The organism is Wenyingzhuangia sp. 2_MG-2023 (genome assembly GCF_030548295.1).
In the GTDB taxonomy this organism is placed as follows: domain Bacteria; phylum Bacteroidota; class Bacteroidia; order Flavobacteriales; family Flavobacteriaceae; genus Wenyingzhuangia.
On sequence record NZ_JAUOSB010000001.1, the window covers coordinates 57,672 to 115,342 of the forward strand.

Consider the following 57,671-nt stretch of genomic DNA (forward strand, 5'->3'; position numbering starts at 1 on the left):
CTTCAACTAGTGTTAAAACATCTGTATCAACAAATTTTCTAAACATAGGTTGTGTTAAGTATGTTGGTCCGTTAGGAACATCATACCTTGTCATGATATTAAAATCTCTTCTTTCGTCACCATCTTCATATGCATCATATAAATGAGGGGTTGGTAAATATATACCAGCATTATTAGTTCTAGGAAATTTTAATTGCTCAACTGTAAATTCATTTTCTAGGTCATTACCATCTTTATCATATAAAACAGGTACATCACTTGATTTACCCCAGTAATTTACACCATTATTAGAGGCTCTTCCTTCTCTAGTCATCCAGTTTCCTATTCCTGAAACAGGAAGGTAAGATATTTCTAACATAGATTCTTTTGAAAAAGTGTTGTTTGCATCCCAAGCAGTTCCATAAGCTGGAGCTGTTGCTGATGCTTCTAGGTTTAATGAGTGAGGTGAGTTATCTATAACGTCTTTAGCCATATCTCTTGCTAAAGCATAATTAGTAGCTTCTCCAAAAACAAATTCTCCAGTAGAAGTACGTCTTTTTCCTGCTCTTGTTAAATACACTTCTGATAAAATAAGCTTAGCAGTCCATTTTGTAATATGTCCGTCATGCAAACCATCAGAACAATGTTCTCCAGCAAAAAGTAAATCAGGAATAATAATTTCATCATAAATAACATTTACATCTGTTCTAGGTACTTCCCAATTGGCTGCATTTGTAATTAATGGCATATCTCCATAAGCTCTTACCAAATTGTAATAATAAAAACCTCTAAGCGCTCTTGCTTCTCCAACAATTAAGTTAACAACAGCTTCATCAATATCCATTTCAGAAGCATTTCTGATAACATCGTTTGCTCTTCCTATCCCAATCCACCAATCAAAATAAACATCATGGTTGTCATCAAATAATTCAAAAGAAGGTGTAACCGTATGTGTTGCCATAGGTGTTGTAAAAGTATTTCCTCTTTTACTAACAATGTCATCTGTATACAAGTCTATACACATCCATCGTCTACCATAAACATTAGCCATTCTTTCATAGACTCCATCTACTGCGTTTCTTGCATCTTCAGCTGTTTTGTAAAAATTTTCAGCAGCAATAAATGTTGGCGGTTCTTCCACTAAAAAATCACTACATGAAACAAATCCAAGTGAGATGAATAGAATATATACTGTTTTTTTTATTTTATTTTTCATAATATTTCTATAATTTTAATTTGATCCCCATTCTTATTGTTGTAGGTATAGGATATGCTCCATTATCATGTCCGATTGCTCTTGTAGCAGAACCTCTGATGGAAACATCTGGAGTGTATCCTGTATAGTTTGTCCATGTGTATATATTCGTTGCCGATGCATACAATCTTAAAGAAGATATGTTCAGTTTTTCTACTATGTTTTTAGTAAATGAATATCCTATAGTTATATTTTGTAAACGAAGAAATGAGCCATCTTCTATATATCTAGAGCTAAATATTGTCTCTCTGTTTTCTGTACTAACTCTTGGATAAATAGCACTAGGACTTTCTGGTGTCCATCTTTGAGTTGCAAGTGCCAACATTTGTCTATCAGCAAATTCTAATAACCTCATATTTTGAATAGCCGCAATTTCTTTTCCTATTTGTGAGTCAAAAAAGAATGAAAAATCAACATTTCCAATTTTAAAGGTATTTTGAAAACCTAAGGTAATATCTGGCTGAGCACGACCTATTACTTGTCTATCTGCTTCATTAAAATCACCACTATCATCTAAATCCTCGTATAGTTGCTCTCCTGGTCTTCTTTGAATGTCTGTAAAAGGAACTCCTTTATCAAAACCTTCTACAAAAGTATAGTCACCACGAGAAGGATCAGCATTATATAAAGCTATTTGATCTTGTTTTGTCAACCCTTGAAACTCTACAAAATCATCAAATTGTGCAATTGCTGTAGTTTGGTATCCATAAAAAGCACCTACTTCTTCACCAATAATCAAACGTTGTGTTCCTCCAGGAATATATCCAGGATCCCAACCGCTCTGAATATAATCAGAAGCCATATCTGTAATAATTGTTTTTCCTGTACCTAAATTCCCTTTTAATGTCCAAGAAAAGTTATTTTTATTAATAACATGAGCTGTAATATCCATTTCAAACCCTTCAGTCTGTAGTTGTCCAAAATTTTCGGTATAGGTAGCAAACCCAGATTGAATAGCAGCTGCATTGTCTGCAAATAAAATATCATTAGTTTCTTTTAAGTAATACTCAAAACTACCTGTTATTCTATTTTTTAGCAATCCATAATCTACGGCAAAGTTTAACTGACTTGTTGTTTCCCAAGTTAAGTTATCGTTTGGTATTTGGTTTGGACTATAGAATGTAGTTTGTGCTTCGTTAAAACCTGTTATACCAGCAGCATATTGATTTAGTGATTGGTAAGGTTGTATAGCTTGATTTCCAGAATATCCGAAACTAGCACGAAATTTTAATTCATTTATAAAATCTATTTTTTTCATAAAACGTTCTTTAGACATTTTATAAGCAATTGCTGCCGCTGGAAAAAATGCCCATTGATTATTTGCGGAAAACTTAGAAGCTCCTTCATATCTTCCAGTTAATGTTGCTAAGATTTTACTTTTGTAGTTGTAACTGATTCTACCAAACCAAGATGATAATGCAGTTTTAAAATAACCTACTTGATCAGGGTCATTAAAAGTAGCTGTTTCTGGAGCATAGTAAGTCAACAAATCATTAGGGAAACCAAAATTAGAAACAGTAATAGACTCTGACTCCGTAGTTTCTAGTGACTGACCTATAAATGCCGTAATGGTGCTCTTACCAATTTTCCCTTTATAATTTAATGTATTTGTAATAGTAGAACGTGTATTTCTTGAATCAGAAGTTTTAGCTCTACCACCCTCTGAAAATCTACCTAATAAATCATATTGATAGTATCGTTTAGCAGTAGTTCTATTTTGGTGGCTAAGTGCTGTTTTAAAAGTAAATTTTTTGTTGAACTTATATTCTAAGTTCATACTTCCAACAATCTGAGTCAATAAGTTTTCGTAATGATTTGCTTCTAATGAAGTTAATGGAGAAAAACCATCAAGTGTCTCAGCATCATCAGGATCCTCTTCTAAAAGTTCATATTTATAGTAAGGTGCTGCGTTAAAAGCTCTTCTTAAAGCACTTGTAGCTCCTTTACCATCATTACTTCCTGTGTTAATTGCCTTTTGATTAGAGGTTACATGAGAGTAATTAAAAGACGTTCCTAAGGTAATTTTTTCTGACACATTAGCCTTTAAATTAGCTCTAGTGGTTATTCTGTTAAGATCGGTTAATTTTACAATCCCCTCAGAACTTAAAACATTTGTAGATACTAAGTAATTAAGATCTTTATTTCCTCCGCTAAAACTAATGTTTGTGCTAGAAGATGTTCCTGTTTGTATTAATGTTTTTTGCCAATCTCTAGATTGTAATAAGCCAAGACGTGCTGAATCTAAACGTTGTGATGTGCTTTCTGCCACACCCACACTTACTTTAGCCTCGTTATTTAAAATAGTATATTCATTAGCATCTAATAATTCAATTAAGTTAGGAACTTGTATAATTGAATAATCCTGATCAATACGTATCACTCCTTTACCTTCTTTTCCTGTTTTTGTGGTTATTAATATAACTCCATTCGCCCCTCTAGACCCATAAATAGCTGTGGATGACGCATCTTTTAGAACCTCTATAGATTGAATATCTTCAGGATTGATAAGAGATAAAGGACTAATAGTAGCACTTTCTAAATCTTGATCTCCCAAACCTGGAGTACTGTTGTTATCCATTGGAACTCCATCTATAACATATAATGGTTCACTACTACTTAATGAGCTAAGCCCTCTAATAACTATAGAAGCTGAAGAGCCAGGAGCACCAGACGCTTGACTTACAACAACCCCAGCAGCCATTCCAGACAATGCTTGTTCTATACCTACGGCTCCTATTTTAGAAATTTCTTCTGCTTTAATAGAAGACACAGACCCTGTTAAATCACTTTTTTTAACCGTACCATACCCAACAACTACAACTTCATCTAATTCAGAAGTATCTACTTTTAATGATATCTTTAACGTAGTTTTCTTTTTCACTGAAACAGTTTGCGTAACAAACCCTAAAAAAGAAATTTTCAGCTTAGCTTCTTCATTTGAAACCTTGATTGTAAAATTCCCATCAAAATCACTAATCGTTCCATTTCTAGTTCCTTTTTCTAAAATATAAGCTCCTGGTAATGGAACACCGTCTGCATCTAGCACAACTCCTGTAATTATTTTAGAATTTTGCTGCGATAATGAAAAAGGAATTAATTCACTTGCTTTTACAACTGTAAATTGAATAAAAACAAAAAACATCGTAAAAAACAATGTCTTGCTTGGTTTTAAAAAAAATGGAAGCTTACTTCTCATTTTTTGTTTTTGTTCTCTCATAAGTAATTATAATTTGGTTAGTGTTAGCTGAATAATCATATAATGAAATTTCATGAGGTATTCTCTCAATAATCAAAATACACTATTCTCAATAAAAATTCTAAACATCACAAGCATTTTAAAACAAATACTCATTTATAAAAAAAATTCATTAATTTAATGCGAATATATTATCAACAACACAAAACACCGTTTCTTATTTCACTCGTTCTTTTACTCATTTCATGCATTAGCCTAAAGAATGCATAAATACTAGGTTTGTCAATACAAAATATTCAAAATCATCTTTAATTTTATACCCTATACACATTCTCTCACTCACTACGTATCCCATCCTTCTATCAATCCATTCTCAATTATCTAAAGTCATTTCTGTAAAAGTTACTCCTGTTAAGTTAGTACAATTTCTTTTGTAGTCTGTTTTTATCCTTTTTACAAACTATTTTCCCCTACCTCATCGTAAAACCTAGATAGAATTACTTTTTATAGATGCAAGCTAATTCTTTAAACAAGTAATATTACAGAATCAAACGGAATTCTATAGTACAAAAACACTTAACAATGAAGTTTTAATTCTTAATAAAACCAACACTTCTACAGCATTTTATTTTCAAATTTTTATTGTTAAAACAACCATCTGCTTAATTATAGCAAGTTTTTGCTTAATTAGAGTAACAGCAAAACTTCTATTGACATCTATTTTTGTAAATACAATCAAACAAATAACATTTTGATAAACAAAAATTACACAAACCCACTTATCATTCTGTTTTTATCAACTTTATTGGCTTTTGGTCAAAAAAAACAAAATGAGATTAAGAAAGATAAAATAGCTGCTAACTGGGAATCTATGACTGATAACTATCATGTACCTGAGTGGTTTCAAGATGGAAAGTTTGGAGTTTGGTTTCATTACGGAATTCCTTCTTCAATAGATGAAAACAGACCCAATGACGGTTCTCATTACGGACGAAGAATGTATGGTGCTATAGACGGAGAAAAAGAAGGTCAACTTAAAATGACTGAAACATTGACTGAATGGCATGTTAAAGAATATGGAGAATTATCCGAATTTGGATATGAAGATTTTATCCCTAAGTTTAAAGCTGAAAATTTTGATGCCAATAAATTAACAGCATACATTAAAAGTATAGGAGCTAAATTTATTATGCCCGTTGGTACACATCATGATAATTTTGACATGTATGATTCTTTTTTTGAATGGAACTCTGTAAAAATGGGACCCAAAAGAGATTTTCTTAAAGAATGGAAATTAGCCGCAGAAAAACATGATTTAAAATTTGGAGTTTCCACCCATTTGTATTGGTCACCTCGCTTTTTTGCCACTGCTCGTAAATATCAAAAAAAAGGGACTCCAGAATGGGATTTTTTCAACATGGATTATCACCCAAAAGAGTTTGCAAAACAGGATTCATGGAATCAGTTTTGGTATCAGCGTTGTTGGGATATTATACAAAAATACGACCCTGATATGTTTAATATTGATTCTTCTTACCCTAAAGAAAAAGGTAAAGATGAATCTGGATTAGGTCTTGAGTTATTTGCTAATTTTATTAATAAAAATTTAGAAAAAAATTCTGGAAAACAAGATGTAGTACTCTCTCTAAAGGTTGGGCCTACCAATAAAGCAGCTTTTACCTATAACTTAGAAAGAGGTGGTGCCGCCACTATAAAACCAAACCCATGGATGTGGGCTACGGATTTGTCTGGAAATTGGTTTTACAGAAAAAATGCTATTAACAGAATGACGGTCCCTGTAATGATTGCTAATGGAGTAGATGCGATTAGTAAAAATGGAGTTGTTATGCTTAATGTTGCCCTTACTTCCGATGGAGTAATTCCAGAAAAACAAAAAAAATATCTTTCTGCTTTTAAAGATTTGTTTGACGTGAATGGTGAAGGATTATATGGCACTAGACCTTGGAAAATATATGGAGAAGGTCCTCTAAAAATAAAAGAGGGTCGTCAAGGAGAAAATCATAAAGAATTTTCACAAAAAGACATTCGTTTTACCACAAAAGACGGGAATCTTTATGCTTTTGTATTGGCAACTCCTACTGAAGATATTATCATTAAAACCCTAAAGAAAGGCGGAAAACTAGATAAGCAAATCAAAAAAATATCCCTGTTAGGAAGCAATGAAACCATTTACTGGGAACAAAACACAAATGAATTAAAAATCACATGCCCTAAACAAATGCCTAATCAACCCATTATTGCATTTAAATTATTGTTAAAATAAATTTATTTCTAAAATGATGGATTTCAAATACTCATTTTCATTTATCGTCATATCACTTCTTATATCTTGCAATGTGTCTAATAAAGCACTAGACACCAAAGAAGAGGATTCAGAAACCATGTCAATTGTTGAAGAAAATAAAAACTTTCCAGAATTTTCTTGGGACAAAATACCTTTGTATATGCATGTCCGTAAAAAAACAGCATACACAAATGATGAAATAGAATATCTTTCAAAATTCCCTTTAATTACAATAGAAAAATCTACAGGATATGAAACTTTTGGATCTAATGAAGCAGGAACGCTAGAAACTGCTAAAGCAATCAAATCTATCAATCCAAACACAAAAATATTGTATTATAAAAATGTAGTTATCAATTGGGGAAACTACGAAGAAGATGAACTTTTTTTGGAAGAACATCCTGAAGCTTATTTAAGGAATGATGATGAAGAAAAGTCTTTGATGCCAAATGGCGTTACACCTTTTTTTGATATTTCTCAAGAAATAGTACAGAATTACTGGCTTAGTCATGTAAAAAGAATCACGGAAAGTACGTTTATTGATGGAGCTTTTTTAGATGCCAATATTAAGGTATTGGTTCCTAGCTTCTTTGGAAATAAGGTAGGAGAAGACAAACAGCAAGAAATAGAAGCAGGTTACTTTACAATGCTGCAAAATTTAAACACCCAAATAGGAGAGGAGAATCTACTAATTGCCAACATTATTCGTGTTCGTCCTGAATTTGAAGACACAGGTAGGGAATTCTTGAAATACTTTAACGGATCTTATATAGAAGGTTTTGATAATGAAAGTTTTGGAATGACCTATGCCGATTATTTGGTAGCGGGAATAGAAGCTGTTCAGAAATCAGCCAGAGAAGGAAATGTAATTGCTATGTCTCTAGGAATTGGTGAAGCCATTGATGGATCTACAATAGGTATTGATGATGTTAGAGAATCCGTTGAATTGGAAGGAAATCTTAATGACAGGATAGATTACTTACTCGCTATTTTTCTAGTATGTGCTGAAAAATACAGCTATATCTATCCACATGATGGTTTTAATAGTTTGACATCTGCGGTTTGGTTAAAAACATTTTCTCAGTACGAAAAGAACTTAGGAGAACCCACAGGCTATGCAATACAAGATGGATATATCTATACTAGGTCTTTTGAATATTTAGATGTTTGGTTAGATATAGAAAACCAACAAGCCAAATTAAATTGGAAATAACGTTTATAAAAAAGAATTATTCACAAGGAAAAGATCAGCAGTAAACAGTCAAGATGAAGCTGATTACAATTAATCATCGTTTTATGAAACCTTTATTTTTTTCGATATTATCATTTTGTTTATGTAGCTATGCAAAAGTATCTCCTCCCTTAAGCAATAGCCAACCTAACATCATTTTTGTAATGACAGATGACCAAGGTATGGGAGACTTTTCTTGCATGGGCAACCAAGTAGTAAAAACACCTAACATTGATGCTTTTTACAAAAAATCTACACGCTTTACGGAATACCATGTAAGCCCTACTTGTGCACCAACCCGTGCTGCTTTAATGAGTGGTGGACACGAGTTTAGAGCTGGAGTAACACATACCATTTTAGAGCGTGAAAGAATGGCTTTAGACATTTTTACCATGCCACAAGCTTTAAAATCTGTTGGGTATAAAACAGGGATTTTTGGAAAATGGCACTTAGGTGATAGTGATGAATACTTACCAACACATCGTGGTTTTGATGAAGTTTTAATACATGGAGCTGGTGGAATTGGGCAAATTGGTTTAGGTGATTTTCCTCCCAATAAGGAAAATATATATTTTGATAATGTGCTTTTACACAACAATACCATTGTAAAAACAAAAGGTTTTTGTACGGATGTGTTTTTTGACGCAGCATTAGCGTGGACAAAACAAAAAATAGAATCCAAAGAAAGATATTTTACTTATATTTCTTTAAACGCTCCTCATGCACCATTGGTAGCTCCAGAAGCATATAAAAAAAGATTCTTAGACTTAGGCTATGATGAAGGAACCGCAGGTAGATATGGAATGATAGAAAATATAGACGACAACTTTGGTCGCTTAATAAAAAAATTACAAGAGTGGAATGCGTTAGACAATACCTTGGTCATTTTTACCACAGACAATGGTGCTACTCATCTAGGCGGAACTTTAAACGGAAAAAAAGTAAAACATTTTAACGCCAATTTAAAAGGAGGAAAAAACTCTTCATATGAAGGCGGAAATCATGTTCCTTTTTTTTGGTATTGGAAAAATGTATTAGCAGAAGGTCGTGATATCAATGAATTAACAGCACATATAGATATCTACAAAACATTTGTTGATTTGGTTGGAGCTAAACTTCCAAAAAAAATGCAGAAATTAGAGGGACGTTCTTTACTCCCCTTGTTAGAAAACAAATCCAATTTAGCATGGGATGATCGTATGTTGTTTGTTCACTGTGGGCGATGGCCATCTGGAAAAATTAATGAAGCTAAATTTGATAATTTTGCCGTTAGAACGCAACAATGGAGATGGGTAAACACCGATCAATTATATGATGTTTCTATTGATCCAGGAGAAAAAAACAATGTAATTGCAGAACATCAAGATGTTGTAGACCAGCTAAAAAAACCTTATGATAATTGGTGGAGCAACTCTATTCCATTAATGGTAAATGAGAACCGTAAAAAAATCAAAAAACAACCATTACACACCAAATATTATGAACAATTAAAAGCAAAAGGTATTCCTTCTTGGAGTCCAAAACCTATAAAATAATCTAAGAACACCTCGTTATACAAATTCATAAAAACTTAATAAAATGCTTAAAAGAACATACCAAAGAAATACGTTTATTTTAACAATCATATTGCAATGCATCTGTTTTCAAAACAATATGTATTCTCAAGATAAAAAACCAAACATTATCTACATTTTAGCAGATGATTTGGGTATTGGTGATGTAAGCATCTATAATGAAAACAGTAAAATTCAGACTCCGCATTTAGATCAAATGGGTAAAGAAGGTATGATGTTCACAGACGCACATACTTCTTCTGCGGTTTGTACACCTACACGATACGGTATTTTAACCGGAAGATACAATTGGCGAACCCCTTTAAAGGAATTTGTGACTTGGGGAAACTCACCTAGTTTAATCCAAAAAGATAGATTAACCGTTGCGCAAATGCTAAAAGAAAAAGGCTATACAACAGCTAGTATTGGAAAATGGCATTTGGGTTTAAATTGGACGATGAAAAACAACAGTACGGAGTTTGATCATTTTTCAGACACATCAAATCGTTTGAATTTCAAAGATATCGATTATAGCCAACCTTTAAAATTTGGACCTAATGATATGGGGTTTGATTATTCGTATATGATAGCAGCATCCTTAAACATGCCTCCTTTTGTCTATATCGAAAATAATAAAGCGACCATGGTACCAACAGGTATTTCCGCACAAACTAAAAAACAAGCACCTTATGCAACTTGGATAAGAGGTGACATTGCAGATGATTTTAAACACGAGGAAGTACTACCAAATGTTGTAAATAAATCTATTTCATTTATTAAAGAGAATGCCAATAAAGAAAAACCTTTTTTTATGTACATTCCATTGCCTTCTCCGCATAATCCTGTTTTACCAATTGCACCATGGAAAGGACAAAGTGAAATTGGCAGTCCTTATGCCGATTTTGTAATTATGATTGATGATTTAATGGGTACTATCTTTAAAACATTAAAAGAAAAAGGGATTGATAAGAATACACTAGTTGTGTTTACAAGTGATAATGGATTTGCTACTACAAACGATTTAAATACATTAAAAAAAGAAAAACACAGTCCAAGTTATATTTACAGTGGTTATAAAGGAAGTTATTTAGAAGGTGGACACAGAGTACCTTTTCTAGTAAAATGGCCAGGAACAATTAAACCAAATTCCATTTCAAACGCAACCATTTGTACAACAGATTTTATGGCAACTTGTGCAGAAATCATTAATTATGACTTTAAAGATAATGAAGCAGAAGATAGCTTTAGTATGTTACCATTATTAACCAATGAAGGAGATTATTTAAGAGAAGTAACTATTCATCATGATAAATATGGTGTTTTCGCCATTAGAAAAGGAGATTGGAAATTAATTGTATCACCAAACTCTGGAATTATGGCATCCGGAGCTACAAAAAAACATAAAGATGTTACAGCAGAAGAGATTCTGTATAATTTAAAAAAGGATGTTAAAGAGAGAAATAATGTTGCCGATCAATTCCCTGAAAAGGTAGAAGAATTAAAAGAACTATTAGGCCAACAAATTAGAAACGGAAGAAGTACTCCTGGAAAAAAACAAGATAACGATGCTATTACAGGCGAATGGCCACAAGCTAGTTTTGCATTTAAAAAATAAGTTCAGTTCTAAATACTAAAATTAAAGACACAAATGAAAGCATTCAAATTTGTTTTAATACTATTTTTAGCAACCTCTTGTAAGTCTAATGCGACTATCCAAAAACAAGATACTATTGTTAAAAAAACCACTCCTAATATTGTTTATATTTTTAGCAGATGATATGGGGTATGGAGACCTTTCCTCTTTAAATTCAGAATCTGGAATTCAAACACCTAACATGGATAAAATCATAAAAGAAGGGGTTCATTTTACAGATGCACACACAAACTCTTCTGTCTGTACTCCTACTCGATATGGTATCATTACAGGACGTTATGCTTGGAGAAGCTCTTTAAAAAAAGGGGTTTAAAATGGTTATAAACCAGCATTAATAGAAGAAAGTAGACCAACAGTTGCCTCTTATCTAAAAAGCAATGGCTATACAACAGCATGTATTGGAAAATGGCACATCGGTTTAGGTCTACAGCCAAAAGATGGAGACAAAACGATAAAGGCGAAAGATGGATTGAGTAATGTGGATTTTTCTAAAAGAATAAAAGATCCAAGTGATTTAGGATTTGACTATTCGTACATTATTCCCGCTTCTTTAGACATTCCCCCTTATTTATATATTCAAAATAGAAAAGCTGTAGAATTACCAACCGAATATACAACAGTTAAAAGAAAAGGTCGAGGTCTTAGTTGGAGGCCAGGAGAAAAAGCACCCAATTTTGTATTTGATCAAGTATTAGACAATTTTACAAAAAAATCTGTTTCTTTTATTGATGATCAAAAAGAAACAGATGCTCCTTTCTTTCTTTATTTTGCATTAACAGCACCTCATACACCTTGGTTACCTGTAGGTAAAGCCGTTGGTAAATCTAAAGCTGGCGATTATGGTGATTATGTTACAATGGTAGATGATGCTGTAGGTGCAGTGGTTGCTTCTTTAGAAAAATCAGGTCAGCTAGAAAACACATTGATTATTGTTACTTCTGATAACGGGTCTAATTGGACAGATAGAGATAAAGAAAAATTTGCCCATCGTGCAAACTATATTTACAAAGGTCAAAAAGCAGATATTTACGAAGGAGGTCATAGAGTACCTTACATTGCGCAGTGGCCAGGTGTAATTCCTGCAGGACTAGTATCCAATCAATTAATGTGTACCACCGATTTGTTTGCTACGTTATCTGGTATATTAAATCAACCAAGAATAGAAAATGCTGCGGAAGACAGTTATAACATGTGGCCTGCTTACACGGCAAATATCAAAACCCCAATTAGAGAAGCTGTAGTACACCATTCAATGTTTGGTATGTTTTCCATCAGAAAAGATAAGTGGAAATACACGCCAAACTTAGGTTCAGGTGGTTTTACAAAACCAAAAGATATAGAACCTAAGCCTAACGAAGCATCAGGAACGTTATATGATATGATAAATGATCCTGAAGAAAAAAACAATTTGTATAAAGAACATCCAGAAGTGGTTGCAGAATTAAGTAGTCTTTTAGAAAAGTACAAGAAACAAGAGTATAGTAATAAATAGGAATAGAATTATGTCAATATTTAGAGAAATTAAATTAAATCCTTTATTCGTAATCCTATTCATCACATTTCCATTATTAAAAGGAGTTGCACAAAAAGACGATCAATCAAATGGAGCGTATCTCGATATTTACATCCAAAAATCTTGGGAAAAATTAGACAAGAATAAGGATGGTCAATTTTCTGAAAGTGAAAACGAGCGTAGCTGGAAAAAATTAAAACGATTTGATGTTAATATAGACAATCAAGTAAGTTTCAAGGAGTATGCTAGTAAAATTCAAGTTCCTTATCTAAACACCGTAGAAAAAAGGAAACTAAATGTATTGTATAAAACAACCAAAGAACAAGATTTATACTTAGATATTTATTACCCTAAAAATGCAAAAGAAACAGATAAGTTACCTGTGGTTATTTATACTCACGGTGGTGGTTGGACAGCAGGTAGCAGACATGGAGCAGCTAATGCTTCTTTTAAAACGGTACATACAGCACTTTTAGAAAAAGGATTTTGTGTGGTATCTGTAAGTTATAGACTTTGGAAAAATGGTGGAAATATTACCATGAGAGATTGTGTGATAGATTGTAAAGATGCCTTACGTTATTTGTCTAAACATAACGAAACATTAGGAGTTGATGTGAATCGTTTCTATTCTTTTGGAGATTCTGCTGGTGGTCAAATTTCCCAAATGTTATTATTAAGTGCTCCAGAAACTTTAAAAGGAGATCCTGATTTAGCTTCTTACACTTATAACATGGTTGCTGGAGTTTCTTGGTATGGCCCTTGTGATTTTGAAAAGTCTGATTTATTTAATCATGATGATCGCGCAAATTTTCACGACAGATTTGGACCTAGAATTTTAATGTCTGATACGAAAGAAAGAGATAAATTGGGATTGTATAGAGAAATGAGTCCTATTAATTACTTAACTAAAAACAGTGCTCCTTTATTAATGATTCAAGGAGATAGCGACACAACTATTCCTGTAAAACATGCTTATTATATGCATGAAAAAGCAACTAAAGTAAAAGCTTCTTTGTCTGTTATTATTGTTAAAAATGCAGGTCATAACTGGAGAAAAGTAGGAGCTGATATTGATCCCACAAAAGAGCAAATAGAACAGACTACTATTGATTACTTTGTTTCACACCTATAATTATTTTCTATGAATTTTAAACCTTTTTTACTTTTTCTCATATCTATTTCATTAATAAGTTGTAAGAAAAAATTATTAACAAAAAGAGAAACTCTCCCAAATGTAATTTATATACTAACGGATGATTTAGGCTATGGCGATGTTAAATATTTAAACCCTGATGGTAAAATAGATACTCCTCAAATGGATCACTTGGCTTCTCAAGGTATGATTTTTACAGATGCTCATACAAGTTCATCTGTATGTACTCCTAGTAGGTATAGTATTATTACCGGTAGGTATAATTGGCGAACCAAATTGCAAAAAGGTGTTCTATGGGGCTTTAGCCCTCCTTTAATAGAAAACAATCGTTTAACTGTTGCTAATTTTCTACAAAACCAAGGATATCATACAGCTTGTTTTGGAAAATGGCATCTTGGGATGGATTTACCTTTTAATGGAACCCCTGCCGTAGGTAGATACCCTAAAAAACCTAATGTAAATTGGAAAGGAACTATAAAAAACGGACCTACAGACAGAGGTTTTGATACTTTTTATGGTATCTCGGCTTCATTAGACATGCCTCCTTATATTTATATTCAAGATGATAAATTTATAGGAGAATGTGAAATGACTCTTAGCGGAAAAAAATTATCTCCTAAAAATCCAGAATTTAAAGCTGTAGATGTACTTTCAAAAATTGGAGAAAAAACTATTGATTATATTAAAAACTACAAAGGTGATAAGCCATTTTTCACATATGTAGCTTTTACATCTCCACACACCCCTATCCTCCCCTCTAAAGAATGGGTTGGTAAAAGTGAATTAGGAAAATATGGAGATTTTGTCATGCAAACAGATGATGTTATTGGTAAGATTGTAAACGCTGTTGATGAAATGGGCTTGACCGAAAACACTATTATAATTGTTACTAGTGACAATGGCTGTTCAAAACATGCTGGAATTTCCGATATGATTCAAAAAGGTCATTATCCAAGTGGAAAATTCAGAGGATCTAAAGCAGATTTGTGGGAAGGTGGACACAGAGTGCCTTTTATTGTTCGTTGGCCTAAAGAAGTTACTGCAGGTACTAAAAGCAACGAAACAATCTGTTTAACTGATTTTTTCTCTACCATGTCTGAAATTACGAAACAAAATATTCCTAATGGATTTGCGGAGGATAGTTATAGCTTTTTACCAGCATTAAAAGGGAAAAAAATAATTTCTAATCGTAAAGGAATTATACACCACTCAGTTAGTGGTCATTTTGCTTATCGTCAAGGGAAATGGAAACTTTTATTAGCAAAGGGATCTGGAGGATGGTCATCACCTAGAGAAAACGAGGCAAAAACAGCTCCTAAAGTACAGTTATACAACTTAGAAAATGATCCTGGAGAAACTACAAATTTGTATAAAAAACATCCTGAAATTGTTGAAAAATTATTGGAGCAATTAAAATCTGATGTTTACAACGGTCATACTACAAAAGAATCTCAATTTAAAAACGATATAGAAGATATTGTTTTATGGAAAAGTGGCAACCAATAACCTTTCCTAAACCCAAAATTTTCCGAAACTAAAAACACAACTGATTAAGGTTAATACATGACAATTAAAACACCCCCGTGTCTATAAAAAGTAAAGAAATAAGTGCTCATATAACTAATATGATTGATTAAAGTAAGAAAAAAAAAGAATACAGAAAACGTAGTTTTAAATATCGATTTAATTTTGTCTAAGTGAACTTCACTCTTATGATGATTCAATCAAAAATATTTTATTATATGAATCTGTTTACACCTAAAAAAACCTAAAAATTAAATACTCATGAATACATTTATTTTTTTTAATAAGAGAATAGTTTTTATCCTATTGATGTCTGCCATTTGGTTTTCAAATGCCCAAACAAATTCAGAAAAACCTAATATCGTTTTTATATTATGTGATGATTTAGGCTATGGAGATGTACAAAGTTTGGCTCCAGAAACAAGTAAAATTAAAACACCACATATAGATAAACTAACAGAGCAAGGGATGGTTTTTACAGATGCACATTCAGGGTCTTCTGTCTGTACACCAACTCGTTATGGAATTATGACAGGGCGTTATAGCTGGCGATCTAAGCTACAAAGCGGAGTAGTATCTGGTTTTGCTCCAGATTTAATTAAAGAAGACCGTCCAACGGTTGGAAATTTCCTTGGTAATCAAGGATATAATACAGCAATCATCGGAAAATGGCATTTGAATTTTCAATATATAGATTCTATTTCGAAAACAACGATTCGAAAAAAGGGTAGAAATTTGCCTCCTGTAGGTTCAACCATACCAGATGGACCAATTCATAGAGGATTTGATTATTACCATGGTTTTCACCATGCTGGTAGTATGAAAGCAGTTATAGAAAACGACAAAGTAATTCTTCATGAAGACGAAATAAATATGTTACCTCGTTTGACCAGTAAATCTGTAGCTTATATTAATGACCAAGCAAAAAATAAAGATGGTAAACCATTTTTTCTATATGTTCCTTTAGGTTCTCCACATACACCAATACTCCCTTCTAAAGAATGGCAAGGTAAAAGTGGACTTGGAGCCTATGCCGATTTTGTAATGCAAACAGATGCTACAGTAGGAGCAATTACAAAAGCACTAAAAGATAATGGATTTTCTGAAAACACATTGGTGATTTTTAGTAGCGATAATGGAACTTCTAAAGCAGCAAATATAAAAGGACTTGAGAAAAAAGGACATATTGTAAGTGCAGGTTTTAGAGGATCTAAATCTGATTTATGGGATGGAGGTCACCGTGTTCCTTTTATTGTAAGATGGCCTGGTAAAGTAGAATCGGGTTCTGTAAATCATAACTTAATCTGTTTAACAGATGTATTTGCTACTTTTTCAGACATTATAAATGTAGCTGTACCTAGTAATAGTGGTGAAGACAGTGTTAGTTTCTTACCAGCCTTAAAGGGTCATAAAATAAAGAGTACTAGAACTGGTGTGATACATCATTCAATTAGTGGACATTTTGGATATAGACAAGGAAAATGGAAGTTGTTATTAGCTAGAGGATCAGGAGGTTGGAGCTCGCCACAAGAAGATGATACTACATTAGACAATATGCCTATTGCTCAGTTATATGACATGGAAAACGATGCAGCCGAAACAAATAATTTATACTTAGAGCGTCCAGAAATTGCAGAAAAGCTATTACAACTTTTAGAAAATGATATTAAAAATGGAAGAGGTACAACAGGAGAATTTTCTCAAAATGATATTGATGATATTATTTTATGGAAAAAAAGAACTGTTAATAGAAGTCAAAAGGCTAAAAATAAAATGAAAAAGAAGAAATCTAAAAAATAACTTATTTAGAATTTTTGAAATATAATTTCTCACAAATACAAACTGAGCAACACATAAAAATTATGATGTATTGCTCAGTTTTTTTTATGCTTTTTTATATAAAAAAGAAGAATTCTTATACAAGTAAGATTTATCATCCACTTCTCACAAACACATAAACAACTAAAAACAAACACCTTAATCAATGTATATTGATTATTCTTGTTGCTTTATAATTGAAAAGAGATAGTAAAAGACCTAAATAAGCATGAGTTATAAGAAAAAAAAGGCAAAATTGTGAACTATATATTAAGAAGGAATATTTTTTTTTCAATCTGAAAAGTAAAAATGTTAAAAACAAATATCAGTTCTTATAGTAAAAAAACACAAAATGTCAAAGCTAAAGATATTATTAATGTCACCTCTTTTCCTTTTGTTAGGAAACAAAATTCATGCACAACATCTTTGGTATGAAAACGAAACTGAAACGGAAAACATTACATTTACAAGAACAGTAGATGGTACTTTTACTACAGATGAAACCAATCCAGATGTTAGCGGTATAAATATAAACACAACAAGTTCTAAGTTTGTTAGAAATGCAGATGTAAATAGAGGATTCACCTATTTTGATTTATTTACCCCACTAACAACTGCTTCAAAATATACAATTACCTTAAAAGCCTATACAGATGTTGCCACTTCAGACTTATCGTCTGAACCAAATCGACTACGTATCTATTTACGAAATACAACTACTGGAGATTTTAAACAGATAACAAAAAAATTCACAATAGGTCAGGCATGGGAAGAGTTTTCTTTTGTTTTTGATAAAGCTGATTTCACAACAGAAGGCTTAGGAAGTGGAGGTTATAATCAATTAGATATAGGTTATGGAAATGGACAAGAATCAACATCTACAATAACTTATTATATAGATCAGATTCACGGATCCATACCACAAATACCTCTTGAAGAAGTTCTTAAAGGATCTTGGGGTGGTCGTTTTTACATAAGAGCTGGGGAGGATTTAGATGACTATGTGGATAATAGAGGCTATGATTATATTGCAGGAGCGCAAGAAATTGCTGACAGTTATCCTACAATGGGGCATGTAATAACCAATGCTACCAATAATGCAAATTCACAATTATGGACTTTAAGAACAAATCCTAATGTAGATACTGTAATGGGAGCTACAGGTTCAGTTGTAGATGAAGAATTTGTACCTAGTTTAGCTAATGAACAAATCATTATTGATGTTATTGATATCTTTAAAAATTCAGGTAAAAAAGTTATTTTATATGTAAATACGCAAAGTCCAGCAAATAGAGCTACAGCAGCAGGAGCAGTAGCTTGGAATAATTATGTAGATACTTATTTTGCTGGTGATGGTCATGCAGCATGGATGAACTATTGTGAAGGTTACATCAAACGTTTTACAGAAATAGGAGTTGATGGATATTGGTTTGATTCATTTGGAAGTTATAATATAAATAATAGTCTTGGAGCTAATGATGTTGCTAGCACTACTGAACAAAAAGCTGAATTTGTAGCAATGATTCGTAATGCAGCTCCTAATGCTATCATAACAACCAATATTGATAAAGATTCTTTTGTTGATGAAAATGGAGATTTAATATTGGTAGATACTGATGGAGTTGATGAATTGGTAGGTGTTGATGGAACTGGTGATGATCCTAATAGAGATTATGCTATTATAAAGATGACAGCAACTAACCCTTGGTCAGACCTTACAGCAGGGCATATTACACCTTTAGGGCAAGGAGCTCCTCCTAATTCTTGGGCGTATGAAGAATTCACAGTAACAGATATTGAAGAATCATCAATATCTATATATGAAGAAAACTCTAAACAAACATTAAAGCATTTGTTTTTACCTATAAGATCTACTTGGTCTAGCGAAAGGTCTGACTTAATGTTTGATGATGAACAAGCGTATCGTTTTGCGAAAAGAATTACAGATGCAGGAGGATCCGTTACATTTTCAAACACAACAGCTACAGATGGTACCACATCAGAAGATGAAGTAGAAATATTAACATTTATAGATCAACAATTTGCTATCAATGCGGATGCTACAGTTTATGTACGTCCAGAGGGAGCATTTCTTGTTGGAGAAGATCAAAACCTCTCTATAGAAACTAGCCTGAAGGATGATTTACCTCTTAGAGCATTTCCTAATCCTGTAAAAGATGTTTTTAGTCTTACAAAGGAGGTAGCATCTGGTGTTTTGTATAATGCACTAGGAGCTAAATCATATCAATTTAATAATCAATATAAAAACATAGATATATCAAATCTAAGTGTTGGTTTGTATTTATTACAGGTAAATTATAAGGATGGACGTAAAGAACATTTGAAACTATTAAAAGAGTAGTTTTCTACAAACGATATTGATAAAACCCTTTTTATGAGAAAGGGAAGCACTATCCAAATTACGCAAATAAAATAATCGAACAAAATTATGAAAAAAGTATTTCTATTAGTAATGGCTTGTTTAATTACATCAAGCAGTTTTGCACAAGAAAGACCAAAAAAGCCAAATGTAGTATTAATTTTAACCGATGATTTAGGTTGGCAAGATGTAAAGTGTTACGATATTGACGAACCTTCTCCATTCGAAACACCAAATATTGATAAATTAGCTACAGAAGGCGTTCTTTTTTGGCAAGCTTATTCTGCTGCAACTGTTTGTTCTCCTTCTAGAGGAGCTATTTTATCAGGTAAACATCCTGTTCGTCTAGAAAGAACTAGTGTTAGAGGAGGTCATCCACCATTGCCTTTTAATTATGGATCCTCATTAATAAGTCCCTGGATGAGAGGTGCTTTAGACACATCAGAAGTTACAATTGCCGAATCTCTTAAAACCAATGGTTACAAAACTGGACATTCTGGTAAATGGCATGTAGGTATTGCAGTAACAGACTATCCAGAACCGAAAGATCAAGGTTTTGATTTCTCAAAGCATGGTTTTGGATCTCATAAAAGAATGGAGGATCGCACAAAAGGGTTCTCAACTGCCGACAAATCTGATCCCTTTTATTTAGATGAAGAAGGTTTTCCGTTTGATGACATTACTCAAGATGGTATTGATTTTATGGATGGAAACAAAAAAGATCCATTTTTTCTTTTTTATGCTTCTCGTTTAGTGCATACACCAATTCATACAAGAAGTGAAGCATTGTTAAAAAAATACTACCAGAAGTTAGGAATAGATTATCCTAAAGAAAAGGATCTTTGGGAAGAAAAAGGACAAAGAAATGCCTATTATGCTGCCATGGTAGAAACGATTGACCATTATACAGGTTTATTGATTAAGTACCTTGAGCAAACAGAAGATCCTAGATGGCCTGGACATATGTTAATTGAAAACACCTATGTGATTTTTACTTCTGATAATGGTGGTATGGAGCAACATACTGGTGAAATTATTACAGACAACTATCCATTAGATAAAGGGAAAATCAATGCTAAAGAAGGAGGTACCAGAGTTCCTTTTATTGTAAAAGGTCCAACAATTTCTTCAAATATAGAATCTAACGTAATGGTAAATGGTCTTGACCTTTATCCTACAATATTGAGTTGGACAGGAACCCAAAAAGAAGACAATCAAATATTAGATGGTGCCGATTTATCTACATTGTTAGATAAAGACCCAACAGATGCTAAACTAGTTATAGATACGGAAACAGGAGCACCTAGAAATACGATGATGTGGCACTTTCCAAACAGTTCTATGCAATCTACTTTGCGTGTTGATGATTATAAATTAGTCCGTCAATATACCGATACCGAAAAAAAAGCTACTTTAGAATTGTATCAGCTTTATGAAAACGGTTTAAAACGTGTCGATATTGAGGAATCTAAAAATCTAGCAACTCAAATGCCAGAAAAAGCAAAAGAAATGGATCTTCTTTTGAAACAGCGATTAGAAAAATTAAATGCGAGGTATCCTTTTTTAAACCCTACAAGTAAAGCACAATTACCTAACAAAGCTAAAATACCTACTGTTGTTAAAAATGGTGTGGATGGAAAAGAAGTTTGGTTAGAATACAAAAACAATGGTGCTAAAGTTGTAAAAGCAGAGTTAATATATACTAAAAATGGAGGGGTAAAAGGTGAAATTTGGTTTCCTATTACCATGAGGCTTATTGGTAATAAAGTTTGCGTAAAATTACCTAAAGGAACCACACATTATGTCTTTAATTTGGTTGACGAAAACAATTTTTTAATTAGTTATCCAGATGCCGGTTACCAAAAAACCACAAAAATATTTGCAACGAAAGCAATACAAGTTAAATAATATATTTAACTCATCATTATATTACCTGAAAAGATTCCGTATTGGATAGTCCTGTTAAATATATTCGTTCATTTAGTAAAGAAAACGACAGAGATAAATATGTTCCTAATCAATCTTCAAACAATAACGAACAACCTATTTACGAGGAATTATTCGATATTATTAAAGACTCAAAAGGACAAAATAATTTAGCATGAGATAAAAACTATATCAAAGTTTTAAACGAATACAGACAAAAGTGTAAAACCTTAGTATCAGAATTGAATTAAATTTTCACCTACAATTATATACCTCATGAAAAAACTGTTATTTATAATACTAGTCAAAATCTCAAAACCTAAATACATTCGTTATGCTTTTATAGCTAAACCAGAAGTAAATTTGGCTAATATATTAAAGCTACCTTGATGAAAAAAACCCAACAAAATAAATATCCTTTGTCTATAAATTTAGAAATGTATGAGGATGTTTCTGTTTCTCTAGAGTCATTTGAATTATTGAAAAAGTTAAAAACAATAATTCACAAATAATTTTATAATACAAAAACAAAAGGGAAAACAGTGGAGTTATATTAATATACCCATTTATAGGCCTAAATATAGTTTTTGATACTTCACCTCGTTAAATAGATCATAGTGAACATAATCTACAATTGATCTGTTTATAGAAAGCTGTTAAAATATAATTCTATTTTGATAAAAAACAAAAACCTCAACTGGATATTTCCAATTGAGGTTTTTATATTTAATAGATACAGGTCTATTATTTAATGTTTTTCAAATCTAAATAGACCTGTTTTAGGTTTTATTAGAAATAAAAAGACCGTTAAGGAATGGTTACCTCAAAAACTTTAGTACCATAATCTCTTGCAGCAGTAATTTTTACGGTTTGTCCAGAGTATTTTTTAAGGAACTTTTGTAAATGTGCTATATGTACAATTTTATGTTTATTTAATTTTTGAATCACCCAATCTTTGTTCAACCCAGCATCTAACCACATTTGTCCTTTTTTATTATCTAATGATTCAATATAACAACCAAAATTATATCCACCTGTAGCATCTATTAAATCTGGATCATCAGCAATATTTATTAACAAAGCTCCTTTTACTTCTTTCTGAAGTGCTTTTTTAGTTTTAGCAGTCTTTCCTACAGCAACAGTTTCTCCTGCATACTTACCAGCTAATAGTGTTGCTAACCAACTAGGGTAGGTGACTTCTTTAACTTTTGTGAATTCAACTTCGTTTGTAAAACCAACTGGAATTCCATTAGCATCAAACGTTCTAGCATTCAAAAATGTTGATTGATTAATTTTAAATGGCTTTGTATATTTTATAGAACTCATTGTTGGTTCTGAACCATCTGTAGTATAATAAATATTAGATTTTTTTCCTGCTCTAACATCTGCTTTTAAGCTTACTGTAGTTTCGTTTTCAAAATCACCTCCAAAGGGTAATATACGAGTCATTGTATGACCGAACTGATCCATTGGGAAGTTTTTAAATCCTGTTTTTAATGCAGGAGAATTTTCTTCAACTTGATAATTACCGTTGATTGGATCTACAAAATTTGGATTTGCTGAAACAGCGTTTAAATCATATCCTTCTTTATTCCAAGCTTCCATGTTCTGATTTGGGGACATCTCAAAATTATCAGGAAAATTAACGTTCCAATACGTATTATTGTCATAATTTTCACTCCATTTAACTTTTTTAGACAATCCCACTCCGCGGATAAAGTTTTTTGTAGGTTCATTTTTACCTGGCAATGTACCAGCAATCACAAAAATGTTTTTATAAATTTCATCTTCTGAATGTTCAGGCCATACGTGCCATCCTGAAGGAACTGCACTTACCGTGATGTTGTTGTACACTTTACGTCCCATACCATCTCTTAACTTAATGGTAGAACCTAAGTTTAAGTTGTTGTAGATTTCGTAATAACTAGAACCATCATCTAAATCAATCGTCCAATTTCCTGCACTAATAGATTTTCTGTAATTGGCTATTTTGTTATTTCGTAAAATAGTGTTGTCAATAGCATCCAATCTTGTCAATTCCTTTATAAAATGCTCATTCGTTCCTCTACCACCTTTCCATTGTCTTTCACGTCCCCAAGAATTAAAAGGTCCATGTTCTCCTGTTTCTCTAACGGTTTCCCAAATATCATTAAATTCAATAAGGTGTCCTCCCCAAGTACCATCGTTGATACATATTCCTGCACGCGGACAGTTATAAATGGTATTATGTGAAGCTGTTATTTTATGACTCATAGAAATGTAAACACCCGCCACTTGTTTACCAACATCACCAAAATCGTGCATGATACTATTTTCAACCACACATTCTTTTGGATAATCAGGTGTTTTAGGTCCTGCTTCTAAATCCATGTTCTCACGCATGTGATTCCAATTCTTTCCATCCATTAATCTATCATCCCATGTTTGATAAAAACGAACTGCTTCGGGAGAACCAACAAAACATACGGCACTTTCTCCTGTATGAACAAATCTACAACCGCTTACTTTATTGTTACGATTGTAAGCACTCATAAATACACCATTTCCTCCTACATACTCAAAATTACAGTCTTCAATTAACAGGTTTTCTGTCCCTTCCATAAAAATGGTACCACCTCTGTGAATAGCCCAGTCTCCACGAGCAACAGGCTCATAAGCCTCCATAAAGGTATAATTGGTTTGTGTAAAATGGAATCCTTTAAACTGAATGTTTTTTACAGGTGCTTCTTTCGTTCCTTTTAATTGAATGATATCTGCTATAACGGGTACCTCAATTTTAACGTCACTTAATTTTACGTCTCGCATCGGATAATAGTAAAGAGTGCTAGTTTTGGTATCTAAAAACCATTCACCAGGAACATCCAATTCCTCAAAAATATTTTCTACAAAATAATAAGAAGCATGACTTTTTTTACCTCCAATACCATGTGTTCTCTGTAGTTGCCAACCACCTTCGTTAAGGTATATTCTACTTTCTTCTTTATTGATTGATTTAAGTCTGTACTGCATATTTCCCCAGTTATGACTTTGGAAACCATGCACAATTCCTGTTTCTGGATTGCTCCATGTTTTATCCGAAAAAGTTTTAGGATCGTAGGAAAACCATTTATCATATCGTTTGTCTGTACCACCTGTTACTTGAAGGTATCCTTTTCCGTCACGAAGTGGGTTTTCGTAATCATAATTAGGAAAACGTGCTCTTACCTGACGAACATCATCAACAAATAATTGATCCATAGACAATCCTTCTGGAACTTGAGTTTTATAAATCCCTCCTTTGTGTTTTTCCCATTTTAAAGATGCTAATTGACGAGAGCCTTTTATAACAACCTTTTCTCCTGGAATTGCAGAAAATACAACTGGTTTTTTTGTTGTTCCTGAGTACTCGTTACCTAATGTAAGCGTTTCATCAATATAATATTCACCTGCAGAAAACCATACGGTTACAGTTTCTTTACTCGCATATTTTTTTACTTCTTGTAAAGCTCTTTTAAAGCTTACATAAGGACTGTTTTTTGCCCCTGAATTTACATCATCCCCCTTGGGAGAAACATAGATATCTTTTGCAAAAGAGTTTCCAAGTATTAACAGAACAGCAAGAGCTGTTAATAAATTTCTGGTTATTATCATCTGATAAAATTTAATTTTCGTTTTAAATACGAGTGTTGATTTTTAAATCTTATTCCTCAAATGAAACAACTACCTTATCTAAAATTGGTTTTGATTCATTTTCTGTTGTATCCGTCATTTTAACCTCAAATTGAAAACCGTATCCTTTAGGTAAGTCAGAAAAATTCATTTGCGCAGGAGTTTTTTCAATTTGCTTAGAGAAACCTTTGATATAATCATACTGTTCTTTCACAACTTGCCAATCACTCCACTCATTAACGAGTCCATCATTAGTGGTATCTACACCCATTCTTACTTTTACGGTTTCTACCCAAGGACCAGTACTTACATAATCATTTCTTGTTTGGGTAAGCAAGTAATATTTACCTTCTGCAAACATGATATCTGGATCTGGATGTCCTTGACCTATATTTCCACAAAACTCAAATTGTTTATTGATATTATCAGAAGTAAACCAAGCAACACTCATATGTTTACCACCTGTCTTACCTGCTGGATCATAATCTGCGAATAAATAATATTGACCACCAATAGAAATAGAAGCCCAATCTCCAAAAGAATTTTGTTCTGGCTCATGGATTTCGTATTTACCAAAAGAAACGACGTCTCCTTTTTTGATTCTTTGTCTCGGAATATCAACAGGTGACGGTTTTCCAGGATAGTTATTAGGGTCTTCCTTAAACCAATGTGGATGTGCATATTCAGCAAATTTACCAGTTGGTTTGGTGCGTTCATCTACAGGAGGGTTTAAAATTTTAAAATCATTAAAACCATCTTTACTAACAGCATGAATTGCTAAAGGCGAATCCCAAGCATGCGTAGAAGCATCAATAGGTGACCAATCTTCACCTATAATATGAAAATTCCCTTCTAAATCTCTAATGACTGCACAATCAGAACCATCTGAAGGATCTTTAAAAGCCATTCCCATTTTTTCACCAACAAGACCATCTGTTAAGTTGTCATCAATAAGTAAATGCGGATCTTGATCGTTTGGGAAATCGTAATAAAAATAAAATTTCCCATCAATATATTCTGCAGAAGTTACCCAACGAGAAGACATGTCTGATATAGGTCCATAATGCACCCAGTTTTTCATATCGATACTATGCCAAGCATGATAACCCTTTAACGTTTTTTTTAATCCTGATGGAGCATCAAATTGATTTTTAAGATGTGTGGTTTTTAACGCAACATCATACCCTTTTAATAGGGTATCCTTACTCTTAAAATCTTTCGGTCGTTTATTATTCTTTCTAGTATCATATTTACCAAACATCCAATAATTTCCATCTCCTAACTGTAATGCTACAGGAGCATCACCTAAATTTGCTGGTGCTGCAGTAGGGATTTGTTCCCAATTTAACCATTCTGATGATTGAGAAAATGTAATGGATTTTGCTGCTCTTTTTTTTGCAAACTTTTTCATAGAGCTTTGAAAAACGGCTTCTTTTTCAGTAGGAATTACTTTTCCTTTGCTGATTTCTAAATTTGTTTTTGTAGCTATACTCTCTTGCCAGTCTTTTTGAGACTCAATGATCCAATTATTTTGTGCTTGTAGCGTTCCACTTGCAGTAAATAAAGCAAATGTAAGCAGTAAAAAAGCTTTGTTTATTTGTGTTCTATTCTTCATTTTTATTATTTTTTTTAGATGAAAGGAATTTTATGGTATTATTTATTTTGTAAAAGAAAATGTTTTTGAGTCTTGATGTCTCCATACTTTTACGGTATGTTGCTGATTAGCTAATTTTTTCATGATTTTAATAAAATCTTGTTCATTGGCTATTTTTTCCGAATTTAATTCAAATACGACGTCATCCACTTCAAATCCCATTTTAGCCAATTTACTATTCTTAGGAACAGAAACCAGTAACACTCCGTAGGTGTCAAACATTCCTGTTGCAGAAAGTTCTGCTTCCGTTTCTAGTGTTTTAAATTTAGCTCCAAATAATACTTTCAACTTTGACTTCGCAAATACATTAGAGGCTACATCTTTAGGAGCAAGAATTTTAGGTTTCATTGCCAAATTTTTCAATTTATCAGAAGTAACACCAAAACCAGTCATCTCAAAGTTTTTAAAACCAAGACTTAATGCTGCTGATTTATTTGAGACGGTAAAGTCGCCATGTTGAGGTTTTCCCGAAAAAAGAACATTACCATACAAACTTTCAGCATCATCCTGTGTTTGTTCTTGTGCACCGTAAGCAGGTACAACATTTTCAGAATCAGGATTGTGAACGAAATTGAAATTTCTAGTTCCTCCCCAAAGTGTTGGATTACTAGAACGATATATTGGTGAACCCCATAGAATATTTCTTTCAAAAATATCATGTGTTGGTTTTGGATAGGGCACATTACAGGTGTATCCTTTTCCGAGGATTACATTATTTGTAACGGTACGGTGATATCCTTCACGTGTTTTTATACCACCTGATAGACTTATATTATTGTAAATCTCATAATTGGTAGATCCATCATCCAAGTCGATATCCCAACCATGATCACATTGCATTCTGTTATTTCTAATAGTAGTTGTCTGATAAGCATCCCACAAAGGAGCATTTGGATATTTCTCTATATAATAACTAATCATTGCTTTTCCATTCTTATCTCTAAAGTCAGGTCCAGAAGGTCCAGCTCTAAACCAAATAACGATCTCTTCCCCAAGAATTAAAAGCTCCATGATCGTGTGTTTCTAAAACCGTTTCAAAACAATCATTCCATTCTATAATATGACCTCCCCAAGTACCATCGCAAACGTTAATGGCAGCTCTTGGTGTGTGACTAATGGTGTTATGACGAAGTGTAATTCTTGATGACATAGAAATATTAATTCCTGAGGCTTGTTTTTCAAAACGACCACAAAGCATCATTAAATTATTTTCAACAATACAATCTGCTGGATACTCTTCAGATTTAGGTCCAATAGTAGTATCTATTTCATCCAATGGTGGAGGAAGATGTTGAAAACTAAATGAAGGATCACGAACTGCAGCAAAGGAACCAACAAAGTTCACATCCGTAGAACCATTATTTTGAAAAATATTTTCTTTTATTTGGATATTACGACTGTAGCTATCAACAAATACTGCATTTCCTCCCAATTCTTTAAAAGAACAATGATCGATGACAATATTTTCTGTTCCTCTCATATGGATGGCTCCACCACGGTATACACACCAATCACTTCTTAGTAAAGGCTCAATGGTTTCTCTTAAAGTTCTTTTAGTACCTGTAAAATGAATCCCTGTAATATGAACGTTTTTAACAGCTTTGTTTGTTTCGTAATTTTTAACAACGGTCTCTTTTTGTGCATTACCACTTTTGTGAATAACCATTTCTGCAACAGGTAGTTTATAATCTCCGTAAACTTCAATAAGGTGCTTAATTTGAAGCACAGCTTCAATTTTTGTGTTGTTAAGATTTACATGCGCTTCTGGCATATAATACAACCAACCGTCCTTAGTATTATGATACCATTCCCCAGGAACATCTAATTCTTCAAAAACGTTTTCTATCATTCGATACCCTTTGTGAGGTGGAGCAGAACGGTTGTTTTGCCAACCCCCTTCGTACACCAATTCGCCTTTATTGTTTTTACCAGTCACAAAATAATGCTGACTTCCCCATAATCCTCTGTGCATACCGTTTAGAATGGCTCCGGTAGGATCTTTCCATTCAGCCGCTTTTTTAGCATCCCAAGCATCTGGAGCTGCTCCTGAAAAAGGAACTGTTCCTGCTTTTTTTCCACGTACAGAAGGATCACCATCTGTAGGTATAAAACCAGTATTAAAATTAGGATATCGTGCCATGTGTTGTCTTTTCTGATCTACAAAAAGTTGATCAATTGCATTTAAATCTCCCACATGGGTACGATAAATACCATCTTTAAATTTTTCCCATTTAGAGGTGATTAATTGTGCTCCTGTAATAACTACGTTTTCATTTTTAGCTGCCGAATAAACAACAGGAAATTGTTCACTACCACTATCTGCTGTGGTAATTTGTAAAGGTGTTTTTAATCTATAAACTCCCTCATGTATCATAATGTTACATGCTTCTTTTCCTATACGTCCACTAGCTCTTAATTTAGCTTGAGCTGCTTTTATAGTTAGCAAAGGTTTAGACTCTGTTCCATCATTGGCATCCGAACCATGGGGTGCGACATGAATATCTAGTGCATACATTGACACAACACACAAGATTAATAATAAGGTAATTACTTTTTTCATTCCTTTTTAAATAGTAAATTATTTTGCTTTATCTTCTGCATATATATTTACTTCTCTATCATTTTGTTGAAGTTTTCCAGGAGTACTTCTTCCTTTGTCAACATAAGATTGAAGTAGTTGGGTTAATTCTTCTACTTTTTCAGGGTATTTATCATATAGATTGGTAGTCTCTGCAATATCACTAGACAAATCAAATAACTGCAAACTAGGAGATCCTGCTGGAGTTTTACCAGCTCTTGGAGTACTCCAACCACCAGACCCAGGACAAAGTGCTAGTTTCCAATTTCCTTTTCTGATAGAAAAAGACCCATTAATAATATGACTAATGATGTCTTCTCTATTTGTTTTTGTTGGATTTTTTAACGTTGGTAAAAAAGAAATGGCATCTACACCTGATGTTTCATCTAATGTTATCCCTGTAATATCAGAACAAGTAGCAATAAAGTCAGTCATACATGTTAGTCTATCTGTTTGCGTTCCTGCTTCTATAACTTCTGGCCAACGAATGATAAAAGGAACTCTATGTCCACCTTCGTAGATATCAGCTTTATTTCCTCTTAAATTTCCACTAGGTGAGTGTCCTTTCTTTTGTAAAGCAGGAATTTTTGCAGCAGGTGAACATCCATTATCCGTAGAAAATAAAACAATGGTGTTTTTGGCTAAATTCTGTTTGTCAAGTGCTTTTAATACTTCTCCTACAACCCAATCCGTTTCCATTAAAAAATCTCCATAAGGACCCAATTCAGATTTTCCTCTCCATTTTTCACTAGGAACAATAGGAGTATGCGGAGAAGTTAAAGGTAGGTATAAAAAGAAAGGTTCTTTTTCTCCAGCTCTCTCATTTATGTAATCAACAGATTTTTCTGCAAAAACTTGCAAACATTCACCTGATTTAAAATTGGGAGCAGAAGGCCCTTTTCTAGAACGTACCTTTGGGTCACTCATAACCGAAGGAAGTTCTGTTACTTTTTCATTTTCAATATATACATACGGAGGCATATCTAAAGAAGCTGCTATTCCATAAAAGTAATCAAAACCATTACTTGTAGGCGTTATGGCTGGTTTTGTATAATCTATATTCCATCCACTACCTATTTGCCATTTCTCTTTTTTGTAATTAGGTAACAATTCCCAACCAATACCTAAGTGCCATTTACCAACCATAGCTGTATGGTAATCTGCTTGCTTTAACAAATTTGCAACCGTTGTTTCCCCTTTTTTGATTAATGGTTTGGTCGTAGGTTTATTGATGACATGTTTAGCTAATGTTGTACGCCAATTGTAACGTCCTGTTAAAAGAGAATAGCGAGACGGAGTCAAACAGAAGATGAAGTATGTGCATCCGTAAAACGAATGCCTTCTGCAGCCATACGATCTATGTTTGGTGTTGCAGCTTTCCCTGTAGTATGAGAAACATCACCTATCCCCATATCATCGGCATAAATAAAAATGATATTAGGACGACTTGTATCTGCTTTCTTTTGAGCCCATATATTTTTACCCAAAATTAAAACTATAACTGTAATTATTGATTTGTACATTTAATACGTCTTATGTTTGTGAATATCACAAAAATATAACATACCACTAGTAAATATATTCTCTAACTCACCATTTCCTTGCTCTATATTAATAAAAACAAACTCTAGAACATGACAACTAAGAGTTCTGCTTCTATTTAACTAAAAGTATGTTACCTACTGATTTTAAACTAAATACCACGTAATATTCTAACCCAAAAAAATAATTAACAATGAAGTTTTAAGTCATTTAGAGCAAGTTTTTGACGATATAGAGAAAATACTATTGTTATATATATAGAGTAACTTTGAAGAAGTTTATCGGAAGAAAATAACTAAAGTAGGAAGAAGTACCAAAGGAGGATTTTCTAAAAATGACATAGATACCTCGTTGTATATTTTAGTAATCTTAAATGATAAAAAAAGTGCCAGTTCGAGTGATTTTTGATAGAAAATTGTATCGAGAATCATTTTTTTCCTGAAATTAAGTTTTTGATTCAAAACTATTTTGAATTTCTTTCAAATTGATAAATTTCACTCTAAATGCACAACGGGTATAGCTAATATTATTCCATGGAAAAGTGAAAACAATTAAAACTCAATAAAATATTACAGGCTAAGGGGAAACCCGTTATTGGTCTAATTTATTTAAGAATAAATAACATTTTGTATCTACGTTTTTAATTTGCTAACTAAGTAACTATAATCATGAATAAATTTTTAACATTCTTTTTATCTTTCATCTTATTTTCACAGTTTGTGAATGCACAATTTTTGTGGCTAGAAGATGAAACAAATACGCGTAAAATTGAGTTTACAGCCGAAGAAGATGTACCTACAAATTTAACAGGAAACTTTCCAAACCCTAATACTTCAGGGATTAATACACACACCCTTGTCTCTAAATACAATAGACCTGCAGGGACTAGTAATTTTTTACCTTTTAACCTGTTCAATTATGTGACCGATTTAACTGATTATACAGTTACGCTTAAAGCATATATAGACATACCTACTGAAGAGCTAACGTCTAACAACTCAAAACTTAGAGTGTTTTTTCAAAGTTCTGATGAAGGAACACGTGTTTATGAACAATTGAAATTCACAGTTGGGCAAGAATGGGAAACTTTTACGTTTCATTTTCAGGATGTTGCTATTCCACAAAATGTACTAGATGTTGGAGGATACGACCTTATGATAATTGGTTTAGCCAATGGTAGTAAAGAAGAACCAGCTATGACTTACTATTTTGATGAAATATATGGATCAACAGATCAAACAACAACTACTATAGGTCATCCAGCGGCGTGGTTAGCGGGTTCATGGGGAGGTACATTTCCTGTTTGGGGTGGAGAAAGACTAGATGCAGAAGTAGCAAGTGGCCATGATGCTATAAGCGGTGTACAGGAGCTAGTAACAGAACTTCCTGCTCTAGGACATGTGATTACAAATCTTTCTTATTTTGCTCATTCACATTATTTTACTATCAGAGATAATACCAATGTAGATGTAGCTACTGAAATACACGAAAGTTTAGTACCTAGTACTGAGAATCAAGAAATTATGATTGAAGTTTTACAAACGCTAAAAAACTCTGGGAAGAAGATTATTTTATACATATCTACAAATTATTTAAATAGGGCAAGTGATGAAGCACAAGCTGCTTGGACAGCCTATTATACAGCAAATTTTGATGGAAATGAATATTTAGCTTATAAGGATTTAGTACAAGGATTTATTCCTGCTATAGCAGAATATGCTGATGGATATTGGTTCGATACAACCTCAACACTTCGTGACGATGGATATTTAGAAGATTTTGTACAAATGTTTAAAGATGCAGATCCTGGAGCTGCGATGTCAGTTTCTGAGTTTGGGCATTTACATTATATAGAGGGAGAAGCAGTTACTGTTGATTCTGATGGAATTGATGATGAAGACGAAAGAGATTATAATGTATCCAATTTTAGAGGAAATAACTCTTATTCAGATTTTACAAGAGGTCATGTTTCTTCATTAGGTGGTGGTGCTCCTCCAAATTCATGGGGATATGAAGAGTTTACAATCCCTGCTATGGTTGGCAATCCATGGTCTATTTATGAAAAAAAACAAGTATTAAAACATGCATGGTTTCCCATTAGAGCTTCTTGGCATGGTACCAGATCTGATTTAATATTTGGAATAGAAGACGCTTACAGGTTTTCTAAAATTCTTATCGATGCCAAAGCTGGAGTTACATTTGCTAATACGGTATCTAGTACTGCTGGAATTGCAGGATATATGACTCCTGACGAAATGGTGATTATGAAAACAATTAACGATAGATTGATGGCTAGTCCAATACCTGATTACGAACCCTATGTAAGACCTGAAGGAGCTTTTCTAGTTGGGAATTCCGATGAAGTTCTTTTATCAACAGATGATTTTATTAACTCCTCATCTAATCCATCTCAAATTAACTTGTTTCCTAATCCTGTAGTTGATGAGTTAACAATTACTAGTATAGGTACAGATGTTACCGATATGGAAATTTATACGATACTAGGTACTAGAGTATTCACAAAAACATGGAACAATGGAACTTCAACCATAAAATTAGATTTGTCTACACTACATCCAGGAATCTATTTTGTAAACCTTTTAAGTGGTAACAACCATAATATCACTAAAAAAATAATAATATCTAAATAAACATAGTCTATAACAGACTTTTGTCTGTCCATACACTAGCCTTAGAGCATTTATACCCCCAGAAAGTCATCTACCTAGTAGAATAAAAACCTATTGACTGATATGTTTACACACATGGTTGTTTTTGATATTTATAGTGTATTATTTGTATTTACATAAATAATTATCATAGTTAGGAGTGTTTTTTTACGAAAACAGTGGATTTAAACAACGTTATGATTAAATACAGAAATGTTTTGCATTCCATAAAACATTTCTTTGTATAAAATTTAAAATAATAATAATGAGAAAAAATACTTTAATTTATTTATTTGCTATGTTTTTTATATCACAGATATATAGTCAAAACATAGTTAAACCAAATATTGTTTTTGTTTATGCAGATGATTTAGGTTGGCAAGATACTCAGTTAAATGATGTTGGGGATGTTGTTCCTTGGGAAACACCAAATATGTTAGCATTGGCTCAAAGTGGAGCTAATTTTTCACAAGCCTATGCTTCAGCACCAAGTTGTGCACCATCAAGAGGAGGTACCATGAGTGGTAGAATGCCTCTTAAAAATAAAATGACTCATGTAGCTGGAGGTCAAATACCTGAAGGGAAAAATTCAAATAAAATCATACCTTCATATTTTCCGGGTAGATTACAACTTGACGAAGTTACCATAGCTGAAGCGTTGAAACCTTTAGGATATGTATCTGGTCATGTTGGTAAATGGCATATGGCAGCGAATCACAATATTTATCCAGAGGCCGTAGATCAAGGTTTTGATTACCAAGATACTGATAGAGGGATTACGAGAAGTATCGGTGACAGGTCTGTTGACTTTGCTACAGATGCTGAAGATGATCCTTATCGATTAGATGAAGATGGAAGACCTTATGATGCGGTAACAGAACTTGCATTGGATTTTATGGCTGATAACAAAGAAGAACCCTTTTTTCTTTACATGGCTCATTGGTTGGTGCACTCTCCTATTTAAACAAGAGATTTAGCATTGCTACAATATTATTGTGATAAATTAGGAATACCTCTACCAACATCGGATGCAAATATTACGACTTCTGGGCAAACAAATCCATATTATGGAGCAATGATTGCTAGTTTAGATTGGAGTTTAGGGAGAGTTGTAGATTATTTAAAAGAAACGGATGACCCAAGAAATCCAGGGAAAAAATTATTTGAAACGACGTACATTATTTTTTCATCAGATAATGGAGGTGCAGAAGTTCATGGGTCAGAAATTATTACAGATAACTATCCTTTAGATTTAGGGAAAACAAACACCAAAGAAGGTGGTTTGCGTACTCCTCTTGTGATTGCTGGACCTGGTATTGTAGAAAATCAATTATATGATAATATGGTTTCTCATTTAGATTTTTACCCTACAATTATGGAGGTTACAGGAGCTGATGAGCATGCTGATAATACAGATGTAATAGCTAATTTAGATGGTGTCAGTTTATATCCGTTTTTAAGTGGAACTGAAACAGAAATAAAAAACAATGACGATACAGTAAGAACAGATCTTTTTTGGCATTTTCCTCATGGAACAGATGCAAGATCATCGTCAGCGATTAGAAGTGGAAATTATAAATTGTATAAATCTATGTTGATGGAGGTTATTATGAAGCTTATAAATTGTATAATGACGATGGATCTGATAATGATATAGAGGAGATGTATGATGTGATAGATACGATGGATGCATCTCTTAAAAATGAAATGATCTTAAAATTAGAGACTCTTTTAGCAGAAAACAATGCAAGATACCCAGTGTTTAATCCTGATTATAATGGTGATCCATTAGAAAATCAAGATATTGTTCCGTCTGTTGCTTCAACAGTTTTTGATCAGGATACAGGTGTAGCTACAGCAACATTAACTACTAATCCTGGAGATGCTATTATTGAAACGGCTTATTTACTATATAGGATAGTAGATGAAGATTCAAAAGAAATAGAGTGGTTTGAACTTCCTGCAACTATAAATGGCAATGTGATTACGGCTGAAGTGCCAGAAGTAGCCACAGGGATTATCTTTACGTTAGTAGATGAAAATAATTTTTTAGTAAAATCGGAAGCACTATCAATATTTAATCCTCATAAGATAACAATTAATAGTTCTGATGCTGTGCAGTCTTTTAAAATAGTAAGTGAATATGCTGAATTGATAGGAAATACAACTGTAGGTGGTACAGCTTATTTACAAGCGAGGACTGAAGAAGGAGGAGATGGAGCTAAATTTTATGTAAAAGCTCCTGCTGATGTTGCATCTATAACTTGTGATAAAATTACATTGGGTATTATATCTCAAGCAGGAGATGTAGTAAATGTAGATATTAAAATTGCGGGTGAAACACAAAGTTTTACGTATATAAGTACCAATAATAATACTCCTGAATTATTCGAATTTGATACTCCAATTACATTTACACAAGCATCTCAAGAGATAGAAATTATAACAACATCACTTTCTAATTCAGATGAGTTAACACCGAGAGTGAGATTTGTAGATCTTATATTTAATGTTTCAGAAGTTGTAGAACCACTTCATGAAATAACGCTGAATAGTTCAGATTTGGAACAAACTTTTCTTGCTTTAGATAATTACTCTGAATTGATTGGAAACACAACCGAAGGTAGTAGTTATTTACAAACTAGAACAGAAATTGATCCAGATGATAATGTTGAGGGAGATGGAGTTAAATTTCTTGTAAAATCAGAAGAAGGTTATGAGATGGCTCTAAATAAAGTTGCATTTGATGTTATTTCTCAAAAGGAGGATGTTGTAGATGTTGCCATTACCATTAATGGAAATACTCAACAACCACCTACATATACAAGTGGAGGGAATAGAGAAGGAAACAGTTTTGAATATGTATTTGATACTCCAATTACATTAACAAACAGTGAAGCCATAGAAATCAAAATTGTAACTACAGGACTTACAAATCCAGTAGAGTCAGCACCAAGATTCAGAATTGAAGATATTGTCTTTAGTCTAAAAGAAGTTACTTTAGGAATTGATGATGTTGATAAAGAGAGTAATGAAAGTTTAAGTCTATATCCCAATCCGGTGAAGAATGCTTTTAGTCTTACAAAGGAAGTAGTATCAGGTACCTTATACAACGTGTCTGGAGCCAAAGTATATGAATTTACTAACACTTATAGAGATATTAATATATCGAATCTACCATCAGGCTTATACATCTTAAATGTGATGTTTAAGGATGGTAGTAACAGAAGAATAAAACTATTAAAAGAATAGTTTATTATTTCCCAATTAACGAACCCCCTCTAATTTTAGAGGGGGTTCGTTTTATATAAAATTGTTAGAAAATAAAGTTATTGTATTTACTTAGTTTGATTTCCATATATCATAATTCTTCATTCATGTTTAGTAATAATTTTTTAATGATCTAGACACAAGTAGAGTTAAAAGACTAGAAATATTAGAAATGCAACAAGTCAACTCCTTTAGATATAAAAAACACCCTGAAATTTAATTTTGAGGTGCTTTTATATATTAGAAAATAATAGTAATGGTTCAGTTATATTTAAACGAGGTATAGGTTCCTTAAATAGCATATATCTTTAGTACACAATAAAAATACCAAGTAGTTTTAATACATGAGAACCTGGTTTAAAGAAGAGATTTTTATAGCTATAAGAAGAGTTGTTGAACTTTATCATTTCTATAAAGCTATAATAGATAAGATATAGCATAAGAAGGACTCTCTACAAATATGTAAATCAATAAAAGCAAAAAAGGTTCCTTAGTTAAATATAACTAAGGAACCTTTTTTTATTGGATGAATGCGTTACTTACTGTTTAATAAAACGTACCGCTTGTTTAGTTCCATTACTTAATTGAACCTTAAATAAATACAAACCTGTTGCTAGATTTGAAACATTAAATTCTTTTTGAGATCCAAATGTTTTAACTTTTTGTCCAGTTAAATTAAATATTTCAGCAGAAAGAATATCTTTTGAAATTTCAAAAGTATTCACTACGTTGGTAGGGTATATTGCTAATGTAGAATCGTTTAATTCTTGACCATCAACGGACAATGATGTAATAGGAGCTATTTCTTTATTGCTAGAAACGGTATCAATATAATAATTAAGATCGTTATCTAAATTCGTAAATCTAGCACTTTGATATATTGTTCTAAGCTCTGCACTAACGATGTCTGTTTCTGGAGTTGCCCCAGAAAATGAGCTAAAATCAAAGTTCAATTGATGCCAACCAGCTTCTTTATCTTCTTGAAATTTAACCTGTACATAAGATGTATTCCCATTAGCATCAAATAAAAATAGTCTAAAACGTACAGCACTATCATAATTTTTGATATAATCGAATTCAGGAAAATATGCGCGTACAGTTACTTCTAAAGTAGAAACATCCTCTATAGGAATACCATACCCAGAGTTAAAATCTAACTTAACTTGTTTGTTTTCTGCAGTAGAATTAGCAGCTACTTTCCATAAGGTTACATTTGTAGTACTTGTTGGGTCTGTCGCATCAGGATTTGCTACTGTTGTTATAGAACAACCATCACATGGAGTTGTTAATGTTAAATCAGTAACAGCGTTGTCAACATCATACCAAACTTCTTGCGAAAAGGTTACTACTGTTGTTAATAAAGTTAGAGTAATTGTAAGTAATTGTTTTTTCATAATATATATATTAAAGATTAATACATTCAAAAATAGAAGGATAGAATGATGTTTTCTTGCTTGATTCAGTCAATAACATGCTTTATTCTTGTGGTTTTTTTTATAGTTTAAGAGTTCGTTGAACTTTGTCATTTCTATAAGCTAAAAATAGATAAGATCTAGAATAAGCAGAGTTCCTCTATGAATTTGTAAATTATAAAAACAAAAAAGTTTCTTAGTAAATGAATACTAAGAAACTTTCTTATGATCTAATCTGTTATTTTAATGCAAATATTTACTCTTTTATAACTTTTAATGTTTTAAAACCAAATGGAGTCTTAATCTTTGCAAAGTAAATTCCTGTTGCTAAATCACTAACATCGTAGTTTCCATTACCATTAAATGTTTTTAATAAACGACCAGTAATATTATATAATTTTACATTTTCAATAGCTATACTAGAGTCTATTTGAAAACTGCTTGTTACAGGATTAGGATAAGCAACCATAGAAGCATTAACGAATTCAATGTTATCTGTTGGTAACGTAAGCTGAAGAAGGACCTTGAAAAGCATCTAGATAATATATATTTCCTGTAGCAAGAAAATCCGCATCAGGTTGGTCAATTAATAGGTTTACAGTGCTATAAGATACACCTTCTGTAAGGTTTGTCTCTGAAAAATCAAAGGTGTATTCTTGCCATTGATCAAAAACAGTAACATCAATTGTAACGTTCTTTTGTCCTGCTGTTTCAGTTCCATCTCGTAAAAACAATCTTAATCTTCTACCAGAACTTCCATCTACATTAGTTGAAGGTGCATAGGCTCTTATTTTAAAAATAGCAGAGGATTGATTTGCTGTTGTAATAACACCTGGTAATTGAAACTTTATTTGCGAGTGTGCTTCATCTTCTTTTGTGAATTTGGCAACTAATGGACTGCTATTTCCAATAGTAGTTGGTGTAGTCACTGCTGATTCTTGTTCTAAAAACACACCACCTAGTACTTCAAAAATTGTTGCTCCAAATATATCTGAACTATAGTGATGATACCACTCATTTCCTGCATCCAAAACTGCTTCTGGATCTAAAGTATCTACAGGAACAACTTTATCAATAACATTAAAATTATATACTCTTACTGCAGTAACTGATTCTGAAGTACCTAAATCTAAATCTATAACTTCAAATTTAATAGGTGTTGGTGTTGTTGAAAATGTAACAGTTCCAGCATAAGTAGCAGTTAATGCTTGATATAGACCAGTACCACCTTCAGTCTCGCTATATGTAAAAGTTTGTGGTGTTTCATATAAATATCCACATCCGTATACTGGTATTGAATAGTCAAAACGATTTGTCTATACCCGTAACTACATTTGTTAAAATGCTTTCCCAAGAAATCCATGTAATTCCAATATGATTGACATCTACGTGCGTTTTGAAATTTGGATCTCTTAACAAACTATTCACCAAGATTCCATCTGCAACCGCATGGTAAAGCCATTGTTCCTGTAATGGGCTGTCAACATCGTTAAAAAAATCATCCCTTTTAGGATCCTGCGTATTTAAAATTAGAATCCTTATCACAGACACCTGCTCCTCTAAAGCAATGGCTATGCTATATATCCTTATTCACCCCATATAATAAAAGCATCTCCCCCCCCATGCATCAAATCTGCAACAGATATTTTTTTCCTTTTTTAATATGTTTAGCCCCACCACACCAACAACAAAAAAATTATCGATATTCTTTGCTTTGGCTAAAGGTAAACCCTCTATAAACAATCCTCGTATATTGGTAAAACAATTTAGAATTGTCATACGTTTTAAAAGTATCTACAAATTCATAATTAGGAGTTATAAATACTCCTTCTTTCTTTAAAATACTTTTACATATTTGGGATCTGCATACTCCTCTTGAGCAAAAAAAACGAAGTGTACTAGTCTATAAAAAAGCAAACTTAACTTTGATAATTTCAAGAAATTTGCTTCCATCTTATTTATATACTTTAGAAATTTCCATTGCACAATCTTTCCCAAATGCCTCTACTAACAATTTAAAGTAAGTAACCCCAACCTCTTTTCTTTTTTGAGCAAGTTCTGGTTTGTCTTTAAATTCTTTAGTTACGTTCCAATGATTTTTAGTATGTACCAATTTTAACTCATATAGCTTCCGTTTTTCTACATCCTGTAACTTTATATTAGCCTCCACTTTACTGATGTACTTTTTCACATTTACATCTAAATTGCTTTGTCAAAAAGCGGAGAAATTCATCAAAAAATCAAACGACAATGATAAAAACAATTGTTTTCTTGTCGTAAATTGTATTTTACAAACACTAAATCAACTCTTAACCAACAATAATTGTTTCTCTAATCTAGTAACGATTTGCTTAAACAAACTTCATAATACAGCAATAAAATGCTTAAAAACAGCAAAGATGAAGAACTCAAATCGTCTATTTTCACATATGCTAATAAAACCAAGAAATAGTCTTTATTCTAACAAAAGGTGTTTTCTTAAATTGAGGTATTTAATATTAAAAGTCACCTTTGAATTATGCAAAAAACGATATGTAAAATGATAAACAAAATCTTATTTTCATTAATTATTACCTGTTCATCCTTCTGTATAGCTCAAGAAAAAACAGCTGTTTCAACTAAACATAATTATCCCGAATTTTCATGGGACACCATGCCTTTGTATATGCACCTACGTAAAACAACAGCTTTTACAAAAGAAGAAATTAAGTTTATAGCAAAACACCCATTAATTACTTTTGAAAAAACAACAGGAAGTAGAACTTATGGCTCTACAGAAGCAGGGACGATAAAAGCTGCGGAAGCAGTTAAAAAAACAAACCCCAATACAAAAATTTTGTATTATAAAAATGTAGTTATTAATTGGCCAAGTTATCAAGAAGATGAAGCTTTTTTAAAAAAACATCCTGAAGCAATTTTAGTAGATGAAAAAGGAAAAAAAGCTCTAATGACTAATAATAAGACTGGTTTTTTTGATTTATCTCAAGAAAATGTTCGTAATTATTGGATTGATCATGTTGCCAAGATAACAAGTAACCCATATATTGATGGTATATTCATGGATGCAAACATCAAGGTATTAGTTCCTTCTTTTTTTAAAAGTCGTGTTGGTGATGCAAAACAAAAAGAGTTAGAAACAGGCTACTTATCAATGATGAACCAGTTAAACACAAGATTAGGAAAAGACAATTTATTGATTGCAAATATTTTAAGAGTTCGTCCAGAATTTAAAGATGTCGGTAGAGAATATTTAAAGTTTTTTAACGGATCATATCTAGAAGGATTTGAACATGAAAGTTTTGGAATGAGTTATGCAGATTATTTAGCTAAAGGGATTGAAGCTGTTCAAAAATCAGCAAGAGAAGGCAATGTTATTGCCATGTCTTTAGGTTTAGGAGAAGCAGGAGAGCATACAGTGGTAGGTTTTGATGATCAAAGAAAAGAAGTGGTTTTAGATGATTCCTTTTCTAATCGCTTAGACTATCTACTAGCTATCTTTTTAGTGTGTGCAGAAAAATATAGTTATGTATACCCTCATGACGGTTACAGTGTAAATGAACGTAGAGATGGCAAAGGAAACGATTCATCTGTGTGGTTAAAAACATTTCCTCAGTACAAAAAGAAATTAGGAGCTCCAAAAGGTCCAGCTCAAAAAGAAGGGTATGTATATACTAGATCTTTTGAATATCTAGACGTCACCTTAGACATAGAAAAGAAAACAGCAACATTAGATTGGAAATAAATAAAGTATACAAAACAATAACAATTATAAAAATGAAAACAATACATAGTTTTTTGATAGGAATTCTAGCAGTTTCTCTTTTCTCTATTCCCGTTCAGGGTCAGAAAAATAGCATACAACCCAATGTCATTATTTTTTATGCTGATGATTTAGGTTGGCAGGACACAGAAATAAATAATCTGGACGAACCAAGCCCATGGGAAACGCCTAATATTTCAAAATTAGCCAAAGATGCCATAAACTTTACGAACGGATATTCTCCTGCACCTACATGTGCTCCGTCTAGATGTGCTGTTTTAAGTGGGTTACATCCTACCAAAACAGGAGTAACACACGTTGCTGGGGGGCAAATGCCTAACGCAGAGCAAAGCCAAAATTATATATCACCTTTTTTTGAAGGAGGATTGTTTCCAAAACATTTTACAATTGCGGAAGCTTTAAAAATGAATGGATATACAACAGGACATATTGGAAAATGGCATGCAGGACATGACGATTCTCAAAAATCAAAAAACCAAGGTTTTGATTTTGTTCATGAATCTAGAGGAGCACATCAAGGGCCAAAAAAGCCAGACAATCGTTTGAATACATTTGCGACAAAAGCAAAGAATGATCCTTACCGTTTAAGTGATGAAAAATATCCTCCTTTTACCAAAGAATCTCCAGAAGGAATTTCATACCCATATGATGAAATTACAGAGAATGCTCTTAAATTTATTGATGAAAGCAAAAAAGAACCTTTCTTCTTATATTTAGCACATTGGATGGTACATTCTCCAATTCACACTAAAAACCGCGAGTTATTACAATACTACTGTGATAAGTTAGGAATTGATTTCCCAACAAAAGATGTACCTGTAACTACAGAAGGTCAAACCAATCCTTATTTTGGATCTATGGTAACCACTTTAGACTGGAGTTTAGGACGTGTGGTAGACTTACTAAAGAAAACAGACGACCCTAGAAATCCTGGTAAAAAACTTTATGAAACTACATACATCTTTTTCTCTTCTGATAATGGAGCTGTTGAACACGTAGGTAAAGAAATTGTAACGGATAACTTTCCTTTAGATGAAGGAAAAAAATATGCTCAAGAAGGAGGTATTAGAGTGCCAATGCTAATTTCTGGACCAAATATACCAAAAGGGAAAGTATATGATGGATTGGTAAATCAATTAGATTTTTACCCAACAATTTTAGACCTTACAAATAGTAAGATACCTACTAAGTACAGTTCAGATTTAGATGGATCAGATATTTCCGGTGTTTTGTTAAATAATGAAACTGTTATCAAAAATAACAATGGAGAGCCAAGAGAAGATTTATGGTGGCATTTTCCTCATAATCGTGAATTTCAAATGCAATCTGCAATAAGAGCGGGAGATTATAAATTGTATAAAAACCATGTAAAAGGTAATTATGAATTATACCGTTTGTACAAAAATGGTGAAAGAGCAGATTTAGAAGAGAAATTTGACATTGCAGAACAGTCTCCTGAGGTCGTTAAAGATTTATCTACCAGATTAGAAAAATATTTAAAAGATTACGATGCTAAATTCCCTTATAAAAATCCTTCAAAAATAAAAGGAGAACCAGAAAATGTAGCTGCTATTCCAAAAATTAAAACAGATTCTTTTGATCCTTCATCACGTAAAATTACAGTTACATTAGAAAAAGGGAACTCTAAAGTTATTGAGTTTTATGGATTGATATCTTACAAAGATTTACATGCCGTTTCAAAAAATGGAAAACAAAGAAAAGTTCACGAACCTTTTACAAAATTAGAAGGAGAATTTAATAAAAAGACCTCAGAATATACCTTAACACTTCCAGTTGGAGTAACAGAAGCAGGTATCATTTTTATAGATGAAAACAGATTTATGGTTAAAAGTAAATTTCATGCTTTAAAAGCACCTAAAAAAGTTAAGAAAAACAGAAAAAATAAAACACTTACAAATGAAAAATAAAACAAATCTTTTAGGTTTATTATTCTTATCACTATTTGTATCTAATACGATGAATAGTCAAAAGAATTCTAAATTAATAAAACCAAATGTCATCATTTTTTATGCAGATGATTTAGGTTGGCAAGACGTACAATTAAATGACCTGGATGAGCCGTGTGCTTGGGATACGCCAAACATTGCAAAACTGGCAAAAGATGCCATCAACTTTACGAATGCATATTCTCCAGCACCTACTTGTGCTCCATCAAGATCTGCACTTTTAAGTGGATTGCATCCTGCTAAAACAGGGATAACCAATGTGAGTGGAGGTGGAATTCCTAAGGCTCAAAGATCAGAACAATATATCAATCCTTATTTTCCAGAGGGATTAATGCCTGAAAACTTTACCATTGCTGAAGCTTTAAAAATGAATGGTTATAAAACCGGACATGTTGGAAAATGGCATGCAGGAGCAATGGATATACAGAGCTCTAAAAATCAAGGTTTTGATTTTGCGCATGAATCTAGAGGAGCACACCAAGGACCTAAAAAGCCAGATACTCGTTTGACTGCATTTGCAACAAATGACGCTAATGATCCATATCGTTTAAGTAAAGAAAAATATTTTCCTTTTACAAAGGAGAACCCTAAAGGAATTTCTTATCCAACGGATGCGGTTACAGAAAATGCACTTAAATTTATTACCGAAAGTAAAGAGGAACCTTTCTTTTTATATTTAGCACATTGGATGGTTCATTATCCAATTCACTCAAAAAACCGCGCATTATTAGACTATTATTGTGATAAATTAGGAGTAGAGCTTCCAGAAGTAGATGCTGAATGGACTAAAGAAGGTCAGAACAATCCTTATTTTGGGGCTATGGTTACCACCTTAGATTGGAGTTTAGGTCGTGTGGTAGATTTGTTAAAGAAAACAGACGATCCTAGAAATCCTGGTAAAAAATTATACGAGACTACTTACATTTTCTTTTCATCGGATAATGGTGGAGCAGAAACTCGTAAAGCTGAAGTAATGTCTGACAATGCTCCTTTAGATAAGGGTAAAAAATATAGCGAAGAAGGTGGTATTAGAGTCCCAATGCTTATTTCTGGACCAAGTATTCCAAAGGAAAAAACAAAAGATGTTTTAATCAATCAATTAGACTTCTATCCAACTATTTTAAACCTTACAAATAGTAAAATACCTTCTAAATACAGTGATGATTTAGATGGACTAGATATTTCTGATGTCTTGTTAAATAACGAAAGTGATGTAAAAGATAACAAAGGAAAACCTAGAGAAGATTTATGGTGGCATTATCCTTATGGAGATGATGTTAAAAACCAATCGGCTATTAGATCTGGAGACTATAAATTGTATAAAAACTTTAACTCAGGTAAATATGTATTACATCGTTTGTATAAAGACGGAAAACGATATGATTTAGAAGAGCAAAATGATATTGCAGCACAATCTCCCAAAATTGTTAAGAAATTAGCTACTAAGCTAGAAAAGTATCTTAAAGATTACGATGCTAAACTGCCTTATAAAAGTATCACAAATGTTAAAGACCCTTCAGAGAAAGAAAAATTAGCGTTAATTCCAGTAGTTGCAACGGATGTATATGATGCGAATTCTCGTACAGTTACTATTCAATTAGAAAAAGGAAAATCGAATGTGATTGAAAGCTATGCGCTTATTAAAATTTCTGATAAACCAAGTGCTACAGGAAAGAAAAAATTACACACAACATACATAGAAGTACCTTTAGAGTCTAGTAAAGATAAATTAACATACACTGTTAATGTACCAAAAGATGCACATGCATGTGGTGTTGTTTTTATAGATGAAAATAGATTCATGGTAACAAGTAAATTTCATGAATTAATAAAGGCACCAAAAAAGAAAAAGAAGGGTAAAAAAAAGAGTAAAAAGAAAAACAAAAAATAGTGTCTCATTTTTAGTTAAAAAATCAGGTCTATTTTTAATAGATCAAAAATATATTTATGTTTTAAGAATGATTCTAAAACATAAAGAAATATAGATCTAAAAAGAATACCTAAAACAGGAGTCACGATAATATTGTTTCTCCTGTTTTTTTTATAGAAATAGCTGATGCACAAGAGAATTCAAAAAAACTTAAAAACAGTAAACCAAACATCATCTTGGTTATGACAGATGATCAAGGTATGGATATTTTACACCAAATAATAAAACGTGTATTTTAATAATGTATTGTTACACAACCAAACAATTGTACAAACAAAAGATTCTAGAATAATTGTATTAGATATCGTTTGGGTTGATTTAGATATGAACTTAACTAAAAAGAAACTACATATTAGTATCCTTGAAAATTAAAACAAGTGGTAATCTATTCCAAAAATATTGAGTTGTTACCACTCTCTCAAGTATTTCATTATGATGACACAAAACATACAAGACAATTTTTCCTCAGATTTAGCATTTCTTAAAAAACACACAGATACTATTGTACTAAAGCAAGGCAACAGTGCTGTAGTAGTGGCTCCTTTATATCAAGGACGTGTTATGACCAGTACTACTAATATTGAAAAAGGTGCAGGTTTTGGATGGATTAATAAAAAGGTAATTAAAGCTGGTTTTTTATCAGACGAAGAACGTCAAGGAAAAATTGAAAACCAGATTTACGTTTTTGGAGGTGAAGAACGTTTTTGGCTAGGACCAGAAGGCGGACAATTTTCTATCTTTTTTAAACCCGGTGATACTTTTGATTTTTCGAATTGGAAAACTCCATCTGTAATAGACACAGATGCTTTTACATTAGTTTCTAAAACAGAAAGCAGTGCAGAATTTAAGCACAGTTGTGAATTGATCAATAAAAGTGGTACTATTTTTAAAATGGGAATTGGTCGTACCGTAACTATTTTAAACAAGCAATCAGTAGAAGAAATTCTTAAAAAAGAACTATCAGATAAAATTGAGTTTGTGGCCTATCAAACCAACAATCAAATCACAAATATAGGAGAAAAACCTTGGATTCCAGAAACAGGCTTGCCTTCTATATGGATGTTAGGAATGTACAATCCATCACCAGAAACCACTATTGTAATACCTTTTGTAGAAGGAGAGGAAAGTGAATTAGGAGAAAAAGTTAACGACACTTATTTTGGAAAAATACCTGAAGATTATTTACAAACAAAAGACCATGTTTTGTTTATGAAAGGAGATGGAACCAAACGAGGAAAAATTGGGGTTGGACCTAAAAGAACTAAAGGGGTTGCAGGTAGTTATGATGCTAATGGAGGAGTTTTAAATTTAGTGACTTACAATGAACAAGAAGCCGTTTGTGGTTATGTTAACTCTACCTGGGAAGAACAAAAAGAGCCTTTTGCAGGAGATGTACTAAACGCATACAATGATGGTGCTCCAGAACCTGGAGTAGCTCCAATGGGTCCTTTTTACGAGCTAGAAACATCATCACCAGCAGCTGCCTTAAAACCAAATGAAACGATGGTTCATATTCAAACAACCATACACTTACAAGGAGACAAAGAGGAGCTAAATACCATTGCTGAACAAATTTTAGGAGTAAGCCTAAATGAGATCAAATCTACTTTTTAATGAAGTTTGTAGTCAAAAATAAAAACGTAATTTGTTGGTTAACTTGTGCCATGATTGCATTTGTAGGAAATCTATATGGACAGCAAATTCAGAAGCCAAACATTATTGTTATTTATACAGATGATCAAGGATTTGGAGATGTAAGTGCTTTAAACAAAGAAGCAAAATTTAAAACACCAAATTTAGATCTTTTAGCAAAAGAAGGAGTTTTGTTTACAAATGGGCACAGTGCTTCTTCAATATGTACACCTTCTAGATATTCTTTGTTAACAGGACGCTATAGTTGGAGAACAACACTTAAAAATGGTGTGATGAAATCTGAAGCGACATGTTTGATAGAAGATGGAAGAGAAACATTGGCGTCACTTTTAAAAAAACAAGGATACAATACAGGAATGGTTGGGAAATGGCATTTGGGAATGGATTTTCCAGGTACCCCAAAAAATCGTGATTGGTCTAAACCCATACAAGATATGCCTTTAGACAAGGGCTTTGATTATTTTTATGGAATTCCTGCTTCTTTAAATTTTGGGATTTTAGCTTGGTTTGAAGGAAGGTATGCTAAAGTACCTCCTACATTGTATACCAACAAAAAGAAAAATGACAGACATGTGGATTATAGAATTATGCCTCCATATGATACTACTCCACAAGAAACTAAAGAAAAATTAGGGAAACATGGGTTTGAAGTTGCTCCTGATTTTACGGACGATCAATGTTTAACTCGCTTTACAGAAAAAGCAATAGATTGGATGAAGACGGTAGAAACTGAAGCTAAAAAAGACAAACCTTTTTTTCTGTATTTACCTTATACTTCTCCACATTATCCAGTAGCTCCACTACCAGAATTTAAAGGACAAGGAGATGCAGGTGCTTATGGTGAATTTGTCATAGAAACAGATCATCATGTTGGACAAATTTTAGCGTATTTAAAAGAGTCAGGATTAGATGACAATACCTTGATTGTTTTCACCAGTGATAATGGTCCTGAAAATTCTTGGGATAAACGTATTACAGATTTTAATCACGATAGTAGAGGTGGTTTTAAAGAAGGAAAACGTTCAGTTTACGAAGGAGGTCATAGAGTCCCTTTTATTGTTCGCTGGCCAAAAGGAATTAAAAAACCTGGTAGAACATGGGAGCAGCCTGTAGGACAAGTAGATTTATTAGCTACTTTTGCTGGTTTATTGGACGTTCATATTTCTGACAATGCTGCAGAAGATAGTCAAAGTTTTGCTTCAGTTTTAACAACAACTCAAAGTACATATAACCGTTTACCTATTATAAATAGAGGAGATAACGGAAAAAATGCCAGGTATGCTATTACCGAAGGAAACTGGAAATTGATTTTACCATCTGAAAAGGAAGAAGAAGGAATTGAATTATATGACTTAGATAATGACCTTAGTGAGGAGACAAATTTAGCAAAGAAATACCCTAAAAAAGTAAAGGATTTAACAGCTAAAATAAATAAAATTATTGCTAGTGGACGTACCACAGAAGGAACGTATCAAAAAAATGATACAGGGTATTGGTCTGATTTATCTTGGATGACAGCAAACGAATATGATGTGCTAGCAACAAAAACTAAATAAACAACAATTGAAATCAGAATGAGAGTAAATAAAATCATTTATTGTGCATTTTTCATGGTCTTTTTAGGTCTAAATGGATGTAAACAAAAAGAGGAAACAAGCAAAGTTGAAACTCCCATTTTTGACCAAACTACAAATTGGGCTTTGTTAAATAAAGCTGATGCTGTGAAAAACGGAAATAGTTATGCATGGGATGTTGAGTTTGAGCATCCTGTAGATTATGTTGTGCAAGTTGTTTTTGATGCTCTACCAATAAATGAGACTATTGCAACAGTAACAATTAATGCTCAGGAGTTAGGTGGAAAAATTCAACAAAATTATACTACTTATGATCATAAAATAGTTTCTGAGTTTCAGAAAACGATTAAAATTAGTGACATCACAAAAAAGCATGTTTTGACTATTGAAACAGAAGCAAATTTTAATCAAATAAGAATTATTCCTTCTTATAAAAACCCCATTGGTTCTGGAGTACATCACAAAGAATGGTTAAAAATGCACACATCTCCAGAAAAACAAGCTGCTTTAAAATGGTTTAAACAAGCTAAGTTTGGAATGTTTATTCATTGGGGATTGTATTCAGAAATAGGAGGTGTTTGGAAAGGAACCAAAATAAACAATTCTCCTTTTCCTGGTCCAAAAGTGGCAGAATGGTTAATGCATGCCTTTCAAATTTCTAGAGCTGAATATGCTGCTCTGGCAGAAACATTCAATCCCGACAAATCTTTTGCTAAAAATATCGCAAAATTAGCTAAAGATGCTGGAATGAAGTATGTTGTAATTACCTCAAAACATCACGATGGATTTGCTTTGTTTGATTCAAAATGCTCCGAGTATGACATGGTAGATGCAACTCCTTACAAAGCAGATATTGTTAAAGAATTGTACGAAGCTTGTTTAGAAGAAGGTTTGGATTTTGGAGTCTATTATTCTCACGGAAATGACTGGATGGATGGAACAGATGGAAACTATGCCAATGTAAAAAAAGTGAATGATTCTTTAGGTATTTATACACATTCATCTGGCAAAAACAGATGGGATCCCAGTCCCAACACGCATGTTTCTTATATAAAGAAAAAAGCAATGCCTCAAGTAGAAGAATTGATTCAATTGTTACCAAAACTAAAATTAATTTGGTTTGACGGTGAAGGTTTTGTAACAGAAGAGCAGTCTTTTGATTTCTATAAAAAAGTTTATGAATTAAATCCAAATATTTTAGTAAACCGAAGAGTGGGTTGGAATTTTGGAGATTATGAAGATGCAGGAGATAATAAAATTCCATCTGCAGACGATGTGATTGAAAAGTACTGGGAAACTTGCGGAACAACCAATAATTCATGGGGATATAAATCTTATGATTACGATTGGAAAACCACTAAAGAAACTTTATATTACATTATTGATATTGCCTCAAAAGGAGGAAATTACTTGTTGAACATTGGACCTGATGGTAAAGGAAATGTTCCTTTAGAAAGTCAGAATATATTAAGAGAAGTTGGACAATGGATGCATACCAATGGTGAAGCTATTTATGGAACTACTCGTTGGAAAACAGCAAATGAAGGACAAAAAGAAACTTTGCTAAATGGTACAGGCCATAGAGCAGAAAAAAGTTTTCAGAAAGAATTTACTCCTAACGATTTTTGGTTTACAACTAAAGAGAATAATATCTATGCAATTTCCTTAGTAAAACCGAGAGAGACTACCATTATTCATGCTTTTAACAAGAATAATGTGGCAATTAAAAATGTATCTGTTTTAGGCTATAAAAAACCCATATCTTGGACACAAACAGAAAAGGGACTTGAAGTTGACACCTCAGGAATAACAACCGATGAAAATGGATTTGTTGTGGTTATCAATTTAACAAACTGAAGAAAAAACAATGCAAAGCATTAAACCGAATGTTTTACATATAAATAGTTTAAAACTTTAAATGGGAGATTACAGAAAGGATTTGAAAGATACGAGAACGCAACAAACAACTATATAGTAATATTTTTGAGTTCTAATCATTAACTCATAATTTAAACGTAATGTTAAATTTTAAAACCGTAAAAACATTTATTCATGTTCTTATGTGCTTCTGTTTTTATACAAATTACACCAATGCACAATCTGTAGATGTTAAGGTAGATTACGAATCATTCTTATCTAAACATGATCTAGTTTGGGATCTAGTTCCAGACAAATGGGAAACTGCTCCTTATACAGGAAACGGAAATGTAGGTTTTCTTTTTCATCAAAATAAAGAAGAAGGAAACAATGTAATGTCTATTTATGTAGGTAGACATGATTATTCCGACCATAGAGAAGCTCCTAAAACAAATCAAATGTTATGGATTAAGAGGGGACGTCTGCCTTTAGGATATTTTAACTTAACTTCTAAAGGAAATATTACCGGAGTAAGTTTAAGATTAGACTTATGGAATGCCGAATTGGTTGGTAACGTAACTACAAACAAAGGAAGCTACAAAATCAAAGGATTATCTCATAGCGAAAAAGACCTTATTTATTTTGAAACCGACGCTAAGGATGAAAACATTAAAATTACTTGGCACCCTAGCAAACCCATCCCTCCTGTTTACAAAGTTTTAAGCAAAGGAAGAGGTCCCAAAGGAACTACTTGGGATAAAATGCGTGCAGAAAAATTAGAAATGCCAAATGCTCCTACTTTTAGCGAAAAAAACGGATACGAATTCTGTTTCCAGCCATTGGTACAGCACAGAGGAGAAACGACTACAGGATGGAAAATCTCTGGAAAATCTAATAAGAAACAACAATTACTAACAAGTGTACATCATAGTTTCCCTGAAAAAACATCATTAGAAACAGTTACTAAAAATCTAGATTTAGGATTTAAATTACTAAAAGAAAATCAATTTATAGAAACGCATCAAAATTGGTGGCATGAATACTATCCTAAAAGCTTTGTGACTTTTAACGATCCTGAAAAAGAATCTTTTTATTGGATACAAATGTACAAGTTTGGTGCTGCTACTAGAGGAAATGGACCTATTATGGATTTGATGGGGCCTTGGTATCACGACACTTTTTGGCCAATGGTTTGGGGAGATTTAAATGTAGAATTACAGTACTGGACACATTTAACCGCAAATCGTTTAGAAGTAGGAGAATCTTTAATTAACAATATTGATAAATATGCAAGTCACCTAGAAGGAAATGTACCTGATAGATGGAAAAACAGTGCTGCTATTGCGGCCTTGTTTCCTCAAAACATGGATGCTTACAATGGTGCTAAAGTGCCAGATATGTTGGTGTGGATTTTAAATAATTATTGGTTGCATTGTGAGTTTGCTGGAGATCATGAGCGCATGAAAACTGGTTTATTTCCTATTCTAAAAAAAGCTGTAAACAGCTATCTTAATTATATCAAAGAAAATCCAGTTCCAAGTAATGATGGTAAAATACATATTAAAAACAGCTGGTCGCCAGAATACCCTAGTGGACATGGACAAGACGTTAATTTTACGCTGGCCTTAATTCGTTGGGGCTGTCAAACATTGGTAAATATCAATGATGAATTTAACCTAAAAGATCCTTTAAAAAAAGAATGGCAAAACTTACTTGACAATTTGGTTGAATTTCAGATTGATGAAAATGGATTGAGAATCGGTAAAGATATAGCTTTTCAAAAACCACATCGTCATTATTCTCATTTATTAGGTTTTTACCCTTTGGCTGTAATTACACCCGAAACTAACGAAAACAAAGCCTTGTTAAAAAAATCTTTAGACCATTGGCTAGATGTTACTTTTAACAGCAATATAAAAGTAACTGCTATGCCCGTAACAGGCTATACTGCTACAGGAGCTTCTTCTATGTATGCTTGTTTGGGAGATGAAACCAAGGCTTATTATTATTTAGATTTTTTAATTAAACATAAAAATATTTCTCCGACCACCATGTATGCAGAAGGAGGAAATCCTGTGATTGAGAGCCCATTGTCTTTTGCTACTAGTGTGCACGACATGTTGTTACAAAGTTGGGGAGGAAAAATCCGCGTATTTCCTGCGACACCTAAAAAATGGGAAGACGTTGCTTTTAACAATCTTAGAACACAAGGTGCCTTTTTAGTAAGTGCAAAAAAAACAAAAGGATCCACTGAATTTGTAGCTGTAAAAAGTTTGCAAGGAAAACAATGTTGGATTCAAACAGATCTTAAAAACCCTAATATATACATCAATAATCAAAAAGTAAATATCAAAAAAAATAAAAACGGATTTTACAACATTCCTTTAAAAACGAATGAGACAGCAATTATCACAGACAAAAGTTTAGATAAAACTGATTTGACCATTAACGAATTACCCGTTAAAGAAAAAAACAAAAACCTATTTGGTTATAGCTCTAAAACAAAGAGATTACCTAGTCATTCCTATTATTCTAAATAAATTAGAGAACATATTCGTTTTATTTAACTTTGGAGTTACCATTATTATTTATAATCATATTATGAAAATCAGTTTACAACGTAGTTTATTCCTAATCTTATTTGCTATTATAGTTAACACCCAAAACTCTACTGCCTTTTATAAATCAACAACAAAAAACATTTCTACAATACAATTGGCTTCTCTTTTTCAAGACCATATGGTGTTACAAAGAGATATGAAAATTCCCGTTTGGGGAAAAGGAATACCTGGAACTAAAATTACAGTTAATTTTGCTGGAACTACAAAAAACACTCTTGTAAGCACAAACGGAAAATGGTTGCTAAAACTGCCAGCTTTCAAAGCTAGTTTAGTACCTAGAACAATGATTATTTCCTCTTCTTCTGATACAAATACTCTAGAAATAACAGATATTTTAGTTGGTGAAGTATGGATTTGTTCAGGGCAATCTAACATGCAATTTTCTACCAATTCTGTTCCTGAAATAAAAAAACTAATTCCATCTGCAACAAATATCCGAAGCTTTAAAGTACAAAACACAGTTGCTTTTGAACCTCAAGACAACTGTGGAGGAACTTGGGTTGATGGACACCCAGATAGTGCTGTAGCTTTTTCTTTTGCCTATTTTCTAGAGGAAGCAATTGATATACCTATCGGAATTATTCAAACTTCTTGGGGAAGTTCATCACTAGAAGCTTGGATGCCTCGTGACATGACCTCAACAGTACCTCATTTTAAAATGATGATGGATGAATTTGATGCTGATACTATTAGTCAAAACAAAATTAACAACATACTTAACGGCCCTAAACCCTGGTCTAGGACTGATGATGTTTTCTTACGAAGACAATCTAACATTTTATACAATGCAATGATGCACCCTTTAATACCTTACGCTTGTAGAGGTTTGGTTTGGTATCAAGGAGAACGCAATACACAATCTATGTTTGGAATGCTTAAAGAACCTTGGTTTTCTAGAAATTCTGGAATGTTAAAATATGGCACTACACTTAAAGAGTGGATTCTTAAGTATCGTAGTTCATGGAACCAAAAAGAAATGGATTTTCTAATCGTAATGTTGCCGGGCTATGGATCCATTTTAAAAGAAAGTACTGAGCAAAATCCTAAAAACCCAAATGCTTATTCTTGGGCTTGGATGCGTGAATCTCAACTAAAAGCACTAGAACTTCCAAATACATCTGTTGCCAATACTATTGATTTAGGAGATGTTAAAAACATTCACCCAAAAGACAAATTACCTGTAGGACAAAGATTGGCTCTTTTAGCTCAACACAATGTGTTAAAAATGAAAGTAACCGCATCTGGACCTACTTTTAAAAAAGTCAAAACTAAAAACAATAGCATTACTGTATTTTTTAAAAATGTTAAAAAACTAAAAACTACAGATGGCAAACCACCTAGGGAATTTTGGTTAGCAGACGATTCCAAAAACTGGGTTCCTGCAAAAGCTACAATCAAAGGAAAAACAGTGATTTTATCTTCTTCTAAACTTATACATCCAAAATATGTTAGATATGCATTTACTGGAAAACCCAATGTGAATTTGGTGAATGAAGCAAACTTACCAACCTATCCATTTAGAACAGATAATTTTAAACCTTAATTCCATCCAAGTAACAACAATATCCAAACAAAAGCTATTAAACAGTTCTAAACAAACTTTTAATAGCTTTATTTTTTAGCTACAGAAATAACAAACCGAATAGAGCAACAAATTGACAGAAATGAGAATCTAAAATTCACTTAATAAGAATATTTTTGATAAGTAAATTAAGACTTATATTAAAAATAACAAAATGTATTTTATAAATAATTTTCTAAAATTGACATGTTCTATTATTCTGATAACAGTTCAATTATCTTTTGGTCAAAAAACAAAACCCAATGTGATTTTTATTTTTTCTGACGACCAAAGATTCAACTCTTTGAGCATGACAGGAGACCCTATTACCCAAACTCCTCATATTGATCAACTAGCAAAAGAAGGTGTCTTTTTTAACAATGCCTATATTACAAGTCCTATCTGCGGACCAAGTAGAGCAAATATTTTTACAGGACAATGGGAACGTAAAAATAAAATTGGATTTAATTACATTTCTAAAAACATCATCTCTAAAGAAACTTATCAAAACAGTTGGTTAGCACAATTAAAAAAAGCGGGGTATTCTACTGCTTTTATTGGAAAGAGTCACACCAAAATTGCTGACAGAAAAAACACTCCATTAAATGAGAATACTGATTTTGCTTATTATGGAGAAGGTCACTTAGGATTTTATCCAGCAAAAAAGCACAAACAGTTTTCTAACTTAAAAAACGAGACACAAATAGAAGGACTGCTAGAGGCAACTAAAGCTTATTTAACACAAGATAATAGCTATGATTATTTTTACAAAAATGCCCTTCCCTCTATTCAAAATCAATTAAAAAAAAGAGACCCTAAAAAACCCTTTTCTACATGGATTAATTTAAACCTTCCTCATGCATCTAGTATTGGAGGAATGGGATCACGCACTACAGACCCTGAGTATTACAAAACTCTTTACAATGATGTAAAGAATAAAATTGATTTGCCAACAGGATATCCACAAGACATTAGTTTACCAGACAATGTCTACGCTACTAAAGATTTGATGAAGTACTACGTAACATCTAACAAAAACAAATTGTTAAACGAGAAGCTTAAAATGGATAGAGCAATATATGCTATTGACCTTATGGTTGGGAACTTGCGTACTTATTTAAAAGAGATAGGTGAGGATAAAAACACAATCATTATATTTTGTTCTGATAACGGCTTGTTTCTAGGAGAACACGGCCTGGGTGGTAAAACCATTTTGTATGATGAGTCTGTACACGTACCTTTAATTGTTTACTCTCCTTATTTTGACAAAAAAACAAAAGGTAAAACAGTTAGCGAAATGGTTGTTGGTCAAGATATTCCTGCCACTATTTTACAAATGTGTGGTATAGATATTCCTAAAACCTACCAAGGAAAAAGTCTGCTTCCTTTAATTGAGAACAAAAAATACAATTGGAGAAATGAAATCTTTTTAGAAAACTTATTTACGGATCAAGGATATCCAAGACAAGAAGGAGTTCGTAGCAAACAATACAAATATATTCGTTCTTTTAGCAAAACCAATGACAGAAAAAAATACCTACCTCATCAAACCTTCAAAACAAAAGAAGCACCTATTTACGAAGAATTATTTGACATTGTAAAAGACCCTAAAGAGCAAAATAACTTAGTTACAAACCCTGCTTACAAAAAGGAATTAGAGTATTATAGAGACCGATGTACAACCTTAGTAGAAGAACTTTATTAAAAAACACCAATCCTACTTCATAAAAAAATGCGTTAACATTTATTTGTTAACGCATTTTTTTATGAAGTAATCAATTGTTATTTTACGCTACTTCCTTTTATTATTTCCATAGCACGTGATACAGCTAAAGCTTCTTTTAATCTAAAATAAAACCTCCCATTACCTCCTGCTCTTTTTTCTTAAACGCTACAAGATCATTAATCTTTAACAATTTCTATATGTTAAAAATTTTTCTTTCTCAGCATCATTCAGCTTTACTGTTTGCTCTATTTTTTCAACTTACTTCTTTGTAATATTTTCTGCACATACTTCTAGTTTAGATTGTAATAAGCTATACTAGTTAACAAACCAAACGGCTAAAGTCTATAATTTTTTTTCATCTTTTAGAATTCCTTAAAAAAAAGCACTAACAAATTAATGTTAGTGCTTTTGGCCATTTTATTTTTTACTAATAGCAAATAATTCACCTGCTTGTTTTGTTCTTTTCTAAAATGAAAACTCGTTTTACTTTATCTAATGAATAGCTGATAAAGCAAAACCTGAATATTTCTTTTTCTCTTTTCTAAGATCTCTTATAGCAGGCATTTCAGGGTAACTTACCAAAAAGTTGTTTTCATCAATTAAGTTGATGATATAATGCGTTGTTCCTTTTGGCAAAATAGCCGTTACGGTAGCATCTGCATGTATTTTAGCATCTGTTTTAAACCATTCTTCATATTTATTTCCTCCGTTTGTAGTGTAAATTAAATTGGCTTTCACAAC

Annotated in this window: 36 protein-coding genes and 2 pseudogenes (2 of these 38 cut by a window edge); 24 read left to right on the forward strand and 14 right to left on the reverse strand. The window is 32.7% G+C overall.

The genetic code is table 11. The features are described 5' to 3' along the window. Together Q4548_RS00245 and Q4548_RS00250 are read right to left on the reverse strand one after the other, a co-directional pair. Positions 1-1,195 carry the 5' portion of a RagB/SusD family nutrient uptake outer membrane protein gene (locus Q4548_RS00245; protein ID WP_303450014.1) on the reverse strand. 464 nt of this gene lie to the left of the window's left edge, so the window shows 1,195 of its 1,659 coding nt (coding positions 1-1,195); its start codon is at positions 1,193-1,195; its stop codon lies off the left edge, out of view. A 7-nt stretch (positions 1,196-1,202) separates the two neighbouring features. Beyond that, entirely contained in the window at positions 1,203-4,430 is a 3,228-nt protein-coding gene (locus Q4548_RS00250; RefSeq protein ID WP_303450016.1) for a TonB-dependent receptor, read from the reverse strand. Between the two features lie 751 nt (positions 4,431-5,181). Between Q4548_RS00250 and Q4548_RS00255 the strand changes: the two genes are divergently transcribed. The 12 genes and pseudogenes from Q4548_RS00255 (at position 5,182) to Q4548_RS00315 (ending at position 21,999) form a co-directional block, all read left to right on the forward strand. After that, positions 5,182-6,714 (forward strand): alpha-L-fucosidase, encoded by a 1,533-nt coding sequence (locus Q4548_RS00255; RefSeq protein ID WP_303450018.1) that lies wholly within the window; start codon positions 5,182-5,184, stop codon positions 6,712-6,714. A 73-nt stretch (positions 6,715-6,787) separates the two neighbouring features. Next, positions 6,788-7,948, forward strand: a complete 1,161-nt coding sequence (locus Q4548_RS00260; protein ID WP_303450020.1) for a putative glycoside hydrolase — start codon at positions 6,788-6,790, stop codon at positions 7,946-7,948. A gap of 83 nt (positions 7,949-8,031) precedes the next feature. Continuing rightward, a complete protein-coding gene (locus tag Q4548_RS00265) occupies positions 8,032-9,501 on the forward strand; it encodes an arylsulfatase (RefSeq protein ID WP_303450022.1) in 1,470 nt (489 codons plus the stop codon). Positions 9,502-9,544: 43 nt separating this feature from the next. Beyond that, positions 9,545-11,134, forward strand: a complete 1,590-nt coding sequence (locus tag Q4548_RS00270; RefSeq protein ID WP_303450024.1) for an arylsulfatase — start codon at positions 9,545-9,547, stop codon at positions 11,132-11,134. A gap of 139 nt (positions 11,135-11,273) precedes the next feature. Then, positions 11,274-12,665, forward strand: a pseudogene (locus tag Q4548_RS00275) (sulfatase-like hydrolase/transferase). Between the two features lie 10 nt (positions 12,666-12,675). Further along, complete coding sequence (locus Q4548_RS00285) at positions 12,676-13,818, forward strand: alpha/beta hydrolase (protein ID WP_303450027.1); 1,143 nt, start codon at positions 12,676-12,678, stop codon at positions 13,816-13,818. 9 nt (positions 13,819-13,827) lie between these two features. After that, the gene (locus tag Q4548_RS00290; RefSeq protein WP_303450029.1) at positions 13,828-15,345 is read left to right on the forward strand and encodes an arylsulfatase; all 1,518 of its coding nucleotides are present in this window, start codon (positions 13,828-13,830) and stop codon (positions 15,343-15,345) included. Positions 15,346-15,624: 279 nt separating this feature from the next. Beyond that, positions 15,625-17,163 carry an arylsulfatase gene (locus Q4548_RS00295; RefSeq protein WP_303450032.1) on the forward strand — a complete coding sequence of 513 codons (1,539 nt, stop codon included), beginning with the start codon at positions 15,625-15,627 and terminating at the stop codon, positions 17,161-17,163. 394 nt (positions 17,164-17,557) lie between these two features. Then, positions 17,558-19,543: a T9SS type A sorting domain-containing protein gene (locus Q4548_RS00300; RefSeq protein WP_303450034.1), complete on the forward strand. Its 1,986-nt coding sequence runs from the start codon at positions 17,558-17,560 to the stop codon at positions 19,541-19,543. A gap of 87 nt (positions 19,544-19,630) precedes the next feature. Then, a complete protein-coding gene (locus tag Q4548_RS00305; RefSeq protein ID WP_303450036.1) occupies positions 19,631-21,469 on the forward strand; it encodes a sulfatase in 1,839 nt (612 codons plus the stop codon). 41 nt (positions 21,470-21,510) lie between these two features. Further along, positions 21,511-21,666 (forward strand): hypothetical protein, encoded by a 156-nt coding sequence (locus tag Q4548_RS00310; RefSeq protein ID WP_303450039.1) that lies wholly within the window; start codon positions 21,511-21,513, stop codon positions 21,664-21,666. A 210-nt stretch (positions 21,667-21,876) separates the two neighbouring features. Beyond that, complete coding sequence (locus Q4548_RS00315; protein ID WP_303450041.1) at positions 21,877-21,999, forward strand: hypothetical protein; 123 nt, start codon at positions 21,877-21,879, stop codon at positions 21,997-21,999. A 295-nt stretch (positions 22,000-22,294) separates the two neighbouring features. Here Q4548_RS00315 and Q4548_RS00320 read toward each other — a convergent pair whose 3' ends face one another. The 6 genes from Q4548_RS00320 to Q4548_RS00345 are packed head-to-tail and all read right to left on the reverse strand — an operon-like array spanning position 22,295 to position 30,890. Next, positions 22,295-25,117 carry a chitobiase/beta-hexosaminidase C-terminal domain-containing protein gene (locus tag Q4548_RS00320; RefSeq protein WP_303450044.1) on the reverse strand — a complete coding sequence of 941 codons (2,823 nt, stop codon included), beginning with the start codon at positions 25,115-25,117 and terminating at the stop codon, positions 22,295-22,297. Between the two features lie 49 nt (positions 25,118-25,166). Then, the gene (locus Q4548_RS00325) at positions 25,167-26,750 is read right to left on the reverse strand and encodes a hypothetical protein (protein ID WP_303450048.1); all 1,584 of its coding nucleotides are present in this window, start codon (positions 26,748-26,750) and stop codon (positions 25,167-25,169) included. A 42-nt stretch (positions 26,751-26,792) separates the two neighbouring features. Further along, positions 26,793-27,800: a PDZ domain-containing protein gene (locus Q4548_RS00330; protein ID WP_303450051.1), complete on the reverse strand. Its 1,008-nt coding sequence runs from the start codon at positions 27,798-27,800 to the stop codon at positions 26,793-26,795. Next, complete coding sequence (locus Q4548_RS00335; protein WP_303450053.1) at positions 27,757-29,349, reverse strand: right-handed parallel beta-helix repeat-containing protein; 1,593 nt, start codon at positions 29,347-29,349, stop codon at positions 27,757-27,759. Before Q4548_RS00335 ends, Q4548_RS00330 begins: the two co-directional genes overlap by 44 nt. Before the next feature lie 18 nt (positions 29,350-29,367). Continuing rightward, positions 29,368-30,669, reverse strand: coding sequence for an arylsulfatase (locus tag Q4548_RS00340; RefSeq protein WP_303450055.1), 1,302 nt, complete (start codon positions 30,667-30,669; stop codon positions 29,368-29,370). Then, entirely contained in the window at positions 30,666-30,890 is a 225-nt protein-coding gene (locus Q4548_RS00345) for a sulfatase-like hydrolase/transferase (protein WP_303450057.1), read from the reverse strand. The genes Q4548_RS00340 and Q4548_RS00345 overlap by 4 nt, the downstream gene beginning before the upstream one ends. Before the next feature lie 687 nt (positions 30,891-31,577). Between Q4548_RS00345 and Q4548_RS00350 the strand changes: the two genes are divergently transcribed. From Q4548_RS00350 to Q4548_RS00360, 3 genes and pseudogenes are all read left to right on the forward strand, one after another. Beyond that, positions 31,578-33,560, forward strand: coding sequence for a T9SS type A sorting domain-containing protein (locus Q4548_RS00350; protein WP_303450059.1), 1,983 nt, complete (start codon positions 31,578-31,580; stop codon positions 33,558-33,560). Positions 33,561-33,876: 316 nt separating this feature from the next. Next, a pseudogene (locus Q4548_RS00355) lies at positions 33,877-35,235 on the forward strand (sulfatase-like hydrolase/transferase). Continuing rightward, positions 35,202-36,830 carry a T9SS type A sorting domain-containing protein gene (locus Q4548_RS00360; protein WP_303450061.1) on the forward strand — a complete coding sequence of 543 codons (1,629 nt, stop codon included), beginning with the start codon at positions 35,202-35,204 and terminating at the stop codon, positions 36,828-36,830. The pseudogene Q4548_RS00355 and the gene Q4548_RS00360 overlap by 34 nt, the downstream one beginning before the upstream one ends. Positions 36,831-37,387: 557 nt before the next feature. Here Q4548_RS00360 and Q4548_RS00365 read toward each other — a convergent pair. The 5 genes from Q4548_RS00365 to Q4548_RS00385 all read right to left on the reverse strand — a co-directional run bounded on the left by Q4548_RS00365 (position 37,388) and on the right by Q4548_RS00385 (position 40,451). Continuing rightward, positions 37,388-38,242 (reverse strand): T9SS type A sorting domain-containing protein, encoded by an 855-nt coding sequence (locus Q4548_RS00365; RefSeq protein WP_303450062.1) that lies wholly within the window; start codon positions 38,240-38,242, stop codon positions 37,388-37,390. Positions 38,243-38,516: 274 nt separating this feature from the next. After that, a complete protein-coding gene (locus Q4548_RS00370) occupies positions 38,517-38,795 on the reverse strand; it encodes a T9SS type A sorting domain-containing protein (RefSeq protein WP_303450064.1) in 279 nt (92 codons plus the stop codon). Beyond that, complete coding sequence (locus Q4548_RS00375) at positions 38,752-39,291, reverse strand: hypothetical protein (RefSeq protein WP_303450066.1); 540 nt, start codon at positions 39,289-39,291, stop codon at positions 38,752-38,754. The genes Q4548_RS00370 and Q4548_RS00375 overlap by 44 nt, the downstream gene beginning before the upstream one ends. Before the next feature lie 271 nt (positions 39,292-39,562). Next, positions 39,563-39,805: a hypothetical protein gene (locus tag Q4548_RS00380; protein WP_303450068.1), complete on the reverse strand. Its 243-nt coding sequence runs from the start codon at positions 39,803-39,805 to the stop codon at positions 39,563-39,565. Between the two features lie 409 nt (positions 39,806-40,214). After that, a complete protein-coding gene (locus Q4548_RS00385; protein ID WP_303450070.1) occupies positions 40,215-40,451 on the reverse strand; it encodes a hypothetical protein in 237 nt (78 codons plus the stop codon). A 348-nt stretch (positions 40,452-40,799) separates the two neighbouring features. Here Q4548_RS00385 and Q4548_RS00390 point away from each other — a divergent pair, with 348 nt between their 5' ends. The 9 genes from Q4548_RS00390 to Q4548_RS00430 all read left to right on the forward strand — a co-directional run bounded on the left by Q4548_RS00390 (position 40,800) and on the right by Q4548_RS00430 (position 56,909). Continuing rightward, positions 40,800-42,002: a putative glycoside hydrolase gene (locus Q4548_RS00390; RefSeq protein ID WP_303450072.1), complete on the forward strand. Its 1,203-nt coding sequence runs from the start codon at positions 40,800-40,802 to the stop codon at positions 42,000-42,002. A 32-nt stretch (positions 42,003-42,034) separates the two neighbouring features. After that, positions 42,035-43,969: a sulfatase gene (locus Q4548_RS00395; RefSeq protein WP_303450075.1), complete on the forward strand. Its 1,935-nt coding sequence runs from the start codon at positions 42,035-42,037 to the stop codon at positions 43,967-43,969. After that, positions 43,959-45,899, forward strand: coding sequence for a sulfatase (locus Q4548_RS00400; protein WP_303450077.1), 1,941 nt, complete (start codon positions 43,959-43,961; stop codon positions 45,897-45,899). Before Q4548_RS00395 ends, Q4548_RS00400 begins: the two co-directional genes overlap by 11 nt. A 471-nt stretch (positions 45,900-46,370) precedes the next feature. After that, positions 46,371-47,552 (forward strand): DUF6786 family protein, encoded by a 1,182-nt coding sequence (locus Q4548_RS00405; RefSeq protein WP_303450081.1) that lies wholly within the window; start codon positions 46,371-46,373, stop codon positions 47,550-47,552. Then, positions 47,552-49,147 (forward strand): arylsulfatase, encoded by a 1,596-nt coding sequence (locus tag Q4548_RS00410; RefSeq protein ID WP_303450083.1) that lies wholly within the window; start codon positions 47,552-47,554, stop codon positions 49,145-49,147. Before Q4548_RS00405 ends, Q4548_RS00410 begins: the two co-directional genes overlap by 1 nt. A gap of 18 nt (positions 49,148-49,165) precedes the next feature. Next, on the forward strand, positions 49,166-51,022 hold the full coding sequence (locus tag Q4548_RS00415) for an alpha-L-fucosidase (RefSeq protein WP_303450086.1): 1,857 nt from the start codon (positions 49,166-49,168) through the stop codon (positions 51,020-51,022). A 161-nt stretch (positions 51,023-51,183) separates the two neighbouring features. Further along, complete coding sequence (locus Q4548_RS00420) at positions 51,184-53,562, forward strand: glycosyl hydrolase family 95 catalytic domain-containing protein (RefSeq protein ID WP_303450088.1); 2,379 nt, start codon at positions 51,184-51,186, stop codon at positions 53,560-53,562. A gap of 61 nt (positions 53,563-53,623) precedes the next feature. Beyond that, positions 53,624-55,186: a sialate O-acetylesterase gene (locus Q4548_RS00425; protein ID WP_303450090.1), complete on the forward strand. Its 1,563-nt coding sequence runs from the start codon at positions 53,624-53,626 to the stop codon at positions 55,184-55,186. 193 nt (positions 55,187-55,379) lie between these two features. After that, positions 55,380-56,909: a sulfatase-like hydrolase/transferase gene (locus Q4548_RS00430; protein ID WP_303450092.1), complete on the forward strand. Its 1,530-nt coding sequence runs from the start codon at positions 55,380-55,382 to the stop codon at positions 56,907-56,909. Between the two features lie 513 nt (positions 56,910-57,422). Here Q4548_RS00430 and Q4548_RS00435 read toward each other — a convergent pair. Beyond that, positions 57,423-57,671: the final stretch of a sulfatase gene (locus Q4548_RS00435; protein WP_303450094.1), read on the reverse strand. Its footprint extends 1,662 nt past the window's final position; the window shows 249 of its 1,911 coding nt (coding positions 1,663-1,911); its start codon lies beyond the right edge, outside the window; it ends in the stop codon at positions 57,423-57,425.

What these genes read in the sequence shown, in the direction of transcription:
- Q4548_RS00295 (WP_303450032.1), top strand. Translation starts at nt 15,625, where the DNA reads ATGAATACATTTATTTTTTTTAATAAGAGAATAGTTTTTATCCTATTG.
- Q4548_RS00300 (WP_303450034.1), top strand. Translation starts at nt 17,558, where the DNA reads ATGTCACCTCTTTTCCTTTTGTTAGGAAACAAAATTCATGCACAACAT.
- Q4548_RS00405 (WP_303450081.1), top strand. Translation starts at nt 46,371, where the DNA reads ATGATGACACAAAACATACAAGACAATTTTTCCTCAGATTTAGCATTT.
- Q4548_RS00425 (WP_303450090.1), top strand. Translation starts at nt 53,624, where the DNA reads ATGAAAATCAGTTTACAACGTAGTTTATTCCTAATCTTATTTGCTATT.
- Q4548_RS00315 (WP_303450041.1), top strand. Translation starts at nt 21,877, where the DNA reads ATGAAAAAAACCCAACAAAATAAATATCCTTTGTCTATAAATTTAGAA.
- Q4548_RS00335 (WP_303450053.1), bottom strand. Translation starts at nt 29,349, where the DNA reads ATGAAAAAAGTAATTACCTTATTATTAATCTTGTGTGTTGTGTCAATG.
- Q4548_RS00265 (WP_303450022.1), top strand. Translation starts at nt 8,032, where the DNA reads ATGAAACCTTTATTTTTTTCGATATTATCATTTTGTTTATGTAGCTAT.
- Q4548_RS00345 (WP_303450057.1), bottom strand. Translation starts at nt 30,890, where the DNA reads ATGTACAAATCAATAATTACAGTTATAGTTTTAATTTTGGGTAAAAAT.
- Q4548_RS00250 (WP_303450016.1), bottom strand. Translation starts at nt 4,430, where the DNA reads ATGAGAAGTAAGCTTCCATTTTTTTTAAAACCAAGCAAGACATTGTTT.
- Q4548_RS00305 (WP_303450036.1), top strand. Translation starts at nt 19,631, where the DNA reads ATGAAAAAAGTATTTCTATTAGTAATGGCTTGTTTAATTACATCAAGC.
- Q4548_RS00390 (WP_303450072.1), top strand. Translation starts at nt 40,800, where the DNA reads ATGATAAACAAAATCTTATTTTCATTAATTATTACCTGTTCATCCTTC.
- Q4548_RS00430 (WP_303450092.1), top strand. Translation starts at nt 55,380, where the DNA reads ATGTATTTTATAAATAATTTTCTAAAATTGACATGTTCTATTATTCTG.
- Q4548_RS00325 (WP_303450048.1), bottom strand. Translation starts at nt 26,750, where the DNA reads ATGAAGAATAGAACACAAATAAACAAAGCTTTTTTACTGCTTACATTT.
- Q4548_RS00415 (WP_303450086.1), top strand. Translation starts at nt 49,166, where the DNA reads ATGAGAGTAAATAAAATCATTTATTGTGCATTTTTCATGGTCTTTTTA.
- Q4548_RS00400 (WP_303450077.1), top strand. Translation starts at nt 43,959, where the DNA reads ATGAAAAATAAAACAAATCTTTTAGGTTTATTATTCTTATCACTATTT.
- Q4548_RS00395 (WP_303450075.1), top strand. Translation starts at nt 42,035, where the DNA reads ATGAAAACAATACATAGTTTTTTGATAGGAATTCTAGCAGTTTCTCTT.
- Q4548_RS00410 (WP_303450083.1), top strand. Translation starts at nt 47,552, where the DNA reads ATGAAGTTTGTAGTCAAAAATAAAAACGTAATTTGTTGGTTAACTTGT.
- Q4548_RS00320 (WP_303450044.1), bottom strand. Translation starts at nt 25,117, where the DNA reads ATGATAATAACCAGAAATTTATTAACAGCTCTTGCTGTTCTGTTAATA.
- Q4548_RS00420 (WP_303450088.1), top strand. Translation starts at nt 51,184, where the DNA reads ATGTTAAATTTTAAAACCGTAAAAACATTTATTCATGTTCTTATGTGC.
- Q4548_RS00350 (WP_303450059.1), top strand. Translation starts at nt 31,578, where the DNA reads ATGAATAAATTTTTAACATTCTTTTTATCTTTCATCTTATTTTCACAG.
- Q4548_RS00285 (WP_303450027.1), top strand. Translation starts at nt 12,676, where the DNA reads ATGTCAATATTTAGAGAAATTAAATTAAATCCTTTATTCGTAATCCTA.
- Q4548_RS00330 (WP_303450051.1), bottom strand. Translation starts at nt 27,800, where the DNA reads ATGGAGCTTTTAATTCTTGGGGAAGAGATCGTTATTTGGTTTAGAGCT.
- Q4548_RS00370 (WP_303450064.1), bottom strand. Translation starts at nt 38,795, where the DNA reads ATGCTTTTCAAGGTCCTTCTTCAGCTTACGTTACCAACAGATAACATT.
- Q4548_RS00270 (WP_303450024.1), top strand. Translation starts at nt 9,545, where the DNA reads ATGCTTAAAAGAACATACCAAAGAAATACGTTTATTTTAACAATCATA.
- Q4548_RS00290 (WP_303450029.1), top strand. Translation starts at nt 13,828, where the DNA reads ATGAATTTTAAACCTTTTTTACTTTTTCTCATATCTATTTCATTAATA.
- Q4548_RS00365 (WP_303450062.1), bottom strand. Translation starts at nt 38,242, where the DNA reads ATGAAAAAACAATTACTTACAATTACTCTAACTTTATTAACAACAGTA.